We start from the raw sequence: 57,671 nt of genomic DNA, 5'->3' as shown, positions 1-57,671 counted from the left end.
GATCAAAGATGTCGTCAAAATCGCGACCCCTTACAATCATCTTTTGATAGATGGACCAATAGTGCTTTGGTCGGCCAAGAACCTCTGCCGGAATATTATTTTCCCGCAGGCCAGCGGTAACCTGATCAATAATCTCTTTGAGATAACGATCTCGGGAAGGCGCGCGGTTTGCTACCAGGCGCACAATCTCTTCATATTTCTTGGGATAAAGAATGGCGAAGGAAAGATCTTCCAATTCCCACTTCACGCTGGCCATACCCAAGCGGTGCGCCAAAGGCGCAATTACCTCTAGAGTCTGGCGAGCCTTTTTGGCCTGCTTTTCTGGCGGCAGGAAGCGCATCGTACGCATATTGTGCAGACGGTCCGCCACCTTGATGACCAATACACGAGGGTCTTGACTCATGGCGACGATCATTTTGCGGATAGTCTCGGCCTCGGCAGCAGCGCCTAGGGCAACCTTGTCCAGCTTGGTAACACCATCAACAAGACGGGCTACTTCCCCACCAAAATCATTGGTGAGGTCATCGAGGGAGTAATCAGTATCCTCCACTGTGTCGTGCAAAAGTGCTGCGACCAAGGTGGTGGTATCCATGCCAATTTCAGCGGCAATGGTGGCTACCGCCAAAGGGTGCGTGATGTAGGGGTCACCGGATTTACGGACAACACCTTCATGCAAGTGCTCGGCGGTGTCATAGGCACGCTCAAGCACAGCGGCATCAGCACGCGGGTGAAACTTGCGATGAATGCTTAGCAGCGGATCCAAAACTGGATTGGTTCTTACCCTGTTACCGGTAAGACTGCGGGCAAGCCTGGCTGACATGCTGCGCATGCCAATGGAAGATTTCTGCGGATTACGCTCCAGACTCATTTTCCTGCCGCCTTTCTTGATCCCTTATTTAGGATCTCTGACCACGATGACAGCCTTATCACCGAGACGTTCACGTCCACCAAGGCCTTCGACCTCAATAGCGAGAACATATCCGGAGACTTCGCCGCCACAGGATTCAATTAGTTTACGTGCTGCACCCAAGGTTCCGCCGGTTGCAAGCACATCATCAACCAAAACAACCTTTTTACCAGCTAAATCAATACCCTCGGAAGGAATTTCCAAAGCTGCGGTGCCATACTCCAAGGCATACTCTTGGCTTTGCACTGGAGGGGGAAGCTTGCCCCGCTTGCGAATCGCCATGATGCCGAGACCAAGTTTGTAAGCCACGGCGGAACCCAGCAAAAAACCACGTGCATCCAGGCCACCAATAACATCGGCGCCGAGATTTTCAGCTGCTTCAGCCATGGCATCAACGACTGCTGCAAATGCTTCTGCGTCTGCCAAGACTGGAGTGAGATCCTCGAAAAGCACGCCCTCTGATGGGAAGTCCTGGACATAGCGAGTCTTCTCCAGGAGGGCCTGACGTGCCCTTTCAAAGGTGCTCTGAGCTGCTTCGGTCACTACTTAATCCTCACTTCTGGACCAACGGTCCATGTTCCATCCGATACCGGAAAGATCTGTATTAACAACAACGTTACCGACTGTGCGGTCTATCACAAACACGCGGGGCTGAGCGGCCAAAGGAATTGAAGGAACTTCAGTCCACAATTCTTCTTCGGTCTTGCGAGTTGCCTCTGGATCTGAGCCTAGAGAATTTGCACTTCCATATTCCCTATTGGGGTCCACTGCGCGCAAAACTGCATCAAGTGTGCCCTCGGCATATTGCTCATAACCCCATTCGCTGACAATCGTTCGACTGAGATCACTCAGGCTTACTTCACCAGCGGAAGCATCAACAACCGTGATCCCTGCAGGTTCACAACTAACCCTAATCGCTTCAACCATCGCAGCCTTGCGTTCATCAGGGCCATCATATCCAATGCGAATAGTTTGACCTGCAAGCGCAGATGCTGCATTAGTATCCACAGCCAGGTGCTGTGCCGGTAAATCACCCAGTTGTTGCACAACGGGATTTTGGTGACGCACCGAATGCACAGCAACTGCTGGAACCTCAATTCCAGAAACCCGGGAAGAAGCCGCTGCTACCGCCTGTTGATCCACACATGCTGCAAATGCTTGGCGCGCTTCGGGGGAATAGAACACTCCTGCAGAGCCCAAGGTGAGTTGCTCGGTGAGTACACCCACTTCTTCCTTAATGTCATAAGGACTCATGGGGTCATCACGGTTTACCCAGGCTTCATTCTCCCAAGCTCCCACATCAGCAATTTGTAGGTTACCAGCCGTGGCAATGGCATTGAGATCAGAGCCCTTTGGCCACATAGTGACCTCTTCCTCAACAGCTTGATCACCGCTATAAAACTCATTGCGGATTAATTTGACCTCGCCGAATTCACCGACGGATTCGATCTTGTAGGGACCCGAGGATACCTGCAATGCAGGGTTAAAGTTCTCGAGTTGGAAGCCCTCATTCCAAATGCGTGCTACAGGTTCGAGAGTTGCTGCATCTTTGTTGTGCAAAGCAGTATTAAGTTCTTCGAGCGCCAGCCCAGCCTCGGCAGCGATGGCATGCGCAGGCAAAACGGTGCCCTGGTCGAATAAATAACGCCAGCGCTCGCCCTGGTCTTCTTTGAAAACTACGGTGGCAGTTTTAGAACCAGAAACGCAGTCAACTCTTTCGATCTGGGAAGTCAACGGCACTGCAGAATTAAAGGTGCCCGGCATTTGGGCAGCGGTTGCGGAAAGCAGGAAATCATCACAAACCACCGGCTGACCATCGGAGTATTTGGCTTCCGCGTTAATTGTGTAGATAACTTGGCGGTTAATTCCGGGCAATACCTGGGCTGATGCGAGATCAGTATTGGGAATCATCTGACCGGAAGGACCTTGGACATAAACTGCCGGATACAAGCGGGCAGCGAGCAAGCCTGCCTCAGTTGCCACGCCTTTGAGAGATGCTGCGTTGGCGGTGGAGAGTGAAGAATTAACCGCGTACCCAAAGTGGCTAGTTTGGTGGCTTGTTGGTTCTTCCCCTGCTTCACTACAGCTAGCCAGCAAAAAGGCGGTCGCTATAAGTGCCCCTACACTGCGTGACCTAGCAAACTTCATGTGCGCAGTACCCAGCCTTTCCAAAATTCTATTAGATCAGCAATTATACGGATGTCGCCCCTCAAAGTGGCAAATCCCGCCGAGCAGCGCTGAAACTGCTCGGCGGGATTGGAGGCCTCGATCAAGAAAATTTAATCGCGACCCGGGCGCCAGGTACCACCAGGCCGGTGATCTTCTGCCACCGGTTTGGTGATAGTGCGCTTCTTCGGAGTTTTAGGCTCAGTAACTTCAGTTACTGGGGCACTCTCCTGCTCCCCAGTGACCGGGCTCAGTGGCACGGCAGGGGTGGCGTCGATAAGTGCAGTCTTTTCCTGCCTCTCGGCAACAACTTCAGCGGTGTGCTGCTTGGTCTTGGACAGGCGGGTTTTGAGGCTGACCAGCAACGGGGTGGCGAGGAAGACGGAGGAGAAGGTGCCTTCGATCACGCCGATGAGCTGGATCAATGCGAGGTCCTTCAGGGTACCGACGCCCATCATCCACACGGCCACGACCATCAAGGCGATGATTGGAAGCGCGGAAATGATAGTAGTGGAGATCGATCGCATGAAGGTTTGGTTGACCGCTAAGTTGGATTGTTCGGCGTAGGTGCGCCGGTGGCTGCCCTCATAACCTGCGGTATTCTCGCGGACTTTATCAAAAACCACGACGGTGTCGTAGATGGAGAAGGTCAGGACGGTAAGCAGACCGATCACAGTTGCGGGCGATACCTCAAGGCCAATGACTGCGTAGGTGCCTGCGATGACAATGCCGTCCACAATCAAAGCCACCATGGCGGCAATCGCCATCTCACGCTCGAGGCGGAAGGCGATGTAAATTGCGGCAACAATCAGGAAGGCGATCAAAGCCAGCAACATGCGCTGGGTAATGGTGGAACCCCAAGACTCAGACACGGTGGAATTACCAATGGCATCCGGGCTGGGCTGGCCTTCAGCATTAAGAGGCTGGAATTCCTCATAGATGGCCAGGCGGGCCTTTTCAATCTGCTCATCGCTGAGGCGCTCAGAATGGATTTCCAGGGTGCGCGCATCGCCAGAACCGACGATCTGCACGGTTTCTGGCTCCACGCCGGTTGCCTCGACGAAGGTCTCCTCCACTGCCTCGGTGGAATAATCCGCCGCTGGCATGTTCATCTTGGTTCCACCCTCGAAGTCGATGCTTAGTGAGAAGCCTCGCACCGCAATGAAGAGGATGGAAATGATCAAGAGGAAAAGGGTGATGCCGTACCAGATTTTGGACTTGCCAATAAAGTCGATGCCACCGTCACCGGTGTACAAACTGTTAAAAAGTCCACCTTTTGACTTCACTTGTGGTTTCTCCTGAGAAACGTTGGAAGCTGATGATTCAGTCATTGCTCTTAGTCCTCCTTCTTCTCAGAGTCTGCCGGGGTCACTGGAGTCGCTGAATCCGCAGGGGCCTCGGTTGCGTAAGTGGACTTCTCAGCTGCGTGGATCTTCTTCAAAAATTTCGGCTCATCTAGTTCGCCGGCGGCGCGACGCTGATCAACCAACTTATAAACCCGAGCCATGCCATTGACGGAAGTCTTAGCAAAGAATGGATTACGTGATGCCAGGATAACCAATGGTGCGGTAACCAGGAAGGTAACAACCAAGTCGAAGACAGTGGTGAGACCAAGGGTGAAAGCGAAGCCCTTCACTTCACCAACTGCCAGCAGGTAAATCACGATAGCGCCCAAAAGGGTGACCATATTACCGGTGACGATGGTGCGCTTAGCACTATCCCAAGCACGTGGGACGGAGGAGCGGAAGGAACGTCCCTCGCGGATTTCATCCTTAATACGCTCATAGAAGACCACAAAGGAGTCGGCGGTGGTACCGATACCGATGATCAAACCAGCTATGCCGGCAAGGTCAAGGGAGTATCCAATCCAGCGGCCCAGCAGTACCAAGGAGCCGTAGACCAACAGGCCTGCAGCAAAGAGAGTGAAGAGGGAAATAAAACCGAAGAAGCGGTAATAAGCGAACACAAAGATCGCAACCAGTGCCAAGCCGACTAGACCAGCGATCAGGCCAGCCTTCAGGGAAGCAGCGCCGAGTGATGGTGGAACCGTGGTGGTAGTTCCTCCCCTTTCACCGTTTTCACCAGCGAAGCTCAAAGGCAGTGCGCCATAGCGCAAGTTGTTAGCCAATTCCTGCGCCTCGGTTTGAGTGAAGTCACCGGTAATTGAGGTTGCAGAACCAACTGGAGTTGCAGACTGAATAACTGGTGCAGAAATAACCTCAGAGTCCAAAGTGATAGCAATTTGCTGCTGCAGGTACTCGTTGGTCAAGGAAGCCCAGGTAGCAGAACCCTGCTCGCCATCGCCAGACTTAAAAGCAAAGCTAATTTCCATCTGACCGGTCTGCGTGTTGAAGCCGCCGGTGATTGGGCGATCGGTATCAATCTCATTACCGGTCAAACGAGCGCCATTTTCCTCATCGGTTTCACCGTTAAGCAGTGGCACTGGATCAAGAATATAAACGCCACCGGCAGCTGGATCACAGGCCACCAAAGGTAGCTTCGGATCATCGGTGCCAGCGATTGGGTCAAGGCCGCTATCAGCGGAGCACTGCATCAAGGAGCTGGCCGCAATCTGAGTGGTGGGATCGAGTGATTGGCGATCCCCACGCAGCATTTCGGTGATTTCTTGACGGCGAGCGGTTGCCTCAATAGAGTTTGCTGGCTCTTCCAAAGGAGTTGCAGAAACTGTAGGAGCTGGGGTCTCCGCTGGAGCTTCAGTACCCGCAGCCTCAGCCTGGGAAGCAGCAGATTGCGCCACCGCGGTGTTCATTTCAGCCAGCGCAGCATTTGCCTGCTCGGAAGTGATAACACCATACTCAACCCAACGATTAGCCATTTCTTCCAATGCTGGCATCAAAGTGGTGGTATCAGGCATTCCAGCTTGTCCCACAGGACGGAAATTAAGCTGAGAGGTCTGGCCAAGTGCCTGCGCCTGGGAGGTATCCTCACCTGGAACGGTGATGACCAGGGTGTTTCCATCAGCAACCACGCTAGCGCCACTGACACCCATGCCATTGACACGATTTTCCAAAATGGTGCGGGCCTGGTTGAGCTGGTCCTGAGTAGGCTCTTCACCTTGAGGAACCAGGGTAACTCGAGTTCCGCCCTGAAGATCAATGCCCAGCTTTGGAGTTGCTGAACGATCCCCTGTAAATAATACGAGCGCATAAATTCCGACAACGATGAGAAAAAACACTGCAATTGCGCGTTTTGGCCATCGTTCCCAAGCACTAGCGGCACGCTTTTTCTGCCGAGCCAAGTAACTCTCCTTATAAATTAGTGGTCTTTTAAACCCCAAAAAGCTAAAGCGCTTTTCGACGCCCACCGCCGCAGGTTGCCCGCTAGGTAGCCGGGGGCTACGACGCTTCAGGGGCACCTGGGATAAATCCGGGTGAACCAAAAGATCTGGCGCTTACCGTCGAATATGGTACGCCATTGGTTTTGTTTTGCAGTGGCTTATCCCTGTGAGTCCCCCACTCATTTCTGAAGCAGAGAAACACTCAAAGTCCTTTAAGCTAAAAATAAAACACCTTCCAGGCAGGATAATCTTAATCCCACCCGTAGGGTGTTTGCTTTATTTATAGATTTTCAGGGTGTCCCTGGTTACGACCATCGGTGTTGTCACCACGGTCAAGATCAGTTTCAGGCTCGAAGTTATCCTCCACCACGGCCTGTGGAGCGTTTGCCTTTGCCAAAACGCGCACCACTGCCAGTTTTTCAAAGGTGCTGATAACACCAGGAGCGATTTCCAAATCCACAGTTTCTGCGGTGGTGGAAACTACTGTGACATGCTGACCAGAGGTGGTCACCACGCGGTCACCTGGCACCAATGATTCCTGCAGTTTGTGGATCTCCGTCATCTTGGCGCGCTGACGGCGACTCATCAAGAAGGAAGGAATAATAAGGATGGCAAGGAGAATAATCAGAAACATGATGTCCATGCTTAGCTAGTTTGCCAGACGATAAGAAAATCTTCTTGCCCGGGGGCACTAGCTTCGCATTTTAATAATCTCCGATGGTGCCTTCTGGCGGCTCTAAACCAAGGTGACGCCATGCCGTTGCTGTTGCCACGCGGCCTCGTCCCGTTCGGGCAATCATCCCGGCGCGCACCAAATATGGTTCGCAGACTTCCTCCACGGTGGCGGCTTCTTCGCCTACAGCCACAGCCAAGGTATTTACGCCTACTGGCCCACCGCCATGTCCGCGGATAAGTGCATCAAGCACTGCACGGTCCAGGCGATCTAGTCCAAGTTCATCCACATCAAAAACGATCAGGGCAGCGTTAGCGGCACCCATATTGATGTGTCCATCGGCATGAACCTCGGCAAAGTCGCGGACACGGCGCAGCAGACGGTTTGCGATACGCGGTGTGCCACGGGAACGTGAAGCGATTTCTACCGCTGCATCATCATCAATGCCGACGTTGAGAATCTTGGCTGTACGCTTGACCACTTTGGTGAGGTCTGCGACATCATAAAATTCCATTTGGGCGGTAAAGCCAAAGCGGTCACGCAAAGGTCCGGTGAGCATGCCGGATCGCGTGGTTGCACCTACCAAGGTAAAAGGTGGGATCTCCAAGGGGATGGAGGTAGCGCCTGGGCCTTTGCCGACGATGACATCGATGCGGAAATCTTCCATCGCCATGTAGAGCATTTCCTCGGCAGGACGGGCAATGCGGTGGATCTCATCAATAAAGAGAACATCACCTTCCATGAGGTTGGAGAGCATGGCTGCCAAGTCTCCTGCTCGCTCGAGGGCGGGGCCTGAGGTCATGCGCAGGCTGGTACCCAGTTCCTGCGCGATAATCATGGCCATGGTGGTCTTACCCAGACCGGGTGGACCAGAGAGCAAAACATGGTCGGGTACTACCCCACGCTTTTTGGCGCCGGTGAGCACCAAGCTCAGCTGGTCGCGGACCTTTGGCTGGCCAATAAACTCTTGGAGAGATTTAGGGCGCAGCGTCACTTCAGTTTCATGCTCTTCGGGCAGGAGGTTAGCATCCACCGTGGCATCAGCTGGCCGGCCTGCGCCATTTCGGCGGGGCGGAATTCCCCCGGGGATTTCAAACTCTGTTTTCTCAATGTCTGACATCTTTTAACTCCCGCCTACTTTCCGCTGAGTTTTGCCAAAGCAGCGCGGAGAGCTCCACTGGTATCCAAAGTTGGATCAACGCTGAGCACAAAAGCCACGGCTTCTTCAGATTGCTTTTCACTAAACCCTAATCCGATAAGTGCTTGGGTGACTTGTTCAACCACCACGACAGATGCCACTGGGCTATCGCTGAGGGATAGTTGTGGCTGGTTGGGGTCAACAACGCCGGCGCTAAAGGCTGCCACTTTATCTTTAAGCTCCACGATGAGGCGATCTGCCATGCGCTTACCGACACCGGGGACTCTTTGCAGAGTTTTGGAATCACCATTGGCAATAGCTTGGGAGATCTCGAGTGGGCTCAGCACTGATTCACAAGCAAGGGCAAGACGTGGACCCAATCCAGAAACGGTTTGAAGCACGGCAAACATCTCGCGGGATTCATTGTCGATAAATCCATAGAGTTTCATGGCATCTTCACGAACCACCATGGTGGTGAGGATGAGGGCTTCTTCTCCCCTGGTCAAACGCGCCAAGGTATTAGGTGTTGTGGTTACCTCATAACCCACACCCTGGCATTCGATAACCGCAGAACTGAGTCCAATATTAATGACGGTGCCGCGCAGTGATGCAATCATGAAAACTCTCCAATGGTCTAAAAGTGTGCTTGTCGACGAGGTCGATTATGGCTTTTCCGCGGAGCCACTATGTTGTTTGGCATTAAATACTGATTTTGCTTTGCCCAGTTTGCCTTGCTGTTGGCGACGAAGATTTTCTAATTCTTTTACCGATACCTTGGCGCGCATTAGCAGTGGTGCACGCCAACAATGACATACCGCTAGTGCAAGAGCATCGGCAGCGTCGGCGGGTTTTGGAGCCTCAGCCAAACCCAAAATCCTGGTAATCATCACCGTCATTTGTTTCTTATCAGCGCGGCCATTTCCGGTGATGGCCTTTTTCACCTCACTGGGGGTGTACATATGCACTGGTAGCCCACGTTCAGCAGCTGCCAAAATAAGCACACCCACGGCATGCGCAGTATTCATCACGGTGGAGACATTGCCACGCTCAAAAACTCTTTCAATGGCGATGACATCTGGGGTGTATTCATCCATCCAATCGCCCACCGCTTTGTTGAGGCGCAATAGGCGTTCAGCGAGTTCGGCTTCAGAGGGCGTGCGTACAACTCCCACTGATACGGGATAAACGGTTCGACCACGGCCTGCTTGGACGACAGAAAGTCCACATCGAGTCAGGCCTGGGTCAATACCCATCACCCTTAATCCCTCATGGTTCATTGTCTTTTATCCATCCTCACAAGCACCCAGCGACACATCCCGCCTAAAAGCTGAACTGCACACTATTTCCTCACACCATTTTTAGCACACAATTGCGAGAACCCCGTCATTGCCTGCGTTTTAGCACAGACAATGACGGGGTTTAGCAAAGTTTCGACGTATTGCTTAGTCGTTTTCTAGCTCTGCCAGAACCTCATCAGAGAGGTTGATGTTGGTGTAGACGTTTTGGACGTCATCAGAGTCTTCCAAAGCGTCAACTAGCTTGAAGATCTTGCGAGCACCTTCAGCGTCCAGTGGAACCTCAACAGATGCACGGAAGTCAGATTCGGAATCTTCTACTTCAATGCCAGCTTCGGTCAAAGCTGCACGTACTGCAGGCATATCAGTTGGTGCGCAGGTGATCTCAAAAAGTTCTCCGATATCGGAAACTTCTTCAGCACCGGCTTCAAGAACAGCCATGAGCACGTCATCTTCGGTGAGGTCGCCCTTTTGGACGGTGACTACGCCGGTACGGGTGAACATGTAGGACACGGAGCCGGATTCACCGAGGTTGCCACCATTTTTAGTCATAGCGGTACGAACTTCGGTAGCTGCGCGGTTGCGGTTATCGGTCAAGCACTCGATGAGGACTGCAACACCGTTGGGGCCATAACCTTCGTACATGATGGTTGCCCAGTCTGCGCCACCGGCTTCTTCGCCAGAGCCGCGCTTGCGTGCACGTTCGATGTTGTCGTTGGGCACAGAAGCCTTTTTAGCCTTCTTGATCATGTCATCAAGAGTTGGGTTGGCTGAAGGATCGCCACCACCGGTGCGTGCTGCAACTTCGATGTTCTTGATCAGCTTGGCAAATTCCTTGCCACGCTTAGCATCGTTGGCAGCCTTCTTGTGCTTGGTAGTAGCCCATTTGGAGTGGCCTGACATATGCTCCCTTTCGTCGTCTAGCTTCCATAAACCACCAGCGAAAACATCGAATTTTTCACGGATGATGTCTCTCATCTCTACCGCCGTTTAGGGCGGGAGCGAGGTTATTCAATCTGTAGTGGCGAAGCCGGGGTAGCTTCCCTGGAAGCGGAGTTGGTAGTTGGAACTGTTTCGAGTATACGCAATGGTCAATCACACAAACCTTAAGGTCACCAGTTTTTTAAAGGGGTGCGCCTAACTTTCCTTCATGGGAATGCTTTGGGCACCATCTCGCAAATAACGAGTCAAGCCCTCTTGGTTGACAATCGCCACTAGCTCACCTTTTTCATTAAAGAGGCGCCCATGGGTTAGCGCACGGCCGCCGTCAGCAGAGGGCGAGCGCTGATCATAAAGCAGCCATTCATCAACACGGAAAGGTCGCAAAAACCATACCGCGTGATCAAGGGAGGCCATCTGTACCTGTTCATTTGGGTGTGGTCCCAAAGATCCGTGCAACAAGGTCATATCGGACATATAAGTCAAGGTGCACTGGTGGAAGGTTGGATCATCGGGTAGATCTGCCTTGCACCGAATCCACACCACCTGTTCGGTGGCGGTCAGCGGATTAAGCTCTAGTTCCTCTGCTGGTACCACCCTGATATCCCACTCAGACCATTCCTCGAGCAGGCGGCGGTTGCTTAAAGGCAGGCGGGTAACGGTGCCTTTAATATCATCTGGGCCTGGAACCTTGCGCATTTTGTCCATATGCTCAATGCCTTTGCCGCCATGGTGGAAACTAGCTTGCATGCTAAAAATCACTTCGCCATCTTGCACTCCACGCACAGTGCGGGTGCAAAAACTACGGCCATCACGCAAGCGGTCCACAATATAGATGGCTGGCTTGGTGGGATCTCCTGGTGCAACAAAGTAACCGTGCAGGGAATGTGCAGTGTATTCATCATCAACTGTGCGAATAGCTGCAACCAGTGCCTGGGCTGCTACCTGTCCGCCAAAGGTGCGAGCAAGCACAGATTCAACAACCGGACCACGGTAGATATTGCGGTCGATTTCTTCCAGATTCAAAATGTATTCGATATTTTTCACTAGGTTTTCGCTTTCTTTTGCACATCCACATTGGTGATCTTTTGTGGTGAGGTTACTCACAAAGCCTAGCGTGCCGGTGGTACCCGGTGTCGTGTGAGCCGGGTTTTTGCGATAGCGTAGGTGTTCATGACACCTAAAGGTCTTCACCGTGGCGCCGCTCTTTTAGAGATGGTTACTTGGACATTGCTGATCATTGGCATGATTTTGAAATACAGCGGAGTTACCGAAGCGATGGTTTCCATCGCCGGTGGCATCCATGGCTTTGGATTCCTCTGCTTTGCCGCCATCACTATCACCGTGTGGGTAAATAATAGGTGGTCTTTTGCACAGGGCATTGTCGGACTTGTTGTCTCCGTAATCCCCTGGGCTGCACTCCCCTTTACTCTCTGGGCAGATAAGAAAGGAATTTTGGAGGGTGGCTGGCGCTTCACCAACCCCCAGGAAATCCCTCGCAATATCTTCGACAAGATCCTTGCCCAGCTGGTTCGCCACCCCGTGCGATCTATTTTGATCATTGTGGTCTTGATCGTCATCGTCTACATTGCACTGTTGACCATGGGCCAGCCCTATGATCCAGATGCAATTGCCAACAACGTCAAATAAGCCAAAACCTCACAGCCAAAAAGCTGTGAGGTTTTTCTAATCCACCAGATCTGTATCAAGTAATTCAAAATATTCCGGCAAGGGTGCAGTGCCACCCAGCCTAAAAAGCCGGACGGAATAACGTGTGCGCAGGTCACGGGTGTCGGACACGGCGTCATTATAAAAACGATGCGCCAATTCCACCCGGGTTGCGGCATCAACTAAAGGCTCGGGAACTGGCTGTTGCTGCCGCAAAATCACGCCCGAGACTTCCCTTTCTACACGCGCGCGGTCTTCAAATCGGGAATACACCAGCGGAATCGCCTCAGCCCTCCGCGCAAGCTCTAAGGCATCAGGTAGCAGAGCACCAGCCAAAGCAGCCCGCCGATCCAAAGCCGCTTGCAAGGCCTGACGTGCGGAATCGGTGCGGATATGCAGACGATTGAGCCTTTGTGCAGTAAAATACGCCCATAACACCACAGCCGTAATCACAATGGCAATGAGTACATAAATAGCCATCATGATAGCGTCACCTTGGTATCGGAAATGGTTTCATAGACCGTCATAACCTGTGCCGATACCGTATCCCAATCAAAAATCTTGGCTCTTTCCGCGCCTGCCGCCATAAGGTTTTGACGCAGCTGCGCGTCGTCGAAAAGCAGGGTCATTTTGCTCGCCAGATCGGCCGCTGATCCGGTGCGGAAAAGCAGCCCCGACGGAGTCTCGGATTCAGCGTCGACGACCAGGGAAAATGCCTCCAGGTCGCTGGCAACCACCGCACACCCGGCCGCCATCGCCTCAACCAGCACAATGCCAAAACTCTCGCCGCCCGTATTGGGGGCGACATAAATATCGGCACGCCCCAGGATCTCCGCCTTCTCAGCGTCGCTGACCCGCCCCACAAAATTCACGCCCGCGATGTCACGGGGCGTACCACCGCCAATAACGGTACACTGCCAGGGCCGATCCACACGCTCCAGCGCGCGCAATAAAATATCCAGACCTTTGCGGGCCTCATCCAGGCGCCCCAAAAACACGATTTCCAGGGGTTCTTCGGCGCTTGTGGACGTCCCACTGTGAGCGCTGCTCAAGGCCTGCGCGAAGGCACGGGTGTGCACACCATTGGGGATTAGGACAGGATCGCCACCCACCTGCTCCACCTGCCAGCGCCGTGCCATCTCTGACACCGCAATGCCCGCACGCACCTTCTCCAGCAGCGGATTAAGGATGGGCAAAAAGGTTTTTAGAATCTTCGAACCACTACTCGATGCATGATAAGTGGCAACGATTGGGCCCTCGGCAAAATAAAGTGCTGCCATGGAAAAGCTAGGTGAATTGGGCTCATGAATATGCAAGACATCAAAGTCACCATCGCGGATAAAAGCGCGCACAATTTTGACCATGCGGGGACCAAAACTTAAACGCGCAACCGAGCCGTTATAAGGGATCGGGACGCTGGTGCCACCTTTGATCACAAAATCTGGCACCTGGGTATTTGGGCTACATGGTCCAAGCACCTGCACCTCATGGCCTTGATCAATAAACACCTGCGCTAGGTCAAGGATATGAGCTTGAACTCCCCCTGGTTGATCAAAAGAATAGGGGCATACCATTCCAATACGCACCTATTATTTCTCCTTCTTCTCCTGCGCTGCACGCAGTCGCTCTGGGTCTAAATCGTCAAACCATAAAGGCTGCAACATATGCCAATCGGCCGGATGCTTTCTAATATTTTCCTCGAAAGCATTGGCAATCCGCTGCACCGTGTCGCTGAGATTATCCACCTCAACTGCAGGTGAAACGCTTAAGCCCCAACCATCACCCGCAAACCAGGAATGCACCACATGCAAGGCTGCTCCAGTTTCAATAGCTAATTGCGCAGGACCTGCAGGCATAGAGGTTTTTTCGCCAAAGAAGGTGGTCTCCACTCCGCTATAGCGAAGATCGCGTTCACCCATGAGACAGACGATGCCGCCGTCGACAAGCGTGCTTTTAAGTCTTTTAAAAGGCGGGGTCTCCCCGCCGCTGAGCGGAATAACCTCAAAGCCTAAAGATTCGCGGAAGTCAACAAAAGCCTCAAAGAGGCTTTCGGGTTTGAGCCTTTCGGCGACGGTGGTGAAGCTGCCATGGTAATTGACCAAGAAGGTGCCGGCCATATCCCAATTTCCGGAGTGCGGCAGCGTTAAAACAACACCCTTGCCAGCAGCGATGGAGGCATCCAGGTGTTCAAGCCCGCGCACACCCGCATGTAATTGGGCTTGTAGCGTGGGATCACCAGCAATGGCTGGCAACCGAAAAGCTTCCATCCAATAGCGGGCGTAGCTGCGCATAGAATCGCGCACCAGCGCGCTGGTGACATGTTCCGCCCCCACCACGCGGATGAGGTTGGAACGTAGCTGATCCATGCCTTTGCCGTAGGCAGAGGCAAGATCAGCACCAAAATCAAAAAGAGACTTTGCTACCCGAGGTGGAAGCAGTCGTACAAAACGCCATCCAGCTTTATAACCTAGCGCTGCTAGATCCTCGCCAAAGCTGGGTTTTTTGGTGTTCACTTACGGGCCACCTCCACTATTGGCTCGGGGTTTAATGCTTAGTGCTGAGATCAGAGTAATTAGCCTTGGCACCTGCTGGCGCCTTGGTATGTTCGCTGGCCAGTGGGGATTTTCCAGCAATAACCAGCCTTTGAATTACGGTAAACACACTGCCCACGGCCAAAATCCACAAAGCGACGTCGATGGCATAAGGCACGCCGAGGCCGGTGAGACCAAGACCCACCAGGCTGATGATCAGGCGTTCTGGGCGTTCTACCAGGCCGCCGTCCATCTTAAAGCCGGAGGCCTCTCCCCTGGCTTTTACATAGGAGATAACCTGGGAGGCCACCAAGCACACCAAAGATGCTGCGACCAAAGGCTGCGGTGCATCATAGGTATAAACCAACCACCAGGTGATGGCACCAAAAAGCGCGCCATCGGTGATACGGTCGCAGGTCGCATCCAAGGTGGCACCAAATTTAGTGCCACCTCCTTGCATTCTGGCCACGGTGCCATCAATCATGTCAAAGGCTGCAAACAGCCCCGTCAAGATGGCAGCCCAAATGAGGTGTCCAGTGGGGATCAACACCAGAGCTACCGCTGCCGTCAAAATGGCGCTGACAACGGTGAGCTGGTTGGGGGTGATTCCCAACTTGATCATCAACTTGGCAACCGGTTCCACAATTACCTGTGCAGGTTTGCGGCCATGTACTCCCAGCATTAGTTCTCCTTTGATGAAACTGTCTGAATGGGAGACGTCAAGGTGGGATCACTAATTCCTGGCGCACCCTCAAGTTCGCCCCAAGCACTAGCAAGCAGTGCACGTGTTTGACGCAAGGTTTGAGGCAAAACCTTGGTGCCATCAATAACGGTCATAAAGTTGGCATCGCCCGACCAGCGGGGAACCACGTGCACATGCAAATGATCCCCCACTGATCCGCCGGCAGCCTTACCCAGGTTTAACCCCACGTTGATAGCATCCGGCGTGGATACCTTTTTAACCACCTTGATTGCGGTTTGGACAAAGAGCATTAACTCAGCTGTTTCCTCAACAGTGAGATCCTCTAAGTTTTGTTCCTTGCGGAACGGCACCACCATCATATGCCCAGCATTGTAGGGATAAAGGTTTAGTAAGCAATAAACCTTTTCACCCCGGGCAACAATCAGGCCTTCCTCATCACTCATTTTGGGAACCTCTAGGAAAGGATCCCGCTTCACTGCCTTAGAGTCTCCGGTGCCAGCGGCACCTTCAGCAGAAGCATCAGCAGCACCCCTATTAGGGCGGGTTTTGATGTAGTTCATCCGGTAGGGAGCCCAAATGCGCTCTAAACGATCAGGGATTCCTACTCCGGAATCTACATAAACCTGCTGTTCTTCGGCAGTGTGTGATTGGGAATTACCTGCGTGCTGCAATGGTTTCCTCGCTTGGTTGCTCATTAATACGATCGCCAATCCAGTTGGAGATCAAGGAGACAGCCTCATCCACTGGCACACCGTTGACCTGGGTGCCGTCGAGGAAGCGGAAGCTTACAGCTCCAGCTTCCACATCGCGGGCACCGGCGAGCAGCATAAATGGAACCTTGCCGGTGGTGTGGTTGCGGATCTTCTTCTGCATACGATCATCAGAGGTATCTACATCAGCGCGAATACCCTTTTCCCGTAGCTTGGCGGAAATTGCCTCCAGGTGTGGAATGCAATCATCAGCCACTGGAATGCCCATCACCTGGTGTGGAGCCAACCATGCTGGGAAAGCACCGGCGTAGTGCTCAAGCAGCACACCGAAGAAACGCTCGATGGAGCCGAAGAGCGCGCGGTGGATCATAATTGGCTGCTTCTTGGATCCATCAGAGGAGGTGTATTCCAAGTTAAAGCGCTCTGGCATGTTGAAGTCCAACTGCACGGTGGACATCTGCCAGGTACGGCCAATGGCGTCACGAGCCTGCACAGAAATCTTAGGACCGTAGAAAGCAGCGCCTTCTGGGTCTGGAACCAATTCCAGGCCAGAGTTGGTTGCCACACGGCTCAGAATTTCGGTGGAACGCTCCCAGATCTCATCAGATCCCACGGACTTCTTCGGGTCGCGGGTGGAAAGCTCCAGGTAGAAGTCATCCAAACCATAGTCACGCAGCAGGGAGAGGATGAAGTCCAACACAGAGGTCAGTTCGCCTTCGAGCTGATCCTCGGTGCAGTAGATGTGCGCATCATCCTGGGTGAAGCCGCGGGCGCGGGTCAGGCCGTGGATAACGCCGGACTTCTCGTAGCGGTAAACGGTGCCAAACTCAAAAAGACGCAGTGGCAGTTCGCGGTAGGAACGTCCACGGGAATCGAAGATGAGGTTGTGCATTGGGCAGTTCATGGGCTTGAGGTAGTAATCCTGGCCCGGCTTGGTCTCGTTGCCCTCTTCGTCATATTCCGCATCCACCTGCATAGGTGGGAACATGCCGTCCTTGTAGAAGCCCAGGTGACCGGAGCGTTCGTAAAGGTCCTTCTTGGTGATGTGTGGGGTATTCACAAAGGAGTAGCCTGCTGCGATGTGGCGGCGACGGGAGTGGTCTTCCATCTCATTGCGCACAATGCCACCATTGGGGTGGAATACTGGCAGGCCAGAGCCCAGATCATCAGGGAAGGAGAAGAGGTCAAGCTCGGTGCCTAGACGGCGGTGATCACGCTTTTCCGCTTCAGCCAGCATGGTCTGATACGCCTCGAGGGATTCCTTATCCTCCCATGCGGTGCCGTAGATACGCTGCAGACCAGCATTGTTTTGGTCACCGCGCCAGTAGGCAGCAGAAGACCTGGTCAGGGCAAATGCTGGGATATAACGGGTGGTTGGGATATGAGGTCCACGGCATAGGTCAGACCACTCGACTTCATTGGTGCGAGGGTTGACGTTGTCATAGGCGGTCAGTTCGCCAGCGCCAACTTCGGTTGCTTCATCGGAGTTGGGGTCAACATTGCCCTTGTCCTGAATAAGCTCAAGCTTATAAGGCTCATTGGCTAGTTCTGCTGCTGCAGCCTCGGCAGACTCGTAGACGCGGCGCTCAAACTTCTGGCCGGTCTTGATGATCTTCTTCATCCGCTTCTCAATGGTCTTGAGATCTTCTGGGGTGAAGGGTTCTGCTGCGTCGAAGTCGTAGTAGAAGCCATTTTCAATGGCAGGTCCAATACCCAACTTGGTGCCCGGGAATTCTGCCTGCACTGCCTGTGCCATCACGTGAGCGCACGAGTGGCGGATTACAGCGCGGCCATCTGGGGTGTTAGCTGGCACTGCAGTGAACTTTGCAGTGGTTTCTGGGACGTGGGACAAATCTTTAAGATTGCCTTCGGCGTCTTTTGCACAAACGATGGCCTCTGGGCCCTTGTTTGGCAATTCGAGCTCTCGCATAGCGGTACCGATGGCAGTACCTGCTGGAACCTCAAATTCCACGAGGTTGGGTGCTGCGATATTAGGGGTGTTCACGAAATGTGCGCTCCTTCGTGCGCTCACGTGGACCAACGGCATACCTGGCCGCCGTCCACTAGTTCAAGGTGCGCAGTTGACCCAGCTCTCCCCCGCCCTTTGCTAAAACTTAAAAAGGGCAGGGAAAATCGCTGTGGCATGTTCGGATACCGGGGGCGCTATTCCTTATTAACTAGTGTGGCACCGTACAGATGGCGCGGTGATAGTTAAGGAATAAAGCCCCATGGCCAACTGTCTTGTCATATCCTACCGTGTGTACCTAGTCTGCAAGCAGTCTGGCTCCCCAGAATTCATCCGCTGAACTATCCTCCGGGTTAGTCCCAGGCGGGATAAAGAAAACAGCAGAACCAATATGGCTAATCCACTGGTTGAGGCGATCTTGTTCATCCAAGCGCTGTTGAATAGGCGTAAATTGCAGGTCCGGGTTCTTCTGGAAGCAAATAAACACCAAACCAGCATTAGATAGTTGCTCTGAGGTGGGATCCGGGGGCAGATCATAGTTGAATACGCGACGCAGAATTTTCTGCTCAGGGTGATCCTCCGACGCCCGCGAGCGCGCCATATGGCTGGCCGGATCAATCACAGGCAAGCCTACGGAATCAGTCGCAGTAAAATCCGCCGCATCAAACTCCGCGGTGCCGGTCAGTGGCGCGCCGGTATCCAAGGTACGCCCCACCGATACTTCGCGCGATCCGCGGTCAAGCTCTTCCCAGGTATCCAGGTTCATAGCAATGCGGCGCACCACCATGCAGCTACCATCAATAGCCCACTCTGGACCCTCCTTAATCCAGGCCACATCCTGGAATTCCTGATCTGAGCGGGGGTTGATAGTGCCATCTTTTTGACCAAAAAGATTACGCGGCGTCTCATCTTTAGCCAACACCCCATTGGCATTGACAAAGCCTTGTTGCACCCAGCGCGTCGCTGCATAATCCACACCAGCGCGAATCATATGCCGCGTGGCATGGCTCAGCGTCAGCGCATCATCGCAACAAATCTGCAGTACCAGATCCGCCTCACCCCACTCCTCCCGCAGCTGATCCCGGTAAAATGCTGGAATAGGATGCAGCCATTCCGGGCGTTGAGATGCCAGCCCGGCGACGTCGAAAAGCCTAGAACCGAAACCACAGGTAATGCTCAAATTTGCCGGCGCGGTTGCCAGCTCGGGTTCCAGGCTGCCCAGCGGCGTTTGCCCAGCGCACAGCGCGCGGGCGTCCTCGGTCCACAGCCGCAGCAGGCGGCGAATCCCCGCGCGATCAACGCCGGCACGCAGGCTAAACGCCACCAAATTAAGGTGCGCCTGATGTGGGGTGTCAATTCCGGCTTGGTGGCGCCCATCAAAGGCCACTACCTGGCCTTTTAAGCTTGTCGACGCGCCCTCGCTCGCTGCCCCTTGCGGTGTTGCGGGCGAGGAACATGCAGTCACGGCAGAGGCGCCAGCAAAAATGCTAGCGCCTGCCAGGAAACCCCTGCGGGTAACCATAAGAAACTCCTGAGTGTTAGTGAGCCATCTCGCTATGGTCCATGCTGGTGCCATAATCTTCATCGCCAGCAGCAATGGTGCGCGCCGGGACGGGTTCAAGCTCAACAGTGGAACCATCTTCAAGATCCAAGGTGATGGTTACTTCATCGCCTGCTTGTACCGGCGCAGCCAGGCCGAGGATCATCATGTGATCGCCACCGGGCGCCAATTCCACACTGCCATTGGCAGGGATAACCAATCCCCCAGCCTTGGGCTGCATCATGCCATTAACAACCTCATGGATTTCAAAGCTCTGCGCATCCACATCCGCGCTGAAGCCCGTGACATGGACTTCCTGGTCAGTATTGTTGACCACAGTTCCAAAAACGGCGGTCATATCACTGCCTTCAGCTGACGCACGAACCACGGCGTTTTCCATACTCAAGACGGCATTGGAGTCCGTAGCCTTAGTAGCCGAAGCAGCAGCGGAAGAAGTCATGCTCATCGCAGTTGCTTCAGCACTGGTGGAATCATTTTGGTTCGCGGGGGAACATGCAGTCATAAGCAATGCTCCGGAGAGTAGGACGCTAGCGCCAAGAATCTTCTTCATGGTTTTCTTCCTTTACTTCTGGTTACGGTTTTTGGCGATCATCATGACAATGGCAGCTGCGACAACCAAAATTGCCGCAATACTGGCAACCCATTTCCACGCGCTGGAGCTTTCGGTGGTTTCGGCCGCAGTATTGGCGCTTTCCGCAGTGGTTGCTGCAGCGGATTCTGCCGTGGTAGTGACCGCTGCGGTGGTGGTTGCTGCAGCTCCGGCAACCTCAAACTCAATGGAACCCTTGGTGGCATGTCCATCAGAGGACGTGATCTGGAAGCCGAGAATATAGTTGCCTGGTGCACCTTCTACATCTGCCGGCACTTCATAGATGATGTGTTGGTCCTGCAGAGTTGGGGTGCCAGAGCTTAGGACCTCGCCGGTATCAGCGTTGCTCAAAGCCACTGTGGTGAAGAGATCTTGTGGGAGACCAGAAAATTCCAGCTCAATAGTTTTGGGGAATTCCTCCACCACGCTGCCATTTTCCGGGTTGGAGGATATAACCACGTCATGAGCATTAGCCATTGGAGCTGCAAGGAAGGTCAGCGCGCCGAAGGCAGAAAATCCAGCCAGTGCTGAAAGTGCACGAACCTGCTTCTTGAATCCCCCACTGTTAACGTCATGATCACTAACTAAAGCCACGTTTTACCTTTCCTCTGCTGGCGCCTGAACAAATCTTTCGCCACAACCAGTCCCGATGTTTTTCGGTTCAGATAGTTGTCGCACAATCTCTGTAGATAGTTCCCGCCTGTGTTAATTTCCATAAATCAACAATCAGGTTAATAAATTATGAACACAGTGTATTAAGTCGGCGCGTCTTTGTCAGGGACTGTGAGCAGTACAACGTGGAAAACGTAAAAGCCCTGTACTTAAAAAGTACAGGGCTTCATTTGAGCGGATGACGAGATTCGAACTCGCGACCCTCACCTTGGCAAGGTGATGCGCTACCAACTGCGCTACATCCGCATAAATCATTTTTTAAGAGGTGACTCACCCTCTTTGTGCGCGATACTGGGATTGAACCAGTGACCTCTTCCGTGTCAGGGAAGCGCTCTCCCGCTGAGCTAAACGCGCCCGCAATTGCGAGGTGGAAACGGGAATCGAACCCGTGTGCACGGTTTTGCAGACCGTTGCCTCACCACTCGGCCATTCCACCGTGGCGGGATTCCCGCCTCGAGTACATGGTTAATGTACCAGAGCGGATGACGAGATTCGAACTCGCGACCCTCACCTTGGCAAGGTGATGCGCTACCAACTGCGCTACATCCGCATAAATCATTTTTTAAGAGGTGACTCACCCTCTTTGTGCGCGATACTGGGATTGAACCAGTGACCTCTTCCGTGTCAGGGAAGCGCTCTCCCGCTGAGCTAAACGCGCGGGACATTTCATCGATTGGCCCGGTGAAATGAGAGCGGATGACGAGATTCGAACTCGCGACCCTCACCTTGGCAAGGTGATGCGCTACCAACTGCGCTACATCCGCATGCACTGCAATGAACTTGATCTGTTAAGTTCCGTTCTGTTCGGTGCCTGAATAACTTTAGACTGAACGGCTCTCACAACACAAATCCCCTGTTAGAACCCGAAATCGAGGGTTGTAGAGGTGCTCTAAAAGCGCCCGTTCGGAATTACATTGATGTGGTTTCAGGCCAGTTTTCTTTCGAGGCACTCGAAAAGTTCCATATCTGGGTTTGAATAAACACGCCGGTCCCTTAAAAGGTGGGCAATTATGAACTTCGAATTAAGGCGTGTTAACTTTTAAACACACCGCTTCACAGCGATGTTTTCCATAAGGTCCTATGGCTCAGTGGAAGAGCGTTCCGTTCACACCGGAAAGGTCGCTGGTTCGATCCCAGCTAGGACCACCATTAAAAAGAACTCCCGCCCAGTAATTTTGCTGGTCGGGAGTTCTGCGTTGTTCAGTGTTTATTGCAATGGGCGAAGTTCCACTGGCTGCCCGCAAGCAGCTGCGCCTTTCTCCGCCAATGCTGCTGCGGCTTCTAAAGTGGGGGCGTCGACAACCCAAAAACCTCCCAGCTGTTTATCCCCCACTATGGCAGGACCTGCGGTTACTGAGGCATCAGGATGCACTACCTGGGCTGATTCCGGCGGTGTAAGGCCACACGCGTACACGAATTGGCCATCGTCAATAAGTTGCTTATTAAATGCTTCTACTCGGGCGAATGCCTCATGCATTGCTTCTTCGGACTGATATGCGGTGCCGCTTTGTTGTACGCCGGGATCATGGAAAACGCTGAGGAGGAAATGGCTCATAGTGCCCAAGTGTAGAGAAAAAAATTGCCCTTTGACCGGGCCTCAAGCCTTTATCCCTAAACGCTTCTATTCTTTTAAAGATGGCAAATATCAATGATCTCATCGGCACAATCCAAGAACCCACAATTCCCGAGCTGCGCTGCGTTCTAGTCAGTACGCTCCATGGCTCAACCACGGTCAATGGAACTTCCGGGAACTTAGGCAATAGCACCGACACCGCTCTCCTCCTAGGCCTACGCGAGTGGAGTGATGTGGTGCTCGTGGGTTCTGGCACTATCAAAGCTGAAGACTACGGCGGTGTACAGATTCCTCAAGAGATTCAGCAGGAACGTTTCGCCCGTGGCCAAAGCGCTATTCCACCCATTGCAGTTATCTCAAGGTCCCTCAGATTTGATGTGGAATCTCGCTTCTTTAAAGAGGCACACACTTCCCCACTGATCTTTACGGACAATAAAGATGCTGAGCTGCAAGCTGCGTTGAAAAATGCCGGTGCGAAAATAATTGAGTTGGAGACCCTGAGTGTGCAGGGTGTCGTCGAGAAGCTCCGGGATGCGGGCTACGCACGCATCACCTGTGAAGGGGGCGCAACCCTGTATGCGCAGGTGCTTGATGCGGGTTTGGTGGATGTGTGGCACCAAACCCTCGACCCCACGATTTCAGGAACGGTGGAACGACCCATTGTTAAAGGCGGTAGTTCAACACCGCAGCGACTTAAATTTGATCACTTTTATACCGATGCCGATAGCACGGTGTTTCTGCGTTATGTTCGGGACTAAAAGGGGTGTTGGACTCCGGGAATTTAATCCCATTGGCTAGATTAGACATGTGAGTTTCTCCCCGGTTTTATCAAGCCCACCAGCCCATGAGCGCGACCAACCCCGGCGCAGCAGATGGGATTTCATAGGCAACGCCATTGGCTGGCCACTGGCAATTTTGCTGATGGCGCATCGCTTTTTCATTTTGGCGATTAATGGATCGGTAACCGATGACTTCACCACTGTGTACAGTGCGCTGCGCCGTTTTATTGAGGGGGTTCCGGTTTATAACGAGGTCTACCACTTTGTAGACCCGCACTACCTATATAACCCGGGTGCCACTCTCCTACTCGCTCCATTGGGGTACATCACTAACTTCACGCTCGCACGTTGGGCATTTATCGCAGCCAACCTCATAGCCATTGTTATTGCCCTGGGCTTGCTTACCCGAATGACCGGCTGGGCACTGCGTTCCATGGTCTGGCCACTGGCAATTGCGCTGGCGATGCTCACTGAGGCTGTGCAGAACACACTGATCTTTTCCAATATCAACGGAATCCTGCTGCTGATGCTCACCCTATTCCTCTGGTGTGTGATCCATAAGAAGTCCTGGCTGGGTGGCCTCATTATTGGATTAGCCATTTTGGTCAAGCCAATGTTTTTGCCTCTGCTCTTTTTGCCACTGGTGAAAAAACAATGGGTCGCGCTAGCAGTGGGCATTTTAACTCCGGTGATTTTTAACGCCATTGCCTGGCCACTAGTGCCTGGGGCATCGGACTACATCACTCGTACCGTGCCTTATCTGGGTGAAACCAGGGACTTTGCCAATAGCTCACTACCTGGCCTTGCGATCTATTTTGGAATGCCAAAGGCCTGGGAGATGGTGTGGTTCCTTATCTTCGGTGGCATGGTGGGCGTTGCGGTATTGGCACTGCTGCGGTTTAGAAATACCGAACCCTTCTTCTGGGCAGCCACCACCTCCGGTGTTTTGCTCACCGGCGTATTTTTCCTCTCTTCTTTGGGCCAGATGTACTACTCCATGATGATCTTCCCCATGATCTTCACAGTGCTGGGGCCACGCTCGGTATTCCACAACTGGGTGGCCTGGGTGGCAGCCTACTTCTTCCTCACCCCAGATACTTTCAGCTCAGCACGTTGGCCTGATATTGCCCGCTGGGTGGAATTTTTCCGGGCTACAGCTGGTTGGAGTCTATTGATCGTCGTGACTTTTGTGGCGGCGCTATTCTGGTTCCTAGGTGACATTAAAGCTAAGCGATCCTTGGCTTCACAAACATCTGCAGAACCAGAGCATGTAAATACTGAAGAAGATCTACAAACTCCACCACCGGCTGCAATAGCCTAGGATTTTCCACCGGATTCATGCTCAACACTTTTTGAGAGGAAAAAATGACTGACTTTAAACTCATCAGCGATGCACAATGGCGTGAGCGTCTTACCCCACAGGAATTCCACGTGCTCCGCGAAGCAGGCACTGAACCTCCACATATTGGTGAATACACCAACACCACCACCGAGGGCGTGTACTCCTGTCGCGCCTGTGGCGAGGAACTTTTCCGCTCCACTGAGAAGTTTGAATCCCACTGTGGCTGGCCTTCCTTCTTCTCCCCACTCGCTGGTGACAAGATTATTGAGCGTGAAGATAACTCCCTGGGAATGCGTCGCGTTGAGGTTCTGTGCGCAAACTGCGGTTCCCATATGGGTCACGTTTTTGAGGGTGAAGGCTACAACACCCCCACTGACCTGCGCTACTGCATTAACTCCATCAGCATCAAGCTGGAAGAAAAGCCTATTTCCGAATAGTCTTTAACCCGCGCAAAGCTTCAGCCCCGGTGGCAGCCTAAATTGGCTGCCACCGGGGCTGTTTTTCGTCGAAAAGCGGGTTATGGCAAGACGTTGATGAGCTCTGCAATATCTGCAACGCGGCGGCCGGAGATAAATGGCAGCTCCTCACGGACGTGCAGACGAGCTTCGGTGTAGCGCATCTTGTGCATGAGGTCAACGATGCGGTGCAGCTCATCAGCCTCGAAGGCGAGCATCCACTCATAATCGCCGAGGGCAAAAGCACTCATGGTGTTTGCGCGCACGTCAGGGAAATCAACCGCAGCCTGACCATGTTCGCGCAGCATACGAGCGCGCTCCTTAGGATCATTGATGTACCACTCGTAGCTGCGGACGAATGGGTACACAGTCATCCAGTCACGAGGCTCTTCGCCCATGATGAATGCTGGCAGGTGCGCCTTATTGAACTCGGATGGGCGGTGAATTGCGTTGCCAATCCAGAAAACCTCAGAAGCCTGGCCCAGAGTGGTGAAGCGACGGAAATTATTAAACACCTCTTGGAGCTGCTGGAATTCCTCCGCATGCCACCAGATCATGTAGTCAGCTTCGGCGCGCAGGCCGGTGGCATCATAAATGCCGCGTACAACGACCTTGCCGGCAGCTTCAATATCAGCAAAGAACTGACGTGCCTGCTCGATGGCCTCAGTGCGGTCATCTTCAAGAATGCCTGGCACGATGCGGAACACTGCCCACTGGGAGTAGCGCTGCACTCGATTGAGCTCCTTGATAGTGGGATCGCTCATAGGGTGATTTCCTTTCATGGTTCCCCAACCCGCAAGGGCAGGGACCTCGTGCTTGAGGTGAACCTCATGCGGATTAATCGCGGATAAAACGTCGTGCGGAAATTTCTGTGCCCATAAGCCGCTTGTCGGTATAAAAACCCGCGGGCGCAGTAGAGCCGAAGCGCAGCTTAATTTTGCTGCTAGAAACTCGCACCAACGTATCCATCATAAGTTTGATTGCCGTGCCATGTGGCAATAGCCCCAAACTTAGGCTTAATTTCACATCATGGTCGTGGCCGCGTGCTTCACCGTGCCCAAAAATGCAGGGAAAATTGGCCCCCAGGCTACCCACGAATTGTCACTTGTGGCCAAACCTTCAACTATCCACCAACCACCTTTGTGCACCACTTCCTATAAATTCTCTAGTTTTCTCCAAACTTCTTCAAAGTTTTTCTTAAGCCACCGGACTTTTAAAAAATCAACGGCGCGCCTCCCCCGCAGATGCAATCGCTATTAGTAAGTTTCACAGTGTGATCGATTCTGAAGCGACCTCTCAGCACCAAACCTCAGCCAACGCGGCAGAGGGTACTCCCGTGGAGTTTTCCGAAGCGGTTGAGTCCATGCATAGAGCGCGCCTGCGCCCAGAACTTACTTTGGGCACTATCAGACCACCGCAGCGCCTCGCACCCTTCTCGCACGCCATCGGCCTTGAGGTAAACAACCACGAAGAATCCGACGTAGTTGCCACCAATAGCGAAGGTGACTCTTTTGGGCGTCTCATTCTGCTCCACGATCCAGGCTCAGAGGATTCTTGGGAAGGAACCATGCGCCTGGTCGCCTATATTCAGGCCGATATGGATCATGCGGTAGCCTCCGATCCACTGCTGCCAGAGGTTGCTTGGCAGTGGCTTAATGAAGGTTTAGAAAACGCAGAAGCAGAGTTCACTAATCTCGGAGGCACCGTAACCTCCACCAGCTCTGTTCGTTTTGGTGAAATTGGTGGACCACCCAGCGCTTATCAGGTAGAAATGCGTGCCTCTTGGACTGCCAAGGGCACCGACCTTACCCCACATGTTGAGGCCTTTGCTGCCGTGCTCGCTTCTGTTGCAGGCCTCCCACCGGAAGGTGTCACCGAGCTACACAGGTAGATTGGTACCTATGGTTTCCGATCTTCTTCAGCCGCGTGATGGCATACCTCCCCTGCTTTCCACTCCCGCAGAATTTGAGGCTGCGGCCGAAGTCCTGGCCAATGGAACCGGCCCCTTTGCCATCGATACGGAACGCGCTTCAGGCTTCCGCTATGACGATCGAGCCTTCCTCATTCAGATTCGCCGCCGTGGCAGCGGCACAGTACTGCTTGATCCGGAGTCTTTTCGCCCGGAGTTAAGCCGGGCTTTAGGGCCTGTTCTCAATAATAAAGAGTGGATTATCCACGCTGCTGCCACTGATCTCCCCAGCTTGGCGTGGTTGGATCTCCACCCCGGTATGCTTTTTGATACTGAACTGGCCGGCCGCTTAGCTGGTTTTGATCACGTCAACCTAGCAGCCATGGTGGAACAAATCTTTGAATTGCACCTGCTTAAAGGCCACGGTTCCGAGGACTGGTCCAAGCGCCCTTTGCCGGATTCCTGGCTTAACTATGCAGCGCTCGACGTGGAAATGCTCCTCGAGCTAGCAGATGTTATGGCAGAAATCCTCGATGCACAGGGCAAATTAGAATGGGCGGAACAAGAATTTCGCCATATTCTCACCCACTTTGCCGAAGTTTCCGAGCCCGCAGCCACCTCCTGGACTGATCTCAAGGGAATTTCTACCCTCAAACGCCCCGAACAGCTGGTGGTCGCCCGCGAAATATGGATGGAAAGAGACGCCTACGCTGCTTCCAAAGATTTGGCGCCAGGAAAAATCCTGCCCAATAAAGTGATTGTGGAAGTAGCCCGGGTACTGCCACGCACTGCAGCAGATTTGGCTCATGTTAAAGGCTTCCCGCGGAGATCCCCCGGTGCTACCAACCGTTGGTTCCGCATTATTATGAGAGCGCTTAAATCACCGCGGCATACCTGGCCCAAACCAGTGCAACGCAAGGACGGCATCCCGGATCGGCGCGCGTGGGCGGCTTACTACCCAGAGGAGCACGAGGTGCTCCAAGAAATAAGGGCGCGTATCGACGACCTCAGTGCCGAAATTGCCATCCCTGGGGAAAATATCCTCCAGCCTTCCACGCTACGAACGGCTGTGTGGATGGCGGTGCACACCGGCGAAATCCAGGATGCAGAAACTCTCAACGCTGTCCTGCGTGATTATGGTGCCCGCCCCTGGCAGATTGATCAGACATTTCCGATCCTGTCGGCAGCCCTCCTGCCCTAACTCGATGGCCCTAACCCCGTGGCCCGAACACCAACAGCAACCCCGCGCAGAAACGCCGCCAGCCTTCGGAAGCGGGCGGCGTCGACAAGCGCAAATTGGAAGTTGCGGGCTCAGTTACTCAGCACCGAAGAGTGAATCCAACCAGCCCACAACGGTGTTTTCAATGCCATCGGCGTCAAGGCCAAAATCAGCCAAGACCTCATTGCGGGAGGCGTGGTCCAGGTACTTCTGAGGCACGGCAATCTGGCGGCGCGGGGTGTCTACCTCGGAGGCATTCAGCGCGTCAGAAAGCAAGGAGCCCACTCCACCGTGGATCACGCCATCTTCGATGGTGATCACCAGATCGTGGTCATCGGCCAAGGCAACCAAAGACTGTGGGATTGGAACAATCCAGCGTGGATCAACCACGGTGACATTCACGCCATGCTGCTTAATCCGGTTAGCGACCTCAATTGCTACGGTTGCACGCTCGCCCACTGCAACGATGAGCACAGATGGGGCATCATCGGCGGACTCAACATCGGTGGCATCCTCATAAGCCAGCACGTCAACGCCGTCTTCGAGGGTGTCAATTGCCTCAATGGGAGTGGGCAGCTCGCCCTTGGGGAAACGCACCACTGTGGGGCCATCATCAATGGCAATCGCCTCATTTAGAAGCTCGCGCAGTGAAGGCTCATCACGTGGGGCAGCTACCTGCACGCCCGGAATAATCGAGGTCAGGGCTAGATCCCAGACGCCATTGTGGCTAGCTCCATCGGAACCGGTCACACCAGAGCGATCCAGCACCAGGGTGACTGGCAGATTGAGCAAGCCGACATCCATAAGCAGCTGGTCAAAGGCACGGTTGAGGAAGGTGGAGTAAATAGCCACCACAGGGTGCTTACCGCCGAGCGCCAAGCCAGCTGCGGAGGTCAGCGCATGCTGCTCTGCAATGCCCACATCAAAAAAGCGCTGCGGATAGTTGGCGGCAAATTTTGCCAGGCCGGTAGGTCCTGCCATGGCAGCGGTGATTGCTACAACATCCTCATTTTGGCCACCGATTTTGGTGATCTCATCACTAAAAACAGAGGTCCAGCCTGGTTTGGAGACAGACTTTGGTTCACCGGTAACCGGATCCATAATGCCAGTGGAGTGCATGAGCTCATCAAGATCTTGCTCTGCTGGGGCGTAGCCACGTCCCTTTTCCGTCACCATATGCACGATGATGGGGCCTTCATAGTCACGTGCATATTTCAGCGCGTTTTCTACGGCCTTGAGGTTGTGGCCATTAACTGGGCCTACATACTTCATGCCCAGTTCAGGGAACATTTCAGTGGGAATAACAGTGCTTTTTACGCCCTCTTTAAAAGCATGCAGCGCTTCGAAGGTACGCTCCCCTACCCACCCCATGGATTTCAAAGAGCTCTTGCCCTTTTCCATCACGCGGTCATAAAAAGGTTCCATGCGCAGTTCTGCGAGGTTCTCGGCAAAACCACCGATGGTGGGAGAATAGCTGCGGCCATTGTCATTAACTACGACCACTACATTGCGGTCTTTACCTGCAGCAATATTGTTGAGCGCCTCCCAACACATGCCACCGGTCAAGGCGCCATCGCCAACCACAGCTACTACGCTATGTTCGCTATCGCCATTAAGCTGCATTGCTTTAGACAGGCCATCAGCATAGGACAGTGCTGCGGAAGCGTGGGAGGATTCAGTCCAGTCATGTTCACTTTCCGCACGGCTGGTGTAGCCAGAAAGTCCATCTTTTTGACGCAGGGTATCAAAATCTCCAGCGCGACCGGTCAGGATCTTATGTACATAAGACTGGTGCGAGGTGTCAAAGATGATTGGATCAGCCGGGGATTCAAAAACTCGGTGCAAACCTATGCTGAGTTCCACAACGCCCAGGTTTGGCCCCAGGTGTCCACCTGTTGCTGCAACCTTATCAACCAGGAAGGTGCGGATTTCCTCCGCAAGCCCATCAAGCTGGTCTTCATTAAGGGCTTTGAGGTCAGCAGGTGTTGAAATTGAGTTTAGGATTCCCATTGGCGTGAGTCAGACACCTTTGCTTCTCGGAAAATGAACAATTTAAAAATGCGTGTCGGGCTGGCGACACTAAAGGTGCAGATGGTTGCGGAACCCACCTGCGTCGTTTGAGCTATCTTACTCTGTAATTAAGCACCTTGTTTAATTCTGAGCTCCGCACAGCACTCAAACAACAGCTAAAAATTAGCTATTGGGGGCGAATACACCAATGGTTTCAAAGTGGTGAGTACCAGGGAAAGCATTAAAAACGGCCAGACGTTCCAGGCTATATCCATTGCTCTTCCAATCCGCAACATCGCGGGAGAAGGTGGCAGGATCGCACCCAATATGGATCACTAGCTGTGGTTTTGCCTCCGCGATGCTTTTTAGCACCTCGGCGCCAGCACCCGTGCGCGGTGGATCCAGCACCACCACATGTGGAGAAGGCAACTGCGAGGTAACACCCTCAACGCGGCCAGTGTGGAAGGTAACAGGCAAACCTGCCAAGGCTTCCTCGCCAGCTTCTGCGGAACCGGGAGACAGCTCTACCGAGTGCACAGAGGCACCAAGCTTGTCGACGATTACAGGCGCGAACAACCCAACGCCGCCATAAAGGTCCCACGCCACAGGCCCACGCTTATCGACGTCGCCCAGCTCCAGGCCGTCTAACACCTCAGCGATAAAATCTGAATATGCAGCTGGTGCCTTGGTGTGTGCCTGCCAAAACGAGGACACTGGGAAAGTCCACGTGTGGTTGTCCACAGTCTGCTCAACCTTGCCAGTGCCTTCCAGCACCTTCAGCACGGTCTCGGTACGGCGACCGCGGGGAGCCTTGCGGGATTCAATAACGTGGCGAGTGCCCTTGTCATCAATTGCCGCAATGATCTCTGAACCTGGGGTGAAACGCTGTGCGCCCTCGCCCATCAGCCCGTCGAGAAGCGCTGGTACAACCTGTGCGCAGGCAACGTCAGTAACCAGGTCATTGCTCTTGGGCTTGCGGAAGCCCGCACGGCCGGAAGCGTCAACGCCGAGGCGGACGCGGGTGCGCCAGCCAGAAGATGGCTCAAGATCAAAAAGTTCTGGGGTGCCCAGGCCCTCAAGGCCACCAATTCTTTCCAGCTGATCGTTCAAGACCTGAGTTTTAATGCCCAGTTCAGCTGCTGGATTGAGCTCTGCAAAATCGCAGCAACCGGCACCTGCGGCGGCTGCAGGACAGCGGGATTCAACGCGGTCAGCGGAAGGCTTATTTACCTTCACCACATGTCCACGGGCCCACTTCTTTTTTAGCTGGGAGATTTCCACATCAACGTCATCACCGGGGAATCCACCCTGGACAAAAATAACGCGGCCATCGTGGTGGGCAATTCCTTCGCCACCGTGAGCAGGCCTGACAACCTCCACAGAGATGACATCGCCTTTGGTTAGTTCAGCGGTTTCAGTCATGAGACTGTTCCTCATTCTTTCTCATTCCACACTCGCGCTCATGGCAGCTTTGGCCTTAGTCACGCGGGGTGATGTACGGATCAAGATCGGCATGTGTTGGCAGCCAGATCCGTTATGGCCACCCCGGAAGATGATGCGTGTGTGGCTGAAATCCCGCAGGCGCAGCACACATATCTATGAAATATTTAACGCAGAGAACTTAACCCTACCCGGCGTTGTCAGTATTTCCCTGATCCGGGGTCGAGGTAGGTGCTTGAGCTGGGTTTTTAGCAGCAGCATCCTGAGCTCGCTTAGCCATAGCCTGTTGCACTTGCTCCGCAAGCTGCGGAGGCAAAGCAACCGGCAAGGGGTTTCCAGCCAAGATGGGGGCATCGCCACGATTAACAAAGGTGCGCGCAATAACTTCACGGCCCAGATCACGCATATCATCTGCACGATCAGCGGGCGCAATCATGGTCATGCGCAGCATCCAGCGTGGGCCATCAACGCCAGCGATGCGGATTTGGCGATCATTTGCCTCACCCACAACTTCGCGACCCCAAGGGCCCTTTTCCACACGCACGGTCAAGCCATCGCGGCGCATACCAGCGGCGATTTCCTTAGTGGATTCACGCCACTGTCCAGCAGAGGTTGGAGCTGCAAAAGCTACGGGGGTAATGCGACCAAATTGGGTAACGATGTGGAGCATACGAGGACCCTGCTCGCCCATTTCTACCTGGACTTCAGAATTGATTGGCAGTGGAATCTGCAGGGAGCCGAGGTCGAGGACGCCCTTGGCAAAATCGGAGAAGTCAAAATCTTCCATATTGACTGCGCCTGCATCAAAGGGGCCGGTCTCGCCATTGATAGCATCGTGAATGTGGTCAGCGTCCTCGGCTGCAGGATCTACTTCTGCTGGATTTGCGACTGCTTCTGGTTCATCCGTCGCGCCCAGGCTGGAGAGCGCTGCGGGTGCATTTACCGCATTTACGCCGCTCTCAGTTGCATTGGTTTCGACAGATTCATCTTGAGTCTCGTTCTTTTTGCCAAACGGCCACAGTGCCATGAGCTACCTTTCGGTCCCTTCTATCAGAGGTGTTGTGTTGGGATGGACAAATAAATCGAGCCGCTAAATGTATTCGCTGCCCTAAAACATTCGATTCACACTATTTTCCAGCCACACAATTCTGGATCTGTTCCAGTGTAGGTCTATTGGAAAATCTTGCCACCGCAATTGAACTTTTTAGCTGGAAGTCTTACCGGTTGAGCCATATCCTTGGGCCCCGCGGACGGTGTCATCAAGTTCTTCAACCTCTTCAAAATCAACCAATTCCACTTTTTGCACCAATAGCTGGGCAATGCGGTCGCCGCGCTTAATGGAAATAGGAGTTTCTGGATCCAGGTTGATCAAGCACACCTTGATTTCACCACGGTAGTCAGCATCGATGGTGCCAGGAGCATTGACAATGCTCAGACCTTCGCGAGCAGCTAGACCGGAGCGCGGATGCACCAAACCAACAGTGCCCAAAGGTAGTGCAATAGCGACACCAGTGCCCACAATTTCACGATGTCCCGGCGCGATCACGGTATCGGTGGTGGCGTGGAGGTCTACGCCAGCGTCACCGCGGTGTGCCCTTTTGGGAAGGGGAAGTTCTTTGTCTAGGCGGACCAATTTGATGGACTCTAGGGAAGAATAATTTTGCTCAGTCACCATTTTAGATTACATAGCGGGTGCGAGTGGGCGCTGCTTGGCCAGCTGCTGCGGGGTGAGCGCAGGGTGGTTGCGGCGCGGTTGCGTGGTAGTTGTGGGCCGGGAGCGCGCAACGGTGAGAGTGACCTTGGAAAATGTTCCGCTGCGGGCGGTGGGATAGGATTACCTATTGTGACTGATTCCCAAGGCTTAGATTCTGCTTCTTCAAATTCCCAACCTCTTGATGCTGGCACCGCTCGGGTTTTATACCAAGAGCGTCAATGGGTGCCGTGGTACTGGTGGTTGGCAATGGCTTTTGTGGTGGCGCTCCTGACCGCTCAATTCGGGCTTAATCGTTCGGTGATGTGGTTCTATGTGCCAGCCGTATTACTCACTGTGGTTGGCGTATGGGTACTTATTAGCCTCTCCTCCACCGTGATCAAGGTCGAAGAGGATGCAAATGGCACCCGCTGGCTGATTGCAGGTCAGGCTAATTTGCCGGCCGATGTGGTTTCACGTTCTTTGGCGGTGCCTGCTACTGCTAAGCGCAATGCAATGGGCCGCCAGCTTGATCCTGCTGCCTTTGTTGTTTCCCATGGTTGGGTGCATGAGATGGTGATGTTGGTACTGGATGATCCAGAAGATCCCACCCCTTATTGGCTGGTTGGAACCAAGGATCCAGAAGCCCTACTGCGAGCATTTGTACCGGCTCAGGTAGATGCTGCAATGGTGGATTTCCGCTAGCTTTTCGCTTTGCTCGCCACCTTTTCCTGGGCTTCACAAAACCCCGCTTAAGCAAGCACAGTGCTGCTTAGGCGGGGTTTAAATTTTACTCAAGGCTCGGGAAGGCTATGAAAAACTGGTGATCAAGGCGATCTCGCTACAACTTAAGAACGCGGGGCGCTGGCTTTGGAGATTAACAGGACCCACAGCCAAATCAGGCGCGGAAAGGCTCGGAAAGGCTTATGCGCAGTCGAGGCAGATGATGGAGCCATCAGCCTCAACATGGGACTTGCGGTTGTTGCGCTGGACTAGGAAGCAGCTAGCGCAGGTGAATTCATCGGCGCGACGTGGAACCACGTCAACGTTGAGTTCTTCACCGGAAAGATCAATATTGGGAATTTCAAACGCTTCTACAATTTCGCCGTCGTCATCCATATCGCTGGCGGTTTCAACGGCCTTGAGACCTTCGAGAGAGTCGGTCTCCAGTTCGTCTTCTACACGGCGACGGGGTGCGTCATAATCGGTAGCCATCTTTTTTCCTCCCGAGTGGGTATAGTTCGCTTGCTTTTGCACAAGCTAAAGAAAATCTTGTGCAGCATTTAGCGCGCATAGTAAAGGAGAATTTGCCAATTGTCATATTGGCAGGTCAGAGGCCTAATTTTGAAGGGTGTCGAAGCGTTAAAAAATGGGCTTTTTTAAGGATTCAGCGCCTTAAATCCTCCAAATGAGTTAAAGAGCTCCTGTGCAGCGTCAAAAATGCTGTGCGGAGCGGCGAAAAATACCTCGCCGGAAGTGCCTGGAATCGACAGTCCCGGAGCGATGGTTATGGCCCCTGCTTCCTCAGCGATCAAGGAACCGGCGGCATAATCCCAGCAATTCAGACCATGTTCGTAGTACATGTCCACCTGCCCATTAGCAAGGTGACACAGATCCAGTGCTGCACTTCCCGTGCGTCGAATATCTCGGACTGCAGGCAACATCTTGGTCAACAATTGAGCTTGTTGTTCTCGACGGCTGGAGGAATAGCCAAAACCAGTGGCCAACAAAGCCTGGCTGGGATCCTCAAGCGTATTAACCGAAAGCTGGCGTATTTCGTCGATAGCCGGCAAATATTTAGTGGCACCCTCGCCGCGCGCGGCGGTGTACAGCACGCCCGTTTCCACGTTAATAACCGCGCCGGCGACAACCTCGCCGTCAATCGCTGCAGCGATTGACACCGCGTATTGGGGCAGTCCGTACAAAAAGTTCACGGTACCGTCAATGGGGTCAACAATCCAGGTAACACCGCTTATCGACGAAGTACCCGTTCCTTCCTCACCGATTAGCCCATCCTCGGGCCGCAGCTCTTGCAGTCTATTGGCAATAAAGTCCTCGGCGAGGGTATCCACAATGGTCACGGGATCAACCGAGGAGCTCTTAGTGTTGGTGTACTGCCACAAATCCCCTAGTTCACTGCGCTTTTCCAAAATGCGTGCAGCCGTGAGGGTGGCGGTCTCCGCAGCGATGGCACGGAGTTCATTAAAGGATTCTGGTGACTGGTTCATGCTTACCATCATGGTGGTTTTTACCCAATCCTGCCGTTAAAAGCGGGAATTTTGGGAGAATCAGTGCCGAATGCACATCTGATTTGTACACTTGGGCGCATGACTGAGACCGGATTTGGAATTGATGTCGGTGGTTCCGGCATTAAAGGCGCACGCGTTGACCTCAACACGGGTGAATTTATCGGCGAGAGAATCAAAATCGCCACTCCCCAACCTGCAACCCCTGAAGCCGTCGCAGAAGTAGTAGCTCAGATCTTGGCTGAAGCAGAATGGGATGGCCCAGTGGGTATCACCCTGCCATCCGTGGTACGTGGCCAGATTGCCCTTTCAGCCGCCAATATTGATAAGTCCTGGATTGGTACCGACGTTCACGAGCTTTTTGAACGCCACCTCGGTGACCGTGAGATTGCCGTGCTTAATGACGCCGATGCTGCTGGTATTGCCGAGGCTACCTTTGGTGATCCCATCGCCCGCGAGGGTGCAGTCATCCTCCTGACCTTAGGCACTGGCATTGGTTCTGCATTTTTGGTCGATGGCACCTTGTTCCCCAACACCGAGCTTGGCCACATGATGGTGGATGGCAAGGAAGCTGAACATCGCGCTTCTGCTGCAGTGAAGGAAAATGAAGATCTGTCTTGGAAGAAGTGGACCAAGGAACTTAATAAAGTTTTGCGGGAATTTGAGAAGCTCTTCTCCCCTTCGGTCTTTATTATGGGTGGCGGAATTTCCCGCAAGCACGATAAGTGGATGCCATTGTTGGAGCTTGACACCAAGGTTGTCCCAGCACAACTTCGAAATCGCGCAGGTATTGTGGGCGCGGCAATGGCAGTAGCTAAACACCTCAACCCTTAAGAGGATTAAAGCGTCGCGTATTTATCCCGTTTGAGCACTAACTTTGTCTTCGGGTCTTGATTCACAGCCACTATTGAGGTATCGGAATTTTGACCCCTTTGTGACAGCAGCCCGGTCTTTGAACTATACTGGGCTGCTGATCGTGGACAAAGAGTTAACCATGAGATTGATTCACCCTTTTGGCCTCCAAAGAAGTACATGACTCAACGCACTCCGAAACGCATTCGGGGGCAAGTGAGACTTTCCGGGAGCAGGCACCAGGGACATGGAACAATTGATCGGCTGACCATCCCAAAAGATGTACCCAAGTTCGGGGATAACTTTTCGGCGTTTCAAGGGAACAAATAAGTTTTCCTGTTGTTGGATATAGATATTCGCACTTTATACATCTCTTTGGAAGAAGCTAGGCGAAAGGGCGTAAGTACTTGCCATTTAATCCTCAGCATCGCTCGGATCAGTCGGAGATGTCGATGAAAATGCACCAGGAGCCGTGGAGAGCAGCATGGTAGAAAACAACGTAGCTAAAAAGGCGGTCGCTAAAAAGACCGCACGCAAGACCGCACGCAAGGCAGCGCCTCGCGTCGCCGCACCTTTGGGCAGCCAGGACACCCCGGTTGTTGCAACGGCGCCTGAGTCTGCGCGCACTATTGATGCAACTGTGTCTTCCCCAGCCATCGAGGTTGTAGAAGACGATGCTGCAGAAACCAGCACCGCTCCCCGCAAGACTGCTGCTAAAAAGACAGCGAAGAAGGCTGCCAAGAAGACTGCCCGTAAGGCTCCAGCTAAAAAAGCTGCTGCCAAGAAGGCCACTCCTAAGGCTGCGCCTGAGACTGTTGCAGATGAGGAACCTCAGGTTGTCGCAGATGAGGATGATCTCATCACCGAAGACGATCCAGATTTCGTACCCGATGATGATTTTGTTGATGATCTCGGCGAGGAAGATGACGAGGACGGTGTCGAAGCACTTGGTGAAGAAGCTGTAGACGAAGAGGACGATGACGGTTCCTCAGTCTGGGATGAAGACGAGTCTGCAACCCTGCGTCAAGCTCGTAAAGATGCCGAGCTAACTGCTTCTGCGGACTCCGTTCGTGCTTACCTGAAGCAAATCGGTAAGGTCGCACTGCTTAATGCTGAGCAGGAAGTCTCCTTGGCTAAGCGCATTGAAGCTGGTCTTTATGCCACCCACCGTATGGAGGAGATGGAAGAGGCTTTTGCTGCTGGCGATAAGGATGCAAAACTTACCCCAGCTGTAAAGCGCGATTTGCGTGCGATTGCTCGTGATGGCCGCAAGGCCAAAAACCACCTGCTGGAAGCTAACTTGCGTCTGGTTGTGTCCTTGGCAAAGCGTTATACTGGTCGCGGTATGGCTTTCCTTGACCTCATCCAGGAAGGCAACCTTGGTCTAATCCGCGCTGTGGAGAAGTTCGACTACTCCAAGGGTTATAAGTTCTCTACCTATGCAACGTGGTGGATTCGCCAGGCAATTACCCGCGCTATGGCGGACCAGGCTCGTACCATTCGTATTCCGGTTCACATGGTCGAAGTTATTAATAAGCTTGGTCGCATTCAGCGTGAGCTGCTGCAGGAATTGGGTCGCGAACCTACCCCACAGGAACTTTCCAAGGAAATGGATATTTCCGAAGAGAAAGTACTGGAAATTCAGCAGTATGCGCGTGAGCCAATCTCCCTGGATCAAACCATCGGTGATGAAGGCGATAGCCAGCTTGGGGACTTCATTGAAGACTCTGAGGCTGTTGTTGCAGTTGACGCCGTCTCCTTCACCCTCTTGCAGGATCAGCTCCAAGATGTTCTGGAGACCCTTTCTGAGCGTGAAGCTGGCGTTGTGAAGCTGCGCTTTGGCCTTACTGACGGAATGCCTCGCACTTTAGACGAAATCGGTCAGGTCTACGGTGTTACCCGTGAGCGTATCCGCCAGATTGAGTCCAAGACTATGTCTAAGCTGCGCCACCCATCTCGTTCCCAGGTGCTGCGCGATTACCTAGACTAAAGGTTTTATGCAGCATAAAAGGGGCAGGGACTGTGATTATCACAGTCCCTGCCCCTTTTTTCGTGGCTTAGTTTAGTGCGCGTTGCGGTGAAACATAGGGATCTTGCAGGCCTTCTTTGCCATATGCAAGATAACGATGAGCCGCCTCAAAAGGTCCGCGTTTATGGGCTAACTCAAGGGCAAATGCCCCAAGAAGCGTAAACAGCCACACACCACCGGCAATCGCAGCTGAGACTAAAATACCGCCTCCGATGCCAACTCCCAGCGTGAATTTTTGGGTAAGCACCAAGAAGATAATGGATTGCGCAACATATCCACTCATCGAGCGTGCACCTAATGCCGCCACCATCCGAACTGGCCACGCAATCTTATAGCCCTGCCCTGTCGCCGAAGCTTGATCTAAACGACGCTGCAAAGGCTGCACCGCAAGAGCAACAACCGCGACAATGCCGGGTCCACTAAATGGCCCAAAAGCTTGATTGAGGTAATAGAAGGTGTTGGCGTAACTATTGGGCAAAACCCCAATCTCAGCAAGCCCCCACGGCAGACCAATTAGTAGGGCAATTGCCAAGAACACGGCTACAGCAATCCACAGTGGCTTCTTAAATTCATCTACACGAGACAACACCCGGTGCCGTGCGGCAATAAAACCCACGATCATTACTGGCATGAGCATCATCAATTCAGAGGGGATTGCAGCGAACTGCGCCACCAAAATAATCAAGCCCAAGAGTACGTATTCACCATAAGATTTGGTGCTGAAGTCAATCGCCCCGGAGCTGAGAGAAACTTCCGGTATATCGACCAAAAATGGCAAAATAACGGTGGACCCGAGGGTGAAGAAAATAGATAACACCGCCAATAATCCGGCAAGCATCCATAGGAATTTATCTTTTAGAGTGATAATCAGCGCAAAAAGTACACCGGCCACACCATAGAAAAACATGATGTCACCCCAAAAAAGGAACACCATATGGATTAGACCCAGCAGTGCTAAGAATGCATATCTGCGCATTACTACTGCACGGGCTTTAGTAATCGGATACTCACGGCGCCACAGGCTCAAAACAATCATGCCCACGCCATAACCCAAGAGGGTTGAAAACATCGGCAATCCGCGGACATGCACAAACATTGCTGCAAAAAGTGCATAACTGCGCTCCCAAATGGAATCATGCATAATTCCACCTAGTCGGGCACTGCTATACACAATTGTCGGGGTAAGCCATGCAGTTGCTACATTCGCGAGAGCAATGCCCAATAGCGCTAGTCCACGCGCAATATCAGGTGCCAAGATTCTATGGGAGGATGCCGAACGCTGAGGTCGAGCGTTATCCTTCGGCAATACTTCAGACACTGGGTTTCCCTATTTCTTTTGATAGACATCAAAAGTGCCCAGACCTTCGAGGCCTGGGCACTGTGCAATTTTAGAATGAGTTGTTGAGGGTTTCTTCAACGCATAGCTGCTGCGCAGTAACGTCTGCATTTTCGCCGTTAAAGCAATCTAGAATTCCGGAATTGCTGACTAGGACAGTGATCGCGATAACTGACACCACAATTATTACCAGGGTGACAATAGACAGTGTCAGTCCGGTAATGGAGAATCCGCGTCGTTTTGCAGCTCCAGTAAATTTACGCCCCTTAGCCAGTGCAATGATGGATACAATGATGCCCGCAATCGCCAGGATAGGGGAAAGCAAGGAAAGAATTGCTAAAGGTCCCCCGAATGCAGCAAGCAACGTAATTAAAGCGGCGATACCTAGGCCAAGAGCCCATTTGGCAATTTTGTTGTCACCAACATTTAGTGGAGAATTTTCAAAACCACCGGCATATGCACTCCCATTAATCTGGGGAGTCTCCCCCGCTGTGCCACCGTAGTTTCCAGAGTAGGAGCCATAGTTTAGGTTGTTTCCCTGTGACTGGGGATCGTTTGGCTCTCCATAGGGGTAATTAGGAGTGGTCATATCGTGGCCTTCCTCGGTTGATTTTTGTATCCAAACAAGGATACCCTCACGCCCCTATTCAGGGAGTGAGGGTATGTATTTTGCAATGAAAACGTTACGTTACCATTTGCGCAGATAAGCAATTCTTTCCCGCAATTGCTCAGCAGTACACAGTGCAGTGGGTGGGCCACCACAGTGCTTGCGTGCCTCGGTGTGAATGGCTCCGTGGGGGCGACCAGTTCGACCAGAGGTGATAGAAACCAAGGTGTTAAGCTCTTTGCGCAGCTTAGGAATCTCATCACTGGCCACCGGTTCAACTGGTTTTTCCAGAATTTCCGCCTCGCGCTGTTTCTGTTTCTCCAGTTCTCGGCGACGCCGTTCCTCAGCTTCGCGGGCGTCCAATTGCTCTTCTTGTCGCTTACGCAAAAGCTCACGCATCTGTTCTGCGTCGAGAAGCCCCGGTAGACCTAGATATTCTGCCTCCTCGGCGGAACCCGTAAAGGTTCCGGTCCCATAGGTGGAACCGTCATAAATCAGGGAATCTAGCTCGGCTTCAGCGCCCAAGGACTCATATTTGGGCAGCAGATCCGGTTCGGATTCCTTGCGGTTGGCATCTTGGAGCAGCTCATCATCCCAGCCTTCTTTGGGGCGATGAGGCTTGCCCAAGACGTGGTCGCGGGAAACTTCCAACTTTTCCGCCAATTCCAGCAGCACTGGAACTGAAGGCAAAAAGACAGAAGCGGTTTCACCTGGCATACGTGAACGCACAAAACGTCCGATAGCCTGGGCAAAGAAGAGCGGTGTGGAAGCGGAGGTGGCATAAACGCCAACAGCCAAACGCGGCACGTCCACGCCTTCCGACACCATGCGCACAGCCACCATCCATTCATCGGTGGAGGCGGAGAACTCATCAATACGCTCGGAGGCACCGGCCTCGTCGGAAAGAATCACCGATACCGGAGTGGAAGACATCGTGCCCAAGATTTGGGCATAGGCACGCGCAGTTTTGGTGTCAGAGGCAATCACCAAGCCACCAGCATCGGGAATATTCTGACGCAATTGCATCAAACGGGTATGCGCCGCTGATAAGACGGCTGGAATCCAGTCGCCCTTAGGATCAAGGGCTGTGCGCCAAGCCTTAGCGGTTTGTTCCGGGTTGAGAGGCTCGCCCAAGCGGGCGGCATATTCTTCACCGGCACTATCGCGCCAGCGTGCCTCGCCGGAATAAGCCAGGAACACCACCGGACGCACAACGCCATCGGCAAGAGCCTCGGAATAACCGTAAGTGTGGTCCGATTGGGAGACCATATGGCCTTCGGAGTCCTCTTGATAGCGCACAAATGGGATTGGCGAATCATCGGAACGGAAAGGCGTACCGGTGAGCGCCAAGCGGTGCTCGGCATCACGATAGGCCTGACTAATACCCTCGCCCCAGCTTTTGGCGTCACCACCGTGGTGGATCTCATCGAGGATCACCAAAGTACGGCGTGCCATGGCCAGCTGATAATGCTTAAAAGGATGCATTGCCACCTGGGCATAGGTCACGCAAATGCCGTCATAAGCAGGGTTGATGCTGCCAGAGTTCTTAAATTCTGGATCCAGCGCCAATCCCACTCGAGCTGCGGAGTGGGACCACTGCACTTTGAGGTGTTCGGTAGGAACCACCACAATAATGCGGTCAACTGTGCGGGAGGCCTTTAATTCCGTGGCCACGCGCAACGCAAACGTGGTCTTTCCTGCGCCGGGGGTTGCCACAGCCAGGAAATCACGGGGCTTTTCCGCCAGGAATTTATCTAGAGCTGCGCGCTGCCACGCTCTTAGATTTGAACTCACTTCCTACGCAGACCCTTAAAGATTCTCTCGCAGTCCGGGCACACAGGGGAACCGGGCTTGGCTTGTTTGGTCACTGGGAATGTTTCCCCGCATAGGGCAACAACCATGCGACCACTAACTGCAGATTCCACGATTTGGTCTTTTTTCACATAGTGAAAAAACTTAGGAGTGTCATCGCTAGTCGCGTTATCTTCCCTGACATCGGGGCGTTCAATGGTCTTCGTTGTCGTTCTCACTTAATCTATAATGCCCCAAATTCCTTCTCGGCCGCTAAACGGACTACCCTGTTCCCTATGAACCAGCGGAAACACCGACCATCCGAGACAACTGGTGCGTCGGAAAATTCCTCTTCCAAACGCTTTAAAGGTTTTTTGCATCGCCGTGAAGTGTTGCTTATTACCGACAAAAAGCGCACTCCGATGCAGGATTTAAGGCACCGCAAGCGTTTATATAATGTCATCCAGGCAGCTCGTATTCCGCTGTTGGTTTTGGCAGGCGTGTCTTGGATGATGTGGCATGCGTGGATTCTGGCGATGATCTTGTTTATCATCTCAGTTCCGCTGCCCTGGATTGCGGTCGTCATTGCCAATGGCCACGGCGAGCCCCGTGATCCGCGGGAGAAAAACGTGTACAAACCAGCCTTGGTGCGCGAAATGAATGAAAAGGCGCAGTTGGAAGCCCGGCGCGCCGCTGAAGTAGAACAACCACGTATTGCAGCTCTTGATGCTCCCCGACCTTTTGAAGGTCTAATTATTGATGCCGACAAACCTGAGGATTCTTAAATTAATGAACGATCGATCCCCTCTCACCGCTGCCGCAGCGTCCCTCAAACAGACTTTTAAAAAGATCGGTTTTACCTCAACCGGCATCAACAATTTGCTCGGCCCGGATTATACCCAGGCTTTGCACGCCGGTCAGCCAGCGGCGGTGCGCTATTTCCTCGATAAACAGCCAGCTTCGGACCTTAACTTCGCGCTACGGGCGTTGGTGTTGCGCGACCTGGTGCGCGTCGACAAGCTTGGGGGTTTGCTGGGGGAACCGACCTTAAAGGCGCTTCTCGACGCCGACCTCATCGCTGTGGATGGGGATCAGGCGCGCGTGTTGTTTGATATACGTCCCCATTTAATTGCTGGCCGCCAGCAGTGGGTGTTTTCTGATGCCGATGCTGCAATGACTCAGCATATTCCTGGTCCGGACCATGTTTTGGGCGTGGGAGCTGCAAGTTTATCGCTTTTGCAGGCTACTCCAATCTCGCCGACGGGCAGTGTCTTGGATTTGGGTACCGGCTCTGGCATTCAGGTGTTGGGCCAGGCTGGTATTGCGCAGTCAATTACTGCTACCGATGTGCATCCACGCGCCTTGGATTTTGCTGAGGCTACCTTGGTTGATTCCGGTATTGAGGTTGAATTGGTGGAGGGCAGCTGGTTTGAGCCGGTTGCTGGCCGCAGTTTTGATCGCATTATTGCCAATCCGCCGTTTGTGGTGGGGCCGGCTGAAATTGCCCATGTGTACCGCGATTCCGGCATGGATCTGGACGGTGCCACCAAGCTGGTAGTCGAGGAAGCTTGTGCGCACCTCTCCCGCGGTGGCACCGCGCACCTGCTCGGTGCCTGGGTGCATTCTGCGGGGCAATCCTGGCAAAATCGCGTGGCTGAGTGGCTGCCTGATGAGGGTTTTGTTGCCTGGATTATTGAACGCGATGCCGTCAGCCCAGCTCAATATGTAGCGACCTGGTTGGCTGATGAGTCTTTGGATCTGCGCAGCGCTGAGGCTGCTGAGCGCACTGTGTCCTGGTTGCGACACTTTGATGAAGCTGAAGTAACCGGTGTGGGCTTTGGTTTTATTGCCATCCAGCGTTTGGCTGAGGATGCGGCCACGTTGAAGTCGGACATTCTTGCCGAAACCATGACCCAGTATTTTGAAGATCCACTTGGCCCTGAGGTGGAAGAATATTTTGCGCGCAATGAATGGCTGCGCGCACAAACTCGCTCCACTATTTTATCCAGCAGGTATAGCGTGCGCCCGGGTGTTGCCCGCGAGGATATTAGTTTGTCCGATGTGGAAGAGGGCATGGGTTTTAAGTCCATGACCAAGCGCCTAACTCGTACCGACGGTCCGCGCTGGAGCCACGATATCGACAGCCATATTGGCGCCATTGTGGCAGGCCTCCATCCCCATGGCCTGGCTTTGGAAGAGATCGTGGAAATGTATGCGATGTCCCAAGGGGTGGAGGGCGAGGAACTATACAACGGCGTTATCGCTGCCATTGTTGATCTGATCCGCCACGGCTTGGTCCTGCCAGCTGACCTTTTGGAGGTTTAAGCCCGGTGAAAGCCGTATTAACCCGCGTGAGCTCTGCCAGCGTCACCGTTGACGGTGAAATTGTCGGCGCCATTGATTGCCCAGAGACCGGTGGAATTTTGGCTCTGGTGGGAGTAGGCGCTGATGATGCCGATAACGCCTGGGAAACCATGGTGCGGAAAATTGCGGAGCTGCGCATTTTGGATAATGAGCTATCCGTGGTTGATGCTGGTGCACCGGTATTGTTGGTCAGCCAATTTACGCTGATGGGTCGTACTGCTAAAGGCCGGCGACCCTCTTGGTCCGATGCTGCCCCAGGTGAGATAGCCGCGCCGATTATTGCCAAAATTGCAGCTGGCCTCAAAGAGCGCGACATTGTGGTGGAACAGGGACGCTTTGGAGCCATGATGAAAGTGAGCTCCGTTAATGAAGGTCCCTTTACGGTGTTGGTCGAGTGCTAGTTGAGTGACTGTTGAGGGCTAGGTCACGTTGGCTGAATTTTATTCAATAAGATTTTCATTAACTTTAATTATTTTATTGAATGATGGTCAAGTGTTGAAACTTGTTTAGCAGAGTTCTAAGGTTCTTTTTTAGACTTATTGAAGAAAATATCTGATATATGTTTTAAATTTGTCATTTATGGGGAACTAATTCCCAAACCAACCCGTTGAACCTCTTGAACAGCGAAATTAGGAGGCCAGTTATGACAGCACCGTCCGCACAGGATCTCACCGCTACGGAACGGGAGGTTGACCCAGGAAGCCGTAGGGGTCAGACCAACGACAATCCATCCCAGGACCTTGTTCGCGTTTATCTCAATGGCATCGGCAAAACCGCCCTGCTAAGCGCAGAGGATGAAGTTGAGCTCGCTCAGACCATTGAAGTGGGACTGTATGCAGAGCACCTACTAAAGCATTCCGAAGAGCCACTCACCCGCGCTATGAAGCGTGACCTCAAGGTTCTTGCCAAAGATGGCAAGAAGGCTCGCGCTCACCTACTTGAAGCCAACCTTCGTCTGGTTGTCTCCCTAGCCAAGCGTTATACCGGCCGTGGCATGCCACTTCTGGACCTTATCCAAGAGGGCAACCTTGGTCTTATTCGCGCCATGGAAAAGTTTGACTATTCCAAGGGCTTTAAGTTCTCCACTTATGCAACCTGGTGGATTCGCCAAGCTATTACCCGTGGCATGGCAGATCAGTCCCGCACTATCCGCCTCCCTGTTCACTTGGTCGAGCAGGTTAATAAGCTTTCTCGCATCAAGCGTGAGATGTACCAGCACCTCGGCCGTGAGGCTACCAATGAGGAACTTGCTGAGGAATCCGGCATTGAAGAGTCCAAGATTGAGATGCTGCTACGTCAATCCCGTGACCCAGTAAGCCTGGATATGCCAGTCGGCGCTGATGAAGAAGCTCCTTTGGGTGACTTCATCGAAGATTCCGAGGCTACCGACGCTGAATCCGCCGTTGTCGCCTCTATGCGTCACTCCGATATTCGTGCCGTACTTGGCACCCTAGAGCCACGTGAACAAGATGTCATCCGTCTCCGTTATGGCCTCGACGATGGTGTGCCTCGCACCCTTGATCAGATTGGTCGCCGCTTCGGACTCTCCCGCGAGCGCGTGCGCCAGATTGAGCGTGAGGTTATGAGCAAACTGCGTGATGGTGAGCGTGCTTCCCGCCTTCGCGAGTACGCCCAGTAAATTTGTTCAAGAGCAATCTAAGCGCCGAGTGCCTGTGCACTCGGCGCTTTTGTTTCTCCACCTGCTTTTGAGGCGATCACTTCAAGTTCTCCAATCTAGGTTCGCTTTTTGGAGTTCCTCATCGGGACTGCTCGGTCTCCATGCTGCCCTCGGTTCGTCTCTCCCCACGCCCCTCTGTGCGCCCCTCGGGGCAGGCGAGAAATTACTCAGCTAAACTTCTTAAAGTCTGTTCCATATAGAATCTGAGGGAAATCTTCAGAGTTAATGCTTGGCCTCTGTGTAGCTGCACACAATTTCACAAAACCTATAAGTTGGCGACTGACTATTTGGAATAAACATTGGTAGAATGCGTTTGACAAGTGCAGAGACACTAATAATTAAACCTTTAGAGCACCACCTAACTCCGTAGCAGTCTTGGGTCAGCAGTGCCTTGCTCCTCGTGGAGTAAAGCGCACAGAGTTTGAAAATAATTTTAAGGAAGGCAGTCTCCTGTGAAGGATCTGGTCGATACCACCGAAATGTATCTACGCACCATCTACGAGCTAGAGGAGGAAGGCATCATTCCTCTCCGCGCTCGTATTGCGGAGCGCCTAGAGCAGTCCGGCCCAACCGTCAGCCAGACTGTTGCGCGCATGGAACGCGATGGACTAGTTCACGTCAGCACCGACCGCAGCCTCGAAATGACCGAAGAAGGCCGCGCCCTCGCCATCGCCGTGATGCGTAAGCACCGCCTCGCTGAGCGTTTGCTCACCGATATCATCGGACTTGATATTTCCAAGGTCCACGAGGAAGCCTGCCGCTGGGAACACGTTATGAGTGATGAGGTTGAGCGTCGCTTGGTTGAGGTTCTTGATGATGTCAACCGCTCCCCCTTTGGCAATCCCATCCCCGGACTAACCGACATCGGACTTGCTCAAGATGCTGAGCCTGATTCCGGTATCCGCGCTGTTGATCTCCCACAGGGCCAGCCTCTGAAGGCACGTATTGTGCAGCTCAATGAGATTCTCCAGGTGGACCAGGAACAATTCCAGGCTCTGAGCAATGCCGATGTAACCATCGGAACCGTGGTAGATGTAGTTAATGAAAACGGTCGAGTCATTATCAGCCACAATGATCGAAACGTTGAGCTTATTGATGACCTCGCTCATGCAGTTCGAGTGGAAAAGGTAGAGGGCTAAAACAGTATGAAACTTCTAGTCACCGGTGGAGCTGGCTACGTAGGCAGCGTTGCCGCAGCAGTTCTTGTTGAACGCGGACACGATGTCACCATTATCGATAACTTCAGCACAGGAAACCGTGAGGCTGTACCTGCCGGTGCAACCCTCGTGGAAGCAGAAGTCAGCGAAGTTGTGGATGAAGTACTAGCTCAAGGTGGCTTTGAAGGAGTTGTACATTTTGCAGCTCGCTCCCTGGTTGGAGAATCAGTAGAAAAGCCTGCTGAGTATTGGCAACACAATGTGGTCACTGCTCTCACCTTGTTGGATGCCATGCGCAAGCACAACGTGAACAACCTCGTGTTCTCCTCCACCGCAGCCACCTATGGTGAACCAGAAGTTGTTCCCATTACTGAGGACGCCCCCACTAGCCCCACCAATCCTTATGGTGCCACCAAGCTAGCTATCGATCACGCCATCACCTCCTATGCCAATGCATATGGACTCGGTGCCACCAGCCTGCGTTATTTCAACGTGGCTGGCGCATATGGAAACATCGGCGAAAACCGAGAGATTGAAACCCACCTCATCCCTTTGGTGCTCCAGGTAGCTACCAGCCACCGCGAAAAGATTTTCATGTTCGGCGATGACTGGCCCACTCCAGATGGAACTGCAGTCCGCGATTACATCCACATCCTGGATCTGGCAGAGGCACATGTGTTGGCACTGGAATCCAATACCCAGGGCACTCACCGCATCTTCAACCTGGGTTCTGGCGATGGATACAGCGTTAAGCAGGTTGTGGAAATGTGCCGCGAAGTTACCGGTCATCCCATTCCAGCTGAGGTTGCTCCCCGGCGCGCAGGCGATCCAGCCACCCTCATTGCTTCTTCTGAAAAGGCAAAGAAGGAACTCGGGTGGAAGCCACAACGTACTGACCTCCGCACGATTGTGGAAGATGCTTGGGCTTTTACCTCCCAATTGGGAGATCGCGCCCACGCAGCTCGTCGCAAATAATCTTTCTTATGCAGCCTCAGCAGATTTCTTCTGTTGGGGCTTTTTTGCTTTAGTTTTCTTTCCCGGAGCCGCTGAAAACTGCTTTCTCACAGCTCGATTGCCCTTAAGGCAGGCATCAATCAGCCCTTGAGAATATCCTTCAACCATGCCCTGGCGCAGCAATTGGCTGAGGTTATGGGATGGTACTTCTCGAATTGCTGCGTCCAGAGCTGGAATAGCTTTCATGCCTAAGTCCATGGAGATGACCGACAAAGCATAGAGGCACAGCGCATTTGCCCGAATCTCCCCGCCGAAGGTGCGTCCAATTGCTAAAAATAGCGGTGCACACACCCGGGGCGAATCCACACAATGATGCAAAATGGAATCCCGCAGGAGAATTCGAGCTACAAATACGCCACCATCGCGCAAGATTTCCGGGCTTTGCATTATTTTTTCTGCGGTGATGGAATCCTGTTTGATCGAAAGTTGTAGTACCAGCTCGTTGAATTGCTCCAATGCCGCTTCATATGCTCCGCCAGTGTGGTCGCTTTCGATTGCTTCTTCAATTTCGAGTCCCATGCTTTTAACTCGGTCCAGGAGGGAGGAAATCACGTCATCTGCTAAGAATCCATTACCCGATTCAAAAACTGAATAGGCATCGGAGCGGGTTGCTTCTGGGAGCTGCCCATTTTCTAACATCTTTGAGGTGGCGATCGCAGCCATAATGGGTGAAATGGTGCCGGACTCCCATTCGGACATACCGTAGTCACACACGCCGAGGGCTTCTTCGGTAGGGCCGAACACTAGTTGATAGGGTTCGCCACTAAAAATTGCCTTAGTAAACCAGCAGCCGATGATCTCCTTGGAGTTATTGTCACCGAGTTTAAAGAGCTCTTCAGCAATCTCTTCAATCTTGTCTAGGGGCTGATTGGTGGAAATGATAAAACAGAAGGTGATATCAGGGTTGAGGTGTGTGAGAGTTCTTTTTACCTCTTGAAGCAGGTGTGGGTGCTCAATATCAATTCTTAAAACGGGTCCGAGGTCAAAGCGAGTGGCGTGGTCTTGGTGGAAAAGGGTAATAAATACAAGGGACTCAGCTGGATAAAAACCGAGGATTCCAGGCACATTGGCAAGGAGCTCACCAGGAGTTTTGAGGGTGGACGGCTGCGGGCTTTGGGCTTGTTTATCTGACATGCTGCACAGTATGCAAGGATTTTGCGGCCCTGTCTCTAGCCGATATTTTTGGGACGGGTTTTTCTGTGGATAAAATTTTTTATCCACAGCCTCTTTGAGATAACAGGATAAAAGCGCAGTTCACACTGGTTCCTATTAACGCAATATTGACACTTTCCCAGGTCCCCACACTATGATCGACCCAAGCGTTTAGGGTGATCCCCTGCAACGCCCCAATGAAGATCCTTCCCTCATATGAGAAGAACCTAACATTGATGTAATTTTGTGGGATTATTTTTCGGCAAGGTTGCGTTGAAGTAAACAGTTGCCTTTGGTGTGAGCTAAACACCTTAAAAAATGTGGCAAAGAACTGCACTTAAAGAAGCATTGAGCAGCAGAAACAAAAGCTTCAGGTTCTCTCTTCAGGGTTCTTTACGTGGCGTTCACTCTGATATGAGTCTGGTGTAAAAGGAGGAAAAATGTCGGATAACAATGATCGTATGTACGAGCTTGAATACCCGTCACCTGAGGTGAGCGGAAGCAGCGCTGAGGGCCCCACTCTCATTGTTGCCTTACAAGGCTATGCAGATGCAGGACATGCAGTGGAGGCTAGTGTCTCTCACCTGCTGGCAGCACTTGATCATCGCCTGATTGCCTCCTTTAATAACGATGAACTCATTGATTATCGTTCCCGCCGCCCTGCCGTAGTAATTGAGCACAATGAGGTCACCGAAATTGATCCGCTCAGCTTGGGTCTGCATGTTGTTCGCGATAATGACAACAAGCCTTTCCTCGTCTTAGCGGGCCCGGAGCCTGATCTTAGGTGGGGTGATTTTAGCCATGCAGTTGCCGATCTTGCGGATAAGTTTGGTGTGGAAAACACCATTTGCTTGTACGCAGCTCCAATGACTGTGCCTCACACCCGCCCTACTGTGGTCTCTGCGCACGGCAATTCTGCCCAGCGTTTGAAGGATCAGTTCACCATGGATGCGCGTTTAACCATCCCTGGTTCTGCTTCTTTGATGCTGGAGAAGGAGTTGACTGGCCGTGGTAAGAATGTTGCGGGTTATACCGTGCATGTCCCCCACTATGTCGCTGCGTCTGCCTACCCTGCAGCGACCTTGAAGCTGCTGCGTTCCATCTCTGAGTCCGCAAACCTAAATCTGCCACTCATGGCAATTGAGCGCGATGCCGATAAGGTACAGCGTCAATTGATGGAGCAAACTGCTGATTCTTCCGAGATCCAGCACGTTGTGGGTGCGCTTGAGCAGCAGTATGACGAGGAGCTCGAGCGTTACCGCAGTCGCCATTCTCAAGCTGTGTTGCCGGGTGAATCCGAGCTTCCCAGCGGTGATGAAATCGGTGCCGAGTTTGAAAAGTTCCTTGCCGAACTAGATGACAACGGCGGCTCAGAAGAATCTGAGAACAAGGAGTAAAACAAGGATCTCATAAGCCTTTAATCGAGGCTTATGAGATCTCTTTTTTGCTTTTCGACGCGGCCACTGTGGTCGGGTGCCCCCGATGTCCCCGGGTTAGCTACGCTAGTTAACTGTGAACCTTTCTCAAATGTTGCCGGATCTTTCAGACGTCCCCGAAAGCCTGATGGATGAATCCATCTTTGATAGCTTTTTGGCGTGGACGCGTGAACGTGGGATCTCCCTTTATCCTGCCCAGGAAGAAGCTGCCCTGGGTATCCTCGCCAAGGACAATGTCATCCTGGCTACCCCAACCGGTTCAGGTAAATCCATGGTGGCAATTGCCGCTCATTTTATCGCCATGGCCCGCGGTGAGCGCAGTTTTTATACCGCCCCCATTAAAGCCCTAGTGAGTGAGAAATTCTTCGCACTCTGTGAAATCTTTGGCGCAGAAAACGTCGGCATGATGACTGGCGATGCCACAGTTAATGGCAAAGCACCAATTATTTGTGCCACTGCAGAAATCGTGGCCAATATTGCTCTACGCGATGGTGCCGCAGCGGATATTGACCAGGTAGTCATGGATGAGTTCCACTACTACTCTGAGCCAGACCGTGGTTGGGCCTGGCAAGTGCCTCTTTTAGAGCTACCCCGTGCGCAGTTCCTCTTAATGTCTGCGACCCTTGGCGATACTGAATGGTTGGAAAAAGACCTCAGCGAACGTACTGGGCGAACCACCAACTTTGTCGGTGGCACCGAACGCCCCGTTCCCTTGGAATTCTCCTATGTTTATACCCCCATTCATGAAACCATTGAAGAGCTGCTAAAAGGCGGCAAAGCTCCCATTTATGTGGTGCACTTTACCCAGCGTGACGCCATCGAAAGAGCACAGTCGTTAACTTCCATGACCATTATCAATGGCGAGGAAAAAGAGCGTATTGCTGCTGAAATTGGTGACTTCCGTTTCAGCACCACCTTCGGTAAAACCCTCTCCAAGCTGCTGCGCCGTGGCATCGGTGTGCACCACGCAGGCATGCTGCCCAAGTACCGTCGCTTGGTGGAAAAACTCTCCCAAACAGGCCTTTTGAAGGTTATCTGTGGCACCGACACTCTAGGTGTGGGCATTAACGTCCCCATTCGTACCGTGTTGATGACAGGCCTGGTGAAGTTTGATGGTTCCCGCGAGCGCGTGTTGAAGTCTCGTGAATTCCACCAGATTGCCGGCCGTGCTGGCCGCGCTGGCTACGACACCATCGGTACGGTGGTCATCCAAGCTCCCGAGCATGAGATTGAAAATCATCGTCTCCGCGAAAAGGCGGGCTCTGATCCTAAGAAGCTGAAAAAACTTCGTCTCAAAGCTACTCGCCCGGGTGAAGTGACCTGGACTAAGAAGACCTATGAGCGTCTCACCACGGCTGAACCGGAGCAGTTGACCAGCAACTTTAAAGTCTCCAACTCCATGCTGCTTAATGTCATCGCGCGCGATGGTGATGGCTTTGAGCATATGAAGCACCTGTTGCGTTCAAACCATGACACCCGAACCAAGCAGAATAAGGACATTCTTACCGCGATTGAGCTCTTCCGTGGCCTGCTCAATGCTGGCATCGTGGAGAAAGTTCCCAATGGGCCAGACTCTAATGGTCGCTACTATGCCCTCACTGAGGATCTCCAACGCGATTTTGCCCTCAACCAGCCACTTTCTCCCTTTGCTTTGGCTGCGCTGACCTTATTGGATAAGGAATCAGACACCTACACTCTTGATGTCATCAGCGTGTTTGAGGCAATCCTAGAAGATCCCCGGCAGATCCTTATTGCCCAGCAAAAGGCCAAGCGAGGAGATGAAATTGAAGCGCTGAAGGCTGAAGGTGTGGAATACACCGAAAGAATGGCACTGATTGAAGATGTCACCTGGCCTAAGCCACTAGAAAATGAGCTGGAACAAGCCTTTGAGACCTTCCGCGAAGGTCATCCTTGGGCTAAGGAATTTGAGATCAAGCCCAAGTCTGTTGTACGCGACATGATTGAACACGGCATGACCTTCTCGGATTTGGTGGCCACCTACGGAGTTGCTCGATCAGAGGGTGTAGCGCTGCGCTATCTCACTGATGCATGGCGCACCCTGCAGCACTCCTTGCCACAGGAAGCAACCACTGAGGAGCTTAATGACGTGGTCGTTTGGCTGGGCGAGCTCATCAAACAGGTGGACTCTTCCCTGGTAGATGAGTGGGCACAAATGGCAGATCCTGATGCGCCGATTTCTAAGGAAGCCCTGGAACGTGAGCTGGCCTTCGGTGTCGAGGATCCAACTGCGCTCAGCGCCAACCGTCGCGCATTTAGTATCATGATTCGAAACGCCATGTTCCGCTTGGTAGAGCTCTTTGCTTATGAAAAGGAAGACCAGCTAGCAACCATGACGGAGTATCTGGATGAGGTTCCAGACTTTGGCGCAGCCATGGATGCATACTTTGAGGAATATGCTGATCTAGATACCGGCCCTGCTGCGCGTGGACCTGAGTTCTTCAAGCTTGAACAAAGCGGCAGGCTGTGGCAGGTGCGTCAAACAATCAAGGATCCAGAAGGAGATAATTCCTTTGCCTTTGTAGCAACTGTGGATCTTGATGCCTCTGATGAAGCAGGTGAAGTGCGTTTTAAGACGCTGGAGCTCGATTACAACTAAAATGTGCGCGCCGGGGTGGTTACCCCGGTGCGTGCCTTTAGGGGCGCGGTGCGGGGCGGCGTCGATAAGCGGGTTTTTAGGTCAATTCAGCGGTTAAACCTATAGAGCCAGCGTATTGAATTGTGAGTTACTGTTTTTCATTACACATTTCTTAGTTATCTGGATAGTATTATAGGCATGAGCAATAAAGAGTACCGGCCTACCCTTGCGCAGTTGCGTACATTCGTTACCATCGCCGAATGCAAACATTTTGGTACCGCTGCAGCTAAATTATCTATTTCCCAGCCTTCCCTCTCGCAGGCTTTGGTTGCTTTGGAACATGGTTTGGGGGTGCAGCTTATTGAACGCTCCACTCGCAAAGTTATTGTGACCCCAGCTGGCGAGAAGCTTCTTCCTTATGCCAAGGCCACCTTAGATGCCGCTGACTCCTTCCTTTCCCATGCTCAGGGCGCTAATGGTTCACTTACCGGGCCGTTGACTGTGGGAATTATTCCCACTGCCGCGCCTTATATTTTGCCTTCAATGTTGGCCATTGTGGATGAGGAATATCCGGATTTGGAGCCACATATTGTGGAGGATCAGACCAAGCACCTCTTAGCTTCCTTGCGCGATGGGCGGATTGACGTCGCCATGATGGCTTTGCCTTCTGAGGCTCCCGGAATGAAGGAAATTCCTCTATATGACGAGGACTTTATTGTCGTCGTGCCTGCTAAACACCAATTTGCCGGACGTCAAGACCTGCAGCTCTCGGCTCTGGATGACCTCGATCTCCTGCTGTTGGAAGATGGCCACTGCCTGCACGATCAGATTGTGGATCTGTGCCGACGCGCAGAGATTAATCCGATTAGTTCCACCACTGCCGTTACCCGTGCATCCAGCTTGACCACCGTTATGCAATTGGTTGTTGCTGGACATGGTTCCACTTTGGTTCCTGTCAGCGCGGTTCCTTGGGAATGCACCCGCCCGGGACTAGCCACTGCGAACTTCAGCGGTGATGTTACTGCGAACCGTCGCATGGGCTTGGTTTACCGTTCCTCTTCATCCCGTGCTGAAGAGTTTGAGCAATTTGCCCGCATTTTACAGCGGGCTTTTATGCGCGCTTTGGACCATGCGCGCGAAACTGGCATTGAGATTAAGTCTTCATCCCCATCGCTTGGAGTTTAGGGTTTAGCAGTTTTAGAGTTCGGTGATTTATTGCTCGGTTTTCTTGGCTCTAAGCTTTGAGGCTCGTGCATGAATAAGCCCGTAACGTGCACTTTTCAGGAGCACGTTACGGGCTTTTCGTGTGGCGCTAGTGTTTTGGGTTTGGGGTCTGGGGCTAGGGCGCTAAACCCGGAGCTCGGCCGGAATTGCGCCACCGCTCATCTGCCGATAAAGGTGGGCGCAAGCGAGGAAATAAGCCGGAATTAGCACAATAAATCCGAGCAAAAGTGTCACCAAGCCAAAAACTACCAGTACAAAACCACCAAGGATTTGGAAGAGCAAGAGCTTGGGGTAATTCCGCGCAGCATCCTTAATTCCCTGGGAGACCGCACTGGCCGCGGTGTGCTTGCCATCAGCTGTATAAAAAGTCCAAAAACTGTACAAGGGGCTCAACAGGGCGATAATCAAAAGCCCAACTGCCAAAATTCCCAGGCTGGATTCGTCAACGGAGAAAGTACCAGCAACCTCATCAACAGTAATCGCATTTGTTGCTATACCAGAGGAAATACTGCTCAGTACCAGGCTAAACACGCCGATAATAAAGAGCAGTAGAACTGTTTGGCTAACATTTTGCGGTTTGAAAAAGTCTCTCAGCGCGGTTTTTTGGCCATCAACTGCCACCAACGCTCCCGCGAGAACAGAAATTGTCACCGCGGAACTGATAATAAACATCAGCACATTCACTGCAAGATTTGCTGGCGAAAGCATACTATTACCCGCAGTTGCGGTGCCTTCAGGATCGATGGCAAAAGCAATCATGCCACTGAGCCCACTAATCAGCATATAAGCGATGCCCAAAACTATCGTGCCCAAGATCCAAATCGCGGGATTGGCAAATACAGTGCGGAATCCAAATTTCACAGCCCGCATAAGGTCAACGTGGCCAGTGCCAGTTTCCAATGGGAGCTGCCCCGCGGTACCGCTTTGATAAGCGTCCGCGCGGTAGCCAGCACCTTGGAAGGCTCCTGCCTGGTAGCCAGCATTAGGGTCGGGGTAAGGGTTTACGCCATAGCTACCCTGCTGGCCAGCGGAATAGCCACTATAGGGATCCTGCGCCTGTGACCCTGCTGCACCGTAGGGGCGAAGACCTCCTGGTGCATCTTCAGGGTGCGAGGTAGGTTCATATTTTGGACGCACCCCAGCACTCCATTCGCTTTGTCCATAACGCTGAAAACCATCTTCATCGAAGCGATCGGCATCAGAATGTTCCCCGCCGGAGTTTTCCGCATCGAAGTTGTCTGCGTTGTCCTTGTCTTGACTGTCTTGACTCATGGTTTTCTAAGTACTCCCCTAGCTAAATCTGTACGTCAAATCTCATATGACACAACATGACCGAATGTTCACTTTTCCACCCTACCTGTCTTACAGGTTAAGGAGTCGTCGTATTTTTTAACAAACTAGTAGAATATTCCCCTAGTCATGACTACTTCTGAATCCAACCTTTCCAAGGCATCACTTTATGAACTCCTCGAGGGAGTCTCCCTAAACGAAGAACGCACGTTTAGGCGTCGATTGTCCAAGGCCCGCGCGCCCAAGGCGCTTGCTGCCATTAAAGCTGACATCGACAAAGCACGAGCGCTTTTCGACGCAAAAACGCAGCTTATTCCCGATATCTCCTATCCCGAGACTTTGCCAGTTAGTGCACGTCGGGATGATATCGCGGAGGCAATTCTTAATAACCAAGTAGTGATCATTGCTGGTGAAACCGGTTCCGGTAAAACCACCCAGATTCCTAAAATTTGTTTGGAGCTAGGCCGTGGTCGCCGTGGACTTATCGGTCACACTCAGCCTCGTCGACTAGCAGCGCGTACGGTGGCCGAGCGCATTGCCGATGAATTAGATCAAGAAATTGGCCAGACCATTGGCTATGCGATCCGCTTTGACGACAAAGTCTCGCCCAAAACCGCAGTGAAGTTGATGACCGACGGTATCCTCCTCGCCGAGATGCAGCGTGATCGCTTTCTCAATGCCTATGACACCATCATCATTGACGAAGCCCATGAGCGCTCCCTCAACATTGACTTCATCCTGGGTTATTTGCGTCAGCTCCTGCCCAAGCGCCCCGACCTCAAGGTCATTATCACCTCCGCAACCATTGATCCTGAGCGCTTTGCCGAGCATTTTGCCGACGTTAACAAAAAGCCCGCTCCCATCATCGAGGTGTCCGGCCGTACATTCCCCGTAGAGATCCGCTATCGCCCATTAGAAATCCAAGAAGGCGATAAGACCATTGATATCGATCCCCTCGATGGACTGTGCTTTGCACTAGAAGAGCTCATGGAGGAAGGCGATGGCGATATCCTCTGTTTCTTCGCTGGTGAAAGAGATATTCGCGATGCCATGGAAGCCATCGAGGGACGCCGGTGGAAAGGTGTCGAGGTCACTCCCCTTTTTGGTCGACTGTCCAATGAGGAACAGCACCGCGTCTTTAGTCCGCACTCCGGGCGGCGCATCGTGCTTTCCACCAACATTGCCGAAACCTCTTTGACGGTTCCCGGTATTCACTATGTTGTTGATACTGGTACCGCGCGTATTTCCAGATATTCCGTGCGCACCAAGGTCCAACGCCTGCCTATTGAGCCGATTTCCCAGGCCAGCGCCAATCAGCGTTCGGGACGTTGTGGCCGTGTTGCCGATGGTATTGCCATCCGCTTGTACTCCGAAGAAGATTTTGCCTCACGCCCAGAATTTACTGATCCCGAAATTCTGCGCACCAACCTTGCCAGCGTCATCCTGCGTATGGCTTCGCTGCGCTTGGGCGATATTAACGAGTTCCCCTTTGTACAGCCCCCTGAGCAGCGCTCTATTCGTGATGGCATCTTACTACTCCACGAGTTGGGCGCATTGGCCGAGGATTCCGCAGAGGATGGCTCTCCCCGTCTAACTTCCATCGGGCGCGATCTGGCCCTCATTCCTGTCGATCCACGCATGGCCCGCATGCTGGTGGAAGCCAATA

At 52.9% G+C, this 57,671-nt stretch carries 54 protein-coding genes and 7 tRNA genes (2 of these 61 cut by a window edge); 20 read left to right on the top strand and 41 right to left on the bottom strand.

Annotated features, from left to right (window positions below; all coding sequences use genetic code 11):
* The 11 genes from SFC07_RS02950 to SFC07_RS02900 all read right to left on the bottom strand — a co-directional run.
* Positions 1-868, bottom strand: the start of a protein-coding gene (locus SFC07_RS02950; RefSeq protein ID WP_411206723.1) for a RelA/SpoT family protein. It extends 1,415 nt beyond the left edge of the window; the window shows 868 of its 2,283 coding nt (coding positions 1-868); its start codon is at positions 866-868; the stop codon falls past the left edge of the window.
* Between the two features lie 24 nt (positions 869-892).
* Positions 893-1,450, bottom strand: a complete 558-nt coding sequence (locus SFC07_RS02945; RefSeq protein ID WP_411206722.1) for an adenine phosphoribosyltransferase — start codon at positions 1,448-1,450, stop codon at positions 893-895.
* Between the two features lie 3 nt (positions 1,451-1,453).
* Positions 1,454-3,055 carry an ABC transporter substrate-binding protein gene (locus tag SFC07_RS02940; RefSeq protein WP_411206721.1) on the bottom strand — a complete coding sequence of 534 codons (1,602 nt, stop codon included), beginning with the start codon at positions 3,053-3,055 and terminating at the stop codon, positions 1,454-1,456.
* A gap of 131 nt (positions 3,056-3,186) precedes the next feature.
* Positions 3,187-4,404, bottom strand: coding sequence for a protein translocase subunit SecF (gene secF, locus SFC07_RS02935; RefSeq protein WP_411206720.1), 1,218 nt, complete (start codon positions 4,402-4,404; stop codon positions 3,187-3,189).
* Positions 4,405-4,409: 5 nt separating this feature from the next.
* Positions 4,410-6,332, bottom strand: coding sequence for a protein translocase subunit SecD (gene secD / locus SFC07_RS02930; protein ID WP_411206719.1), 1,923 nt, complete (start codon positions 6,330-6,332; stop codon positions 4,410-4,412).
* 319 nt (positions 6,333-6,651) lie between these two features.
* Positions 6,652-7,014: a preprotein translocase subunit YajC gene (yajC, locus tag SFC07_RS02925; RefSeq protein WP_411206718.1), complete on the bottom strand. Its 363-nt coding sequence runs from the start codon at positions 7,012-7,014 to the stop codon at positions 6,652-6,654.
* Positions 7,015-7,075: 61 nt separating this feature from the next.
* Positions 7,076-8,164 carry a Holliday junction branch migration DNA helicase RuvB gene (ruvB, locus tag SFC07_RS02920; RefSeq protein ID WP_411206717.1) on the bottom strand — a complete coding sequence of 363 codons (1,089 nt, stop codon included), beginning with the start codon at positions 8,162-8,164 and terminating at the stop codon, positions 7,076-7,078.
* Positions 8,165-8,178: 14 nt separating this feature from the next.
* Positions 8,179-8,799, bottom strand: a complete 621-nt coding sequence (gene ruvA / locus SFC07_RS02915) for a Holliday junction branch migration protein RuvA (protein ID WP_411206716.1) — start codon at positions 8,797-8,799, stop codon at positions 8,179-8,181.
* Between the two features lie 45 nt (positions 8,800-8,844).
* Entirely contained in the window at positions 8,845-9,459 is a 615-nt protein-coding gene (gene ruvC / locus SFC07_RS02910; RefSeq protein WP_411206715.1) for a crossover junction endodeoxyribonuclease RuvC, read from the bottom strand.
* 165 nt (positions 9,460-9,624) lie between these two features.
* Positions 9,625-10,380, bottom strand: coding sequence for a YebC/PmpR family DNA-binding transcriptional regulator (locus tag SFC07_RS02905; RefSeq protein ID WP_411206763.1), 756 nt, complete (start codon positions 10,378-10,380; stop codon positions 9,625-9,627).
* A 234-nt stretch (positions 10,381-10,614) separates the two neighbouring features.
* Positions 10,615-11,463 carry an acyl-CoA thioesterase gene (locus SFC07_RS02900; protein ID WP_411206714.1) on the bottom strand — a complete coding sequence of 283 codons (849 nt, stop codon included), beginning with the start codon at positions 11,461-11,463 and terminating at the stop codon, positions 10,615-10,617.
* 126 nt (positions 11,464-11,589) lie between these two features.
* On the opposite strand from SFC07_RS02900, the gene SFC07_RS02895 reads away from it, so the two are divergent.
* Positions 11,590-12,066 (top strand): DUF3817 domain-containing protein, encoded by a 477-nt coding sequence (locus SFC07_RS02895; RefSeq protein ID WP_411206713.1) that lies wholly within the window; start codon positions 11,590-11,592, stop codon positions 12,064-12,066.
* A gap of 36 nt (positions 12,067-12,102) precedes the next feature.
* Here the strand turns inward: SFC07_RS02895 and SFC07_RS02890 are convergent, their stop codons facing one another.
* From SFC07_RS02890 to SFC07_RS02820, 15 genes are all read right to left on the bottom strand, one after another.
* Entirely contained in the window at positions 12,103-12,567 is a 465-nt protein-coding gene (locus SFC07_RS02890; RefSeq protein WP_411206712.1) for a hypothetical protein, read from the bottom strand.
* Positions 12,564-13,670, bottom strand: coding sequence for a glycosyltransferase family 4 protein (locus tag SFC07_RS02885; protein WP_411206711.1), 1,107 nt, complete (start codon positions 13,668-13,670; stop codon positions 12,564-12,566). Before SFC07_RS02885 ends, SFC07_RS02890 begins: the two co-directional genes overlap by 4 nt.
* Before the next feature lie 3 nt (positions 13,671-13,673).
* Positions 13,674-14,597 (bottom strand): phosphatidylinositol mannoside acyltransferase, encoded by a 924-nt coding sequence (locus SFC07_RS02880; RefSeq protein WP_411206710.1) that lies wholly within the window; start codon positions 14,595-14,597, stop codon positions 13,674-13,676.
* Between the two features lie 31 nt (positions 14,598-14,628).
* The gene (pgsA, locus tag SFC07_RS02875) at positions 14,629-15,297 is read right to left on the bottom strand and encodes a phosphatidylinositol phosphate synthase (RefSeq protein ID WP_411206709.1); all 669 of its coding nucleotides are present in this window, start codon (positions 15,295-15,297) and stop codon (positions 14,629-14,631) included.
* Positions 15,297-15,878 (bottom strand): HIT family protein, encoded by a 582-nt coding sequence (locus SFC07_RS02870; RefSeq protein ID WP_411206762.1) that lies wholly within the window; start codon positions 15,876-15,878, stop codon positions 15,297-15,299. The genes pgsA and SFC07_RS02870 overlap by 1 nt, the downstream gene beginning before the upstream one ends.
* 94 nt (positions 15,879-15,972) lie before the next feature.
* Positions 15,973-18,075, bottom strand: coding sequence for a threonine--tRNA ligase (gene thrS / locus SFC07_RS02865; protein WP_411206707.1), 2,103 nt, complete (start codon positions 18,073-18,075; stop codon positions 15,973-15,975).
* Positions 18,076-18,292: 217 nt separating this feature from the next.
* Positions 18,293-19,516, bottom strand: a complete 1,224-nt coding sequence (locus tag SFC07_RS02860) for a Dyp-type peroxidase (RefSeq protein WP_411206706.1) — start codon at positions 19,514-19,516, stop codon at positions 18,293-18,295.
* A gap of 16 nt (positions 19,517-19,532) precedes the next feature.
* Positions 19,533-20,105, bottom strand: coding sequence for a copper chaperone PCu(A)C (locus SFC07_RS02855; protein WP_411206705.1), 573 nt, complete (start codon positions 20,103-20,105; stop codon positions 19,533-19,535).
* 12 nt (positions 20,106-20,117) lie between these two features.
* Positions 20,118-20,738 carry a copper resistance protein CopC gene (locus SFC07_RS02850; protein ID WP_411206704.1) on the bottom strand — a complete coding sequence of 207 codons (621 nt, stop codon included), beginning with the start codon at positions 20,736-20,738 and terminating at the stop codon, positions 20,118-20,120.
* Between the two features lie 251 nt (positions 20,739-20,989).
* A tRNA-Gly gene (locus SFC07_RS02845) sits at positions 20,990-21,062 on the bottom strand.
* Between the two features lie 36 nt (positions 21,063-21,098).
* A tRNA-Val gene (locus SFC07_RS02840) sits at positions 21,099-21,170 on the bottom strand.
* Between the two features lie 11 nt (positions 21,171-21,181).
* Positions 21,182-21,252, bottom strand: a tRNA-Cys gene (locus SFC07_RS02835).
* A gap of 41 nt (positions 21,253-21,293) precedes the next feature.
* A tRNA-Gly gene (locus SFC07_RS02830) sits at positions 21,294-21,366 on the bottom strand.
* Positions 21,367-21,402: 36 nt separating this feature from the next.
* Positions 21,403-21,474, bottom strand: a tRNA-Val gene (locus tag SFC07_RS02825).
* Positions 21,475-21,507: 33 nt separating this feature from the next.
* A tRNA-Gly gene (locus SFC07_RS02820) sits at positions 21,508-21,580 on the bottom strand.
* 310 nt (positions 21,581-21,890) lie between these two features.
* Here SFC07_RS02820 and SFC07_RS02815 point away from each other — a divergent pair.
* Positions 21,891-21,965 (top strand) — tRNA-Val (locus tag SFC07_RS02815).
* Positions 21,966-22,023: 58 nt separating this feature from the next.
* On the opposite strand, the gene SFC07_RS02810 is transcribed toward SFC07_RS02815, so the two are convergent.
* Positions 22,024-22,371 (bottom strand): YciI family protein, encoded by a 348-nt coding sequence (locus SFC07_RS02810; protein ID WP_411206703.1) that lies wholly within the window; start codon positions 22,369-22,371, stop codon positions 22,024-22,026.
* 80 nt (positions 22,372-22,451) lie between these two features.
* On the opposite strand from SFC07_RS02810, the gene SFC07_RS02805 reads away from it, so the two are divergent.
* Genes SFC07_RS02805 through msrB form a run of 3 tightly spaced genes read left to right on the top strand, consistent with a single transcriptional unit; the run spans position 22,452 to position 24,947 of the window.
* On the top strand, positions 22,452-23,147 hold the full coding sequence (locus SFC07_RS02805; RefSeq protein ID WP_411206702.1) for a pyrimidine reductase family protein: 696 nt from the start codon (positions 22,452-22,454) through the stop codon (positions 23,145-23,147).
* 49 nt (positions 23,148-23,196) lie between these two features.
* Positions 23,197-24,489, top strand: coding sequence for an arabinofuranan 3-O-arabinosyltransferase (gene aftC, locus SFC07_RS02800; RefSeq protein WP_411206701.1), 1,293 nt, complete (start codon positions 23,197-23,199; stop codon positions 24,487-24,489).
* 44 nt (positions 24,490-24,533) lie between these two features.
* Positions 24,534-24,947 (top strand): peptide-methionine (R)-S-oxide reductase MsrB, encoded by a 414-nt coding sequence (msrB, locus tag SFC07_RS02795; protein ID WP_411206700.1) that lies wholly within the window; start codon positions 24,534-24,536, stop codon positions 24,945-24,947.
* 80 nt (positions 24,948-25,027) lie between these two features.
* Here the strand turns inward: msrB and hemQ are convergent, their stop codons facing one another.
* Together hemQ and SFC07_RS02785 are read right to left on the bottom strand one after the other, a co-directional pair.
* Complete coding sequence (gene hemQ / locus SFC07_RS02790) at positions 25,028-25,729, bottom strand: hydrogen peroxide-dependent heme synthase (RefSeq protein WP_411206699.1); 702 nt, start codon at positions 25,727-25,729, stop codon at positions 25,028-25,030.
* 73 nt (positions 25,730-25,802) lie between these two features.
* A complete protein-coding gene (locus SFC07_RS02785; RefSeq protein WP_411206698.1) occupies positions 25,803-25,937 on the bottom strand; it encodes a hypothetical protein in 135 nt (44 codons plus the stop codon).
* 301 nt (positions 25,938-26,238) lie between these two features.
* Between SFC07_RS02785 and SFC07_RS02780 the strand changes: the two genes are divergently transcribed.
* Both SFC07_RS02780 and SFC07_RS02775 read left to right on the top strand, forming a co-directional pair.
* A complete protein-coding gene (locus SFC07_RS02780) occupies positions 26,239-26,856 on the top strand; it encodes a DUF3000 domain-containing protein (RefSeq protein WP_411206697.1) in 618 nt (205 codons plus the stop codon).
* A gap of 10 nt (positions 26,857-26,866) precedes the next feature.
* A complete protein-coding gene (locus SFC07_RS02775) occupies positions 26,867-28,075 on the top strand; it encodes an HRDC domain-containing protein (RefSeq protein WP_411206696.1) in 1,209 nt (402 codons plus the stop codon).
* A gap of 114 nt (positions 28,076-28,189) precedes the next feature.
* Here SFC07_RS02775 and dxs read toward each other — a convergent pair whose 3' ends face one another.
* The 4 genes from dxs to dut all read right to left on the bottom strand — a co-directional run bounded on the left by dxs (position 28,190) and on the right by dut (position 33,218).
* Entirely contained in the window at positions 28,190-30,103 is a 1,914-nt protein-coding gene (gene dxs, locus SFC07_RS02770) for a 1-deoxy-D-xylulose-5-phosphate synthase (RefSeq protein WP_411206695.1), read from the bottom strand.
* A 183-nt stretch (positions 30,104-30,286) separates the two neighbouring features.
* On the bottom strand, positions 30,287-31,525 hold the full coding sequence (locus SFC07_RS02765) for a class I SAM-dependent RNA methyltransferase (protein ID WP_411206694.1): 1,239 nt from the start codon (positions 31,523-31,525) through the stop codon (positions 30,287-30,289).
* Positions 31,526-31,730: 205 nt separating this feature from the next.
* On the bottom strand, positions 31,731-32,570 hold the full coding sequence (locus SFC07_RS02760; RefSeq protein ID WP_411206693.1) for a DUF3710 domain-containing protein: 840 nt from the start codon (positions 32,568-32,570) through the stop codon (positions 31,731-31,733).
* A gap of 177 nt (positions 32,571-32,747) precedes the next feature.
* On the bottom strand, positions 32,748-33,218 hold the full coding sequence (dut, locus tag SFC07_RS02755) for a dUTP diphosphatase (protein WP_411206692.1): 471 nt from the start codon (positions 33,216-33,218) through the stop codon (positions 32,748-32,750).
* Positions 33,219-33,386: 168 nt separating this feature from the next.
* On the opposite strand from dut, the gene SFC07_RS02750 reads away from it, so the two are divergent.
* Complete coding sequence (locus tag SFC07_RS02750) at positions 33,387-33,938, top strand: DUF3093 domain-containing protein (protein WP_411206691.1); 552 nt, start codon at positions 33,387-33,389, stop codon at positions 33,936-33,938.
* A gap of 219 nt (positions 33,939-34,157) precedes the next feature.
* On the opposite strand, the gene SFC07_RS02745 is transcribed toward SFC07_RS02750, so the two are convergent.
* Together SFC07_RS02745 and SFC07_RS02740 are read right to left on the bottom strand one after the other, a co-directional pair.
* The gene (locus tag SFC07_RS02745) at positions 34,158-34,448 is read right to left on the bottom strand and encodes a DUF4193 domain-containing protein (RefSeq protein ID WP_411206690.1); all 291 of its coding nucleotides are present in this window, start codon (positions 34,446-34,448) and stop codon (positions 34,158-34,160) included.
* A gap of 164 nt (positions 34,449-34,612) precedes the next feature.
* Positions 34,613-35,473, bottom strand: coding sequence for an inositol monophosphatase family protein (locus tag SFC07_RS02740; protein ID WP_411206689.1), 861 nt, complete (start codon positions 35,471-35,473; stop codon positions 34,613-34,615).
* A gap of 87 nt (positions 35,474-35,560) precedes the next feature.
* Here SFC07_RS02740 and ppgK point away from each other — a divergent pair, with 87 nt between their 5' ends.
* Both ppgK and SFC07_RS02730 read left to right on the top strand, forming a co-directional pair.
* Positions 35,561-36,313 carry a polyphosphate--glucose phosphotransferase gene (ppgK, locus tag SFC07_RS02735; protein ID WP_411206688.1) on the top strand — a complete coding sequence of 251 codons (753 nt, stop codon included), beginning with the start codon at positions 35,561-35,563 and terminating at the stop codon, positions 36,311-36,313.
* Between the two features lie 502 nt (positions 36,314-36,815).
* Entirely contained in the window at positions 36,816-38,321 is a 1,506-nt protein-coding gene (locus tag SFC07_RS02730) for an RNA polymerase sigma factor (RefSeq protein ID WP_247775620.1), read from the top strand.
* 67 nt (positions 38,322-38,388) lie between these two features.
* Here SFC07_RS02730 and SFC07_RS02725 read toward each other — a convergent pair whose 3' ends face one another.
* The 4 genes from SFC07_RS02725 to SFC07_RS02710 form a co-directional block, all read right to left on the bottom strand.
* Positions 38,389-39,678, bottom strand: a complete 1,290-nt coding sequence (locus SFC07_RS02725; RefSeq protein ID WP_247775436.1) for a DUF418 domain-containing protein — start codon at positions 39,676-39,678, stop codon at positions 38,389-38,391.
* Positions 39,679-39,748: 70 nt separating this feature from the next.
* The gene (locus SFC07_RS02720) at positions 39,749-40,285 is read right to left on the bottom strand and encodes a hypothetical protein (protein WP_411206687.1); all 537 of its coding nucleotides are present in this window, start codon (positions 40,283-40,285) and stop codon (positions 39,749-39,751) included.
* A 99-nt stretch (positions 40,286-40,384) separates the two neighbouring features.
* Positions 40,385-42,097, bottom strand: a complete 1,713-nt coding sequence (locus tag SFC07_RS02715) for a DEAD/DEAH box helicase (RefSeq protein WP_411206686.1) — start codon at positions 42,095-42,097, stop codon at positions 40,385-40,387.
* Positions 42,094-42,333, bottom strand: a complete 240-nt coding sequence (locus SFC07_RS02710) for a DUF3039 domain-containing protein (RefSeq protein WP_015651476.1) — start codon at positions 42,331-42,333, stop codon at positions 42,094-42,096. Before SFC07_RS02710 ends, SFC07_RS02715 begins: the two co-directional genes overlap by 4 nt.
* Positions 42,334-42,390: 57 nt before the next feature.
* On the opposite strand from SFC07_RS02710, the gene SFC07_RS02705 reads away from it, so the two are divergent.
* The 6 genes from SFC07_RS02705 (at position 42,391) to galE (ending at position 48,268) form a co-directional block, all read left to right on the top strand.
* Positions 42,391-42,879 carry a DUF3099 domain-containing protein gene (locus SFC07_RS02705; protein ID WP_411206685.1) on the top strand — a complete coding sequence of 163 codons (489 nt, stop codon included), beginning with the start codon at positions 42,391-42,393 and terminating at the stop codon, positions 42,877-42,879.
* Between the two features lie 4 nt (positions 42,880-42,883).
* Positions 42,884-44,419, top strand: a complete 1,536-nt coding sequence (locus SFC07_RS02700; RefSeq protein WP_411206684.1) for a methyltransferase — start codon at positions 42,884-42,886, stop codon at positions 44,417-44,419.
* A 5-nt stretch (positions 44,420-44,424) separates the two neighbouring features.
* Positions 44,425-44,859, top strand: coding sequence for a D-aminoacyl-tRNA deacylase (gene dtd / locus SFC07_RS02695; protein ID WP_411206683.1), 435 nt, complete (start codon positions 44,425-44,427; stop codon positions 44,857-44,859).
* A gap of 242 nt (positions 44,860-45,101) precedes the next feature.
* Positions 45,102-46,097: a sigma-70 family RNA polymerase sigma factor gene (locus SFC07_RS02690; RefSeq protein ID WP_411206682.1), complete on the top strand. Its 996-nt coding sequence runs from the start codon at positions 45,102-45,104 to the stop codon at positions 46,095-46,097.
* A 491-nt stretch (positions 46,098-46,588) separates the two neighbouring features.
* On the top strand, positions 46,589-47,275 hold the full coding sequence (locus SFC07_RS02685) for an iron dependent repressor, metal binding and dimerization domain protein (protein WP_411206681.1): 687 nt from the start codon (positions 46,589-46,591) through the stop codon (positions 47,273-47,275).
* Positions 47,276-47,281: 6 nt separating this feature from the next.
* Positions 47,282-48,268, top strand: coding sequence for a UDP-glucose 4-epimerase GalE (gene galE / locus SFC07_RS02680; RefSeq protein WP_411206680.1), 987 nt, complete (start codon positions 47,282-47,284; stop codon positions 48,266-48,268).
* Positions 48,269-48,274: 6 nt separating this feature from the next.
* On the opposite strand, the gene SFC07_RS02675 is transcribed toward galE, so the two are convergent.
* Positions 48,275-49,441, bottom strand: coding sequence for a DUF4192 domain-containing protein (locus tag SFC07_RS02675; protein ID WP_411206679.1), 1,167 nt, complete (start codon positions 49,439-49,441; stop codon positions 48,275-48,277).
* A 458-nt stretch (positions 49,442-49,899) separates the two neighbouring features.
* Here SFC07_RS02675 and SFC07_RS02670 point away from each other — a divergent pair, with 458 nt between their 5' ends.
* The 3 genes from SFC07_RS02670 to SFC07_RS02660 all read left to right on the top strand — a co-directional run bounded on the left by SFC07_RS02670 (position 49,900) and on the right by SFC07_RS02660 (position 54,676).
* Positions 49,900-50,856 (top strand): PAC2 family protein, encoded by a 957-nt coding sequence (locus tag SFC07_RS02670; RefSeq protein ID WP_411206678.1) that lies wholly within the window; start codon positions 49,900-49,902, stop codon positions 50,854-50,856.
* 115 nt (positions 50,857-50,971) lie between these two features.
* Positions 50,972-53,512, top strand: coding sequence for a DEAD/DEAH box helicase (locus SFC07_RS02665; RefSeq protein ID WP_411206677.1), 2,541 nt, complete (start codon positions 50,972-50,974; stop codon positions 53,510-53,512).
* 177 nt (positions 53,513-53,689) lie between these two features.
* Positions 53,690-54,676 (top strand): hydrogen peroxide-inducible genes activator, encoded by a 987-nt coding sequence (locus SFC07_RS02660; protein WP_411206676.1) that lies wholly within the window; start codon positions 53,690-53,692, stop codon positions 54,674-54,676.
* A gap of 162 nt (positions 54,677-54,838) precedes the next feature.
* Here SFC07_RS02660 and SFC07_RS02655 read toward each other — a convergent pair whose 3' ends face one another.
* Positions 54,839-55,987, bottom strand: coding sequence for a hypothetical protein (locus SFC07_RS02655; protein WP_411206675.1), 1,149 nt, complete (start codon positions 55,985-55,987; stop codon positions 54,839-54,841).
* A 147-nt stretch (positions 55,988-56,134) separates the two neighbouring features.
* Here SFC07_RS02655 and hrpA point away from each other — a divergent pair, with 147 nt between their 5' ends.
* Positions 56,135-57,671, top strand: the 5' end (the start) of a protein-coding gene (gene hrpA / locus SFC07_RS02650) for an ATP-dependent RNA helicase HrpA (protein WP_411206674.1). 2,372 nt of this gene lie beyond the right edge of the window; 1,537 of the gene's 3,909 nt are visible here — the first part of the coding sequence; the start codon lies at positions 56,135-56,137; its stop codon lies beyond the right edge, outside the window.

Source organism: Corynebacterium callunae (genome assembly GCF_046592015.1).
Lineage (GTDB): Bacteria > Actinomycetota > Actinomycetes > Mycobacteriales > Mycobacteriaceae > Corynebacterium > Corynebacterium callunae_A.
The sequence above is the reverse complement of the archived record's forward strand: the minus strand, read 5'-3'. Positions and strand labels throughout refer to the sequence as shown.

Excerpts from the sequence above, each read along its gene's own strand:
- SFC07_RS02940 (WP_411206721.1), bottom strand. The coding sequence starts at position 3,055 with ATGAAGTTTGCTAGGTCACGCAGTGTAGGGGCACTTATAGCGACCGCC.
- secF (WP_411206720.1), bottom strand. The coding sequence starts at position 4,404 with ATGACTGAATCATCAGCTTCCAACGTTTCTCAGGAGAAACCACAAGTG.
- yajC (WP_411206718.1), bottom strand. The coding sequence starts at position 7,014 with ATGGACATCATGTTTCTGATTATTCTCCTTGCCATCCTTATTATTCCT.
- ruvB (WP_411206717.1), bottom strand. The coding sequence starts at position 8,164 with ATGTCAGACATTGAGAAAACAGAGTTTGAAATCCCCGGGGGAATTCCG.
- ruvA (WP_411206716.1), bottom strand. The coding sequence starts at position 8,799 with ATGATTGCATCACTGCGCGGCACCGTCATTAATATTGGACTCAGTTCT.
- ruvC (WP_411206715.1), bottom strand. The coding sequence starts at position 9,459 with ATGAACCATGAGGGATTAAGGGTGATGGGTATTGACCCAGGCCTGACT.
- SFC07_RS02905 (WP_411206763.1), bottom strand. The coding sequence starts at position 10,380 with ATGTCAGGCCACTCCAAATGGGCTACTACCAAGCACAAGAAGGCTGCC.
- SFC07_RS02895 (WP_411206713.1), top strand. The coding sequence starts at position 11,590 with ATGACACCTAAAGGTCTTCACCGTGGCGCCGCTCTTTTAGAGATGGTT.
- SFC07_RS02890 (WP_411206712.1), bottom strand. The coding sequence starts at position 12,567 with ATGATGGCTATTTATGTACTCATTGCCATTGTGATTACGGCTGTGGTG.
- pgsA (WP_411206709.1), bottom strand. The coding sequence starts at position 15,297 with ATGCTGGGAGTACATGGCCGCAAACCTGCACAGGTAATTGTGGAACCG.
- SFC07_RS02870 (WP_411206762.1), bottom strand. The coding sequence starts at position 15,878 with ATGAACTACATCAAAACCCGCCCTAATAGGGGTGCTGCTGATGCTTCT.
- thrS (WP_411206707.1), bottom strand. The coding sequence starts at position 18,075 with ATGCCGTTGGTCCACGTGAGCGCACGAAGGAGCGCACATTTCGTGAAC.
- SFC07_RS02860 (WP_411206706.1), bottom strand. The coding sequence starts at position 19,516 with ATGGTTACCCGCAGGGGTTTCCTGGCAGGCGCTAGCATTTTTGCTGGC.
- SFC07_RS02855 (WP_411206705.1), bottom strand. The coding sequence starts at position 20,105 with ATGAAGAAGATTCTTGGCGCTAGCGTCCTACTCTCCGGAGCATTGCTT.
- SFC07_RS02810 (WP_411206703.1), bottom strand. The coding sequence starts at position 22,371 with ATGAGCCATTTCCTCCTCAGCGTTTTCCATGATCCCGGCGTACAACAA.
- SFC07_RS02805 (WP_411206702.1), top strand. The coding sequence starts at position 22,452 with ATGGCAAATATCAATGATCTCATCGGCACAATCCAAGAACCCACAATT.
- msrB (WP_411206700.1), top strand. The coding sequence starts at position 24,534 with ATGACTGACTTTAAACTCATCAGCGATGCACAATGGCGTGAGCGTCTT.
- hemQ (WP_411206699.1), bottom strand. The coding sequence starts at position 25,729 with ATGAGCGATCCCACTATCAAGGAGCTCAATCGAGTGCAGCGCTACTCC.
- SFC07_RS02785 (WP_411206698.1), bottom strand. The coding sequence starts at position 25,937 with ATGATGGATACGTTGGTGCGAGTTTCTAGCAGCAAAATTAAGCTGCGC.
- SFC07_RS02775 (WP_411206696.1), top strand. The coding sequence starts at position 26,867 with ATGGTTTCCGATCTTCTTCAGCCGCGTGATGGCATACCTCCCCTGCTT.
- dxs (WP_411206695.1), bottom strand. The coding sequence starts at position 30,103 with ATGGGAATCCTAAACTCAATTTCAACACCTGCTGACCTCAAAGCCCTT.
- SFC07_RS02765 (WP_411206694.1), bottom strand. The coding sequence starts at position 31,525 with ATGACTGAAACCGCTGAACTAACCAAAGGCGATGTCATCTCTGTGGAG.
- SFC07_RS02760 (WP_411206693.1), bottom strand. The coding sequence starts at position 32,570 with ATGGCACTGTGGCCGTTTGGCAAAAAGAACGAGACTCAAGATGAATCT.
- dut (WP_411206692.1), bottom strand. The coding sequence starts at position 33,218 with ATGGTGACTGAGCAAAATTATTCTTCCCTAGAGTCCATCAAATTGGTC.
- SFC07_RS02745 (WP_411206690.1), bottom strand. The coding sequence starts at position 34,448 with ATGGCTACCGATTATGACGCACCCCGTCGCCGTGTAGAAGACGAACTG.
- SFC07_RS02740 (WP_411206689.1), bottom strand. The coding sequence starts at position 35,473 with ATGATGGTAAGCATGAACCAGTCACCAGAATCCTTTAATGAACTCCGT.
- ppgK (WP_411206688.1), top strand. The coding sequence starts at position 35,561 with ATGACTGAGACCGGATTTGGAATTGATGTCGGTGGTTCCGGCATTAAA.
- SFC07_RS02730 (WP_247775620.1), top strand. The coding sequence starts at position 36,816 with ATGGTAGAAAACAACGTAGCTAAAAAGGCGGTCGCTAAAAAGACCGCA.
- SFC07_RS02720 (WP_411206687.1), bottom strand. The coding sequence starts at position 40,285 with ATGACCACTCCTAATTACCCCTATGGAGAGCCAAACGATCCCCAGTCA.
- SFC07_RS02705 (WP_411206685.1), top strand. The coding sequence starts at position 42,391 with ATGAACCAGCGGAAACACCGACCATCCGAGACAACTGGTGCGTCGGAA.
- SFC07_RS02700 (WP_411206684.1), top strand. The coding sequence starts at position 42,884 with ATGAACGATCGATCCCCTCTCACCGCTGCCGCAGCGTCCCTCAAACAG.
- SFC07_RS02690 (WP_411206682.1), top strand. The coding sequence starts at position 45,102 with ATGACAGCACCGTCCGCACAGGATCTCACCGCTACGGAACGGGAGGTT.
- galE (WP_411206680.1), top strand. The coding sequence starts at position 47,282 with ATGAAACTTCTAGTCACCGGTGGAGCTGGCTACGTAGGCAGCGTTGCC.
- SFC07_RS02675 (WP_411206679.1), bottom strand. The coding sequence starts at position 49,441 with ATGTCAGATAAACAAGCCCAAAGCCCGCAGCCGTCCACCCTCAAAACT.
- SFC07_RS02670 (WP_411206678.1), top strand. The coding sequence starts at position 49,900 with ATGTCGGATAACAATGATCGTATGTACGAGCTTGAATACCCGTCACCT.
- SFC07_RS02660 (WP_411206676.1), top strand. The coding sequence starts at position 53,690 with ATGAGCAATAAAGAGTACCGGCCTACCCTTGCGCAGTTGCGTACATTC.
- SFC07_RS02655 (WP_411206675.1), bottom strand. The coding sequence starts at position 55,987 with ATGAGTCAAGACAGTCAAGACAAGGACAACGCAGACAACTTCGATGCG.